Origin of the sequence: Companilactobacillus bobalius (assembly GCF_002179915.1) — a bacterium.
Lineage (GTDB): Bacteria > Bacillota > Bacilli > Lactobacillales > Lactobacillaceae > Companilactobacillus > Companilactobacillus bobalius.
Genome location: NZ_MYFM01000004.1, coordinates 57,672 through 115,342, shown reverse-complemented (window position 1 = coordinate 115,342; position 57,671 = coordinate 57,672). Strand labels below are relative to the sequence as shown.

Sequence of the window (57,671 nt, the reverse complement as noted above, 5' to 3'; positions counted from 1 at the left end):
AATCGTTTTTTCTTCATTAAGACTTTTAGCCTCGGCAATGCTTTTATCCAGTGAAATCAGTGATGTAGAAACACTGTTAGCAAACAATCTTCCTTCCGAGGTAAGGGTAACACGGCGACCTTCCCGTTGAAATAAAGTTAAATCGAGTTCTTTTTCTAAGGAATGCATCGCTTTAGTTAAACTTGGTTGTGTAATATGTAACGTTTTTGCCGTCTGAGTGTAATTCTCAGTTCTAGATAAAGCTACAAAATAACGTAGATGATCTAAATTCATAACAAAATATCCCCTTAAAAAATTAGATTTGTTCACCGTTGAAACCGTTTTATATAGCCAATATAGCAGAATCAATAACTTTTGGCTATAGATGACTGCGATAAAGAGTAATTGGACGATTATTCAGAAAACGATTACATTGAACTCGTAAACAAATATGTGAATTAAAGAACATGCATGCTAAATCCACAAACTTTTGGAGGAGTTAATTATGACAAAGACACATCCCATTACAGTTAGTTCTTGGACGTTAGGTGATAAATGCAGTTTTGAAGATCGTTGTAAAGCCGCTAGTGAAGCAGGTTACGATGGAATTGGACTACGTGCCGAAACTTATGTTGATGCCTTAAATGAAGGTTTAACAGATAAAGATATTCTCGATATTCTTGCTAAATACAATATTAGATGTACTGAAGTTGAATACATCGTTCAATGGTGTGAAGAGCCAAGAACTTATGAACAAAAGTATAAGGAACAAATGTGTTTCCATATGTGTGAATTATTCGGTGTAAAACATATTAATACCGGATTGATGGAAGACTATCCAATTGATTACACAGCTAAGAAACTTCAAGAATTAGCAGCTAGAGCGGGCAAGTGGATCATTGCACTAGAACCAATGCCATACAGTGGTTTGCCAAACTTGGATAAAACGTGGAAAATCATGCAAAAAGCTAATTGCGACAATGTTTATATGCTTTTGGATATGTGGCACTGGGTTAGAGCTGATCAACCATATAACATGTTGACAAAGGAGCAAGCTAAACGTGTTATTTCTATTCAATTGATGACGCTTATACAAGACCATACGCTAAATCAATTTTGCGTGATGAATCAATGCATGACCGTCTAGCTCCCGGTACTGGAGATTTGGATACAGCAGGATTCGTTAAGATGATCAAAGATGCTGGAGTTGATCCAAAGGTTATCGGTGTAGAAGTGATTTCTGATGCATACATGGCTAAAGGAATTGATTACGTAGCTGATTACACATATAAAAACACCATTAAGGTTATGGAAGAAGCATGGCCTGAAATTTTGAAAGAAACAGTTACAGCATAATTAGCAATTGGGGGGTACAAAAATATGAGTGATACATGGTTAGGATTAGAAGGAAAAGTCGTTGTTATTACTGGAGCCGTTGGTGGAATGGGAACCAAGTTTTCCAATGATTTTGCCCAACAAGGTGCCAACATTGTTTTGGTCGACTTATTAAAAGGTAAAACAGAAGCTTTAGCTAAAGAAATTTCTGACAAATATGATGTTAAAACTTTAGCAATTCAATGTAATACCACTGATGAAACGGAAGTTGATGCAGCTGTCAAAGAAGTTGTTGATAAATTTGGAAAAGTTGATGTCTTGGTTAATACTGCTGCTATTTTGAGATTCTCACCATTAGAAGATCTACGTTTAGACGAGTGGCAACAAGCTTTGAACGTTAACATTACAGGTTACTTTTTAATGTCGCAAAGATTTGGAAAAGTTATGATCAAGCAAGGACACGGTACTTTAGTTCACATCTCAACCGCTGCTTCACTATCACCAGAAACATATAGTGGTGCCTATAGTACAACCAAAGCTGCTGTTAATATGATGTCCAAACAAATGGCTGCTGAATGGGGACAATTTGGATTACGCAGTAATTGCGTTCTCCCATGTTTAGTTAAGACACCATTATCAGAAAACTTTTACAGTGATCCTAAAGTTGAAGATGGTAGAAAACGTTTAGTTGCCAGCAAACGAATCGGTAACTTGACCGATATTTCTAATACTGTTCTATTCATGGCCAGTGATCGCTCGGATTATACAAATGGTAGTGAAGTTATGGTCGATGGTGGAATTCATATGATGATCTCAGATATGATTCCAAAACCAGGTGGCCGTCGTCAATATGCTATTGATCATCACCAACCAGCTAAAAAATAAATTTAATTAAGAGACTGAGACGAAAGTCTCAGTTCTTTTTATAAGGAGTGCTTATCATGGAAAAACGTATTTCGGGAACAACAGGTTTATTTACATTATTAGGTTCACCTGTAGGACATTCGGGATCGCCAGCAATGTATAATTTCAGTTTTCAGAAACAAGGGCTGGATTATGCTTACTTAGCTTTTGATGTTAAAAAGGAACAAATGCCTCAAGCAATCGATGCACTCAGGCTATTTAAGGTTCGTGGTAGTAACGTTACGATGCCATGCAAGAGTATTGCTGCAACTTTAGTTGATGATCTTTCTCCAGCAGCTAAAATTATTGGAGCTATCAATGTAATCGTGAATGATAATGGCAAATTAACAGGTCACATTACTGATGGAATTGGGTTTGTCCGTAATCTGAAGGAAACTGGAGTTGATATTAAAGGTAAGAAACTAGTTGTATTAGGTGCTGGTGGTGCCGCAACTGCTTTGCAAGTTCAATGTGCTTTAGATGGCGCTAAGGAAATTTCTATTTTCAATCAAGATGATGAATTTTATCAAAATGCTGAAAAGACTAAAGAAAAGATTGGACAAGCTAAACCAGAAGTAAAGGTTAATGTTTATCCACTTGCTGACCAGGCTAAATTGAAAGCAGAAATTGCTCAAGCCGATATTTTAGTTAACGCAACTATCGTAGGAATGAAGCCATTGGATGGGCAATCATTAGTTGATAAAAGTTATTTACGCTCTGATTTAGTCGTTGCCGATACGGTTTACAACCCTCTTAAGACAAAGTTAATTGAGGACGCTGAAACTTTGGGATGTACAATTGCTCCTGGTAAAGGAATGCTGTTATGGCAAGGTGCTGCAGCTTACAGCTTGTTTACGGGTAAGGAAATGCCAACTGCAGAATATCAAGCTTACGAGCAACAACAAGCTAAAGAAACAGTCAAAGAAGGCTAAATTATGGAAGCAAGAATTGATGGTCATACGACAATGTTAGCTTTATTCGGTTCACCAGTAGGACATTCAGGCTCACCAGCGATGTACAATTATAGCTTTGAACAAGTCGGAATCAATTATGCCTACTTAGCTTTTGATATTAAAGAGAATGAAATGGCTTCAGCTTTGCAAAAAATGCGTATTTTTAATATGCGTGGTGCCAATGTTACGATGCCTTGTAAAAAGATTGCCAGTGAATTAGTCGATAAACTATCGCCAGCTGCTCAATTAATTGGAGCTGTTAATACGATTGTAAATGATGATGGTATTTTGACAGGTCATAATACTGATGGGGCTGGATATGTGGCAAACCTTCGCCAGCACAACGTTGAACCGGAAGGAAAGATTTTGACTCTATTGGGCGCTGGTGGTGCTAGTACCGCAATAGCTGTTCAAATGGCATTGGATGGTGTTAAAGAAATTCATATCTTCAATCCAAAGGATACCTTCTATCATAATGCTGAAGTCATTGCCGAAAAAATTATGAAAAAAGTACCTGATTGCAAAGTTACGGTCGACGATATTAATGATCAGATAGCTTTGAATTCAGCAATTGAAAATAGCGATATTTTGGCAAATGCTACTAAAGCAGGTATGGCACCAAATGTTGAACAGACTAATATCAAAGATACTTCTGTTTTCCGTCCAGGATTAGTTGTCACCGATACAGTCTATAGTCCCGCTGTAACTAAAATGTTGCAGGATGCTAAAGACCATGGCAGCCAAATTATTGGTGGAAAAGGTATGTTAGTTCAACAAGGTGCTGCTGCTTTCAAACTTTACACTGGTGAAGATATGCCGGTAGATGATGTTAAGAAATTGTTCTTCTAAATCAATGGAGGATAGTAAAATGGTGAATAGTCAGAAAAAGTACTACCCAACTGCTTTTGCTCTATATTTTGCTTATTTTATTTTAGGAATTGCATTATCGATCATGGGACAATACAAAGCTGAATTTGCGAAGGCTTGGGGAGCTTCAACACTCTCTAATGGAGCAATAGATGTTTCGATGGTTGTCTCAGTAATTGCCGCATATGGTTTAGGTAGATTGTTAGCTTATCCATTTGCCGGTCCCATTTCAGATAAAGTGGGACGCAGAGTTAGTGGCTTAATTGGTATTTTCTTATATGTAGTGTTTTTCTTTGGTGTGATTTCAGTACATCAGTTATGGATTGCCTATGCTATGGGAATCATTAATGGCGCCGCTAATTCCTTCTTGGATACGTGTATTTCTCCAAGTGTCATGGAAATTTTTCCTAAGTCAGCTTCAATCGCTAATCTTTTTACAAAATTCTCAATTACAGTAGCTCAATTCCTCTTACCTTTCGTAATTGGATTAGTAGCCAGTGCCCATTTATCTTATAAAATTATTTTCATTGGTTGTGGTATTTTGATGTTAGCAGATGCTTTCTTAGTAATGTTTTTACCATTTCCACAGCAAGAAAAAGTTACTACAGGTAAAAATAAAATTACGGTAAAACATCATTTTTCAGCTGCTGCGATTGCTTCTATTTTAATTGGCTTTACAAGTTCAACAACTTTTATGATTTGGTTAAATTGTAACCAAGAATTAGGTGCAAGTTATGGCGTTAAGAATCCAAGTCTTCTACAATCTTTCTACGCTGTAGGTGCTACAGTAGCAGTTTTACTGACAGCTCGCTTAATCCATTTGGGATTGAAAGAAACAACTGTATTAGTTATTTATCCAAGCATTTCCGTTATTATGTTATTGCTTTGTTACTTCATTACTAGTCCTGTTATTCTTTATATAGGAAGTTTCGTAATCGGTTATGCTGCTGCCGGAGGTGTTTTGCAATTGGCAACTTCAACAACCATCAGTTTCTTCCCCGAAAGCAAAGGATTAGCTACGTCATTGGTTATGATAGCTTCCAGCACTGCCAATTATGCCGTTTTATCAATTGCTGCTTATTTGACAAAGATGACCGGTGCCGATGCTCCAAGAATGATAATTCTTTTAAATGTGGTTATCACGATTATTGGGATTGGTCTGGCTTTGATTGTTAAACGCCATGAACGAGTGAAAACTGATGCACCAGCAGTTAACTTGGAAAATTAAATGTGAAAAATAAAAAATGTCCATATCGACCAATATATCTGGTTGATATGAACATTTTTTGATTTAAGCGAATTACTTACGATTTTTAAAAATAAAAAATTTGGAAAGAATGTAGTTACCGACGATAGCCAATATTTGACCAACTACTTTAGTACCGGCACCATTGGCACTCATCAATGAAATACCAACCCAAAGAGTGGCACTTTCAATTAAGAAAGTTAAAATACGTGTACCATAGAAAGCCAACATTTCCTTGAAGGCGGTGCTTGATTTGTGACGGAAAACAATAACTCGATCAACCCAGAAACCAACCTGAACACCCAAGAACCAGGCAACAATGTTAGCAACTTGATAATTAGCTTTGAGCACTCGATAAAGGATAAAGAAAGTACCAAAGTTAACTACAACAGAAAGTAGTCCCCAAAGTAGGTAACGAACTGCTTGTTTACCATTGCTTTCAGATTCGGCATAATCCTCAGTTGAAAATACAGGACCAGCATCATTAATACCCTCAGAAACATCGTCGACAATTTTCGTTAGTGAATTTTCTTCTTCTAAATCAGTTTTTTTGTTCATATGTGTATCAACTTCCCCTAGAAATTGTGAATATAGTTCTATCTTAAACCTTTTTTAGTGTAGAGAAACAAATATTAAAAGTTTTAAAAAATTAAATATAATTTAAATTATTTTATCAAAAGATTGCAATAGTAGGATTAAATATCATGGTGTTTTAAGATTAAAACAAGGAGGATTTTCAAACACAAGATATAGTATTTGATGAGTGACCAAACACCATATGTTCCATGTGAAACATTTTAATTCACTTTAAGGTTATTTGATAGAAACGGCCAATCTTAGAAATGGAAATGCTTACACGACATTAGATAATTTACATGCCACATCGCAGTCACAGCCAGGCGGAGGTCTATTTGGTATTAATGAAGATATGGTCGGCATTAAGAAGTTGTTAAATAAATAAATCCCGTCTCTTAATTGAGATGGGATTTATTTGAGTGATGGCCAGCTGTGACCGCCAGTTTATCATAATTTTTTTGAAGATAATTATAGATCTGGGTACGATCCGTTAAGTTCATTTCGGCAATTTTGAAAGGGTCCTCTAAAGGAAAATCATGATCCTTTAATAACTTGACGTAATCAAAATAATGCTGCAATGAGTTATCAACCATACCTAATTTAATAGACTCTTTTGTTTCTATATAAATTAAGAGGTAGTACATATTAGTTGGAACGGAACTGACAGAACCTAAAAGACGGAGAATGCCAAACTGGATAAATTTAATTTCATTAAAGGGAATATCCAGAACGGTTTTTTCTACATCGCAGATGTGAATGTCATTATCAATGTGAACATTCAATTTGTAGGTCATGCCAACAATCTCATTGGAGTACTTATAGATGGTATCACGTAAGGGTTGGCTGTTGTTGAGTCTAACTTTGAATATTTTATTTTTGACGTTAAGGTCATCTTTGTAAAAATTATCAGAAGCTAAAATTTTTGAATCGACTGTATGCATGAATAACACCTCTTTAGATTCAAATTTGTGAACGCTTTCGTTATACTACTAATAATTATAAACGTATCATTTTGTAAATTGGTAAATAAACGATATAGTAATAAATCGATAGAGATTGCGTCTAAAGGCTATTCTGAATAGGGATGTGCTATATTTAATTTGATTAATTGGAAACATTAAGGGGAAGATTTTATGAGTTTAATGGTTTCGACATTTATTTTGATATTGGCATCGGTTGTTAGTATCTTTTTGGCTCAAGTTTTTTCGAAAATATCAGTCAATTATATCAGTATGATCATTGGTGCCCTGATTTTCTTTATTCCTATCATGGGTAAGAACGTGATGACCTTTAATTCCGATATTTTTATTGGCTTGATTGTTGCACCATTGCTATTCTTTGAGGGTCAGGCAACACGATTGAATGCAGTTGGGAAAGAATTGAAACACATTATTCAGACGACTGTCTTTTTAGTTGTTATTTGTATGATATTAGCCGGTTTCGGTGTTTGGGAAATTGCCGGAATCAGTTTGCCACTAGCTTTCATTTTGGCAGCTATTAGTACACCGACTGATGCTACGGCAATGGAGTCGGTCACTAATGGATTGAAGATGCCTAAAAATGAAGGTACTTTTTTAAAAATGGAATCGTTATTCAATGATGCTTCCGGAATTATCCTACTTAATATGGCAATTCTTTGGTACATCAACGGATACATTAATTACGGAGAAACCTTGGGTGACTTTTTCATTTCAGCTGGAGGTGGTGTTCTGTTTGGCTTTGCGGCAGCTTGGGTCATGGTTCTGTTCCGACAGATACTTTTGAGAAGCTCGTATAATTCCCTAAATGCGCAGAGTTTAATTTACATTCTGACACCATTTGTTTTGTATTATGCAGCTGAAGAAATTCACGTTTCTGGAATCATTGCCGTAGTTTGTGCCGGCTTAGTCCATAACGCCGAAGCACAGCGTAGCCGTTTGATTAACGCACCCCAAGTTCATTTAGGATTTGATTTAGTTTCAATGATTACTGAAATTTTTAATAGTACAGTTTTCGTAATTTTAGGATATATGTTTACGAAGATTATTTCCGATGAAAAATTTACAGATGCCTCGTTGACCTGGATCATGATTGGTATAACGCTTTATTTGGTCAATGTTTTGGCGAGATATCTCTATGGTCGTTTACGATTAGATTTTAACAATAAGTCGTCTTGGATCTTTGCCTTAGGTGGTGTTCACGGGGCTGTTACACTAGCTTTGGCCTACACATTAGCTGAATATCACGTAACCAATGCTGATTTCAATTTAGTTTTAATGTCGGAAAGCGTTCTTATCATCTTGAGTTTGATAGTACCAACGATTGCCTTTCGCTTCCTATTGAAGAAAGACGTAACAGATGATGATGCAGAAAAAGAAATCGACAAAGTTAGAGTAGAGATGGTTCACCGGGCAATTGATTCGGTTAATAAAATGTATCTACCCGATAATGTTAAAAAATCGGTTATCTTTGACTTGATGGCACAAAAACAGCGTACGAGAACCAGAGACTTTATCAAAGCCTGGGTTGAGGTCGTACGCCATCCAGAGTTTACAGGGGCAGAAAAAGAGTTGGAAATGCGTGCCTTTATGAATGCCTTTGTTCAAGAACGAGAGTATTTAGATATGATTTCACAAAGTGAAGTAAAGTACCAGAACTATGTTTTTGAACTTTACAATGAGATTCTTTTAGCAGAAACTTTGGTAATCGGGCCCACTGTTTCGGAAGATGAAGAAGAAACAGATTAAGTTGGTTCCTTTTCGTTAACGATAAATGTAAACTTATAAAGCAAGAATTTAAGACCGGGAGGGATTTATCATAGATAAAAAAACCTTGAGACAACAACAAATTCAAAAATTGAAAACCAATCAGGCTAAGACTAAAGTTGAAGCTGCCAAGTTATTGCAGAAATTGATGGCAACAACTGAATGGCAAAATGCTAAAAGTATTGCGACAACTGTCAGCAGTCCAATTGAAGTACCAACACCAATTATTGTGGAAGCAGCCCGTAAAGAAGGTAAAAAAGTTTATTTACCTAAGACAATGCCACATCGCCAAATGGTCTTTTTACCATTTAACAGTCGTGAAGATTTGATTACTAGTAAGTTTGGAATTCCTGAACCGGCATATGATGAAACGTTGGTTAATCAGGAACCAGATTTAGTGATTGTTCCCGGATTAGCTTTTGCAGAAGATTCAAATTATCGAGTAGGTTTCGGTGGCGGTTATTATGACCGTTTCTTGGCTCAATATTCTGGTTCTACAGTAGCCTTAGTACCTTCAGCAATGCGTTTTGCTACAGCTGATTGGGAAATTGAAGACTATGATGTTAAGATTCAAAAATTAATTTTGGTAGATTAAATTTTAAAAGAGTTCACTATGTATGATTCTATAGTGAACTCTTTTTTAGGAGAATTTTGGATTGAATTTTTGAAAGAGATTCTCCTTTTTAGTTAAGGCGAGAAGAACTCTTTGTTGATCATATACGTCGACACCTTGATAAGTGAATACTCTAATCAAAGTTAGAAGATTTTTTTCGAGAGATACATTGAGATTTATGGATAATTCTTGATTATTTTTCAGGGTACAAATTAATTGAAGAATATCTGGATTGATGTCGAATGGACCAGTACGGGGTCTTGTACGATAAATAACGTTAATATGATCGATATCTTGATATGAAATTGTTCGTTGAGTGAGGGGAATTATGTGGAGCAGTTGAGTAAGTTTAGTAGTGCTGGAAGAACTGAATGCATTTATTTTGAGACCATCCCTATTAATTAACCAATAATCGTTAAAACAACTAGGCAATGTTACGAATAGGCCGATTAATAGTACTAATAAAAATACCCAGAAAGGTTGATAGCCAAAGCCCGTGAATAGAAGACTAACAAAAATAATGAAGATAATAGAAAATATTACTCGTCTTAATTTGATTGGTTGACCGAATTGAAAATCGTCGGCTACTACTGGTGGGGTCAAATTGACCTTTTGTTTAGAAAATTGGATAATTTTTTGAGCCAAGGATTCATTAGGGTAAAATTGCTTGTTCTCAATTAATTCAACTTTAGCGATAGAAATACCTAGTCGATTGGATAATTCTTGATTGGAAAAACCAGATGTCTTTAAAATTTCACTGTAATCTATTAACATAATGAATCCCTCCAGACTAATCGAAATGTTTATATCTGTAAGCATAAATTAGAACAATAGAAAAAATAATTAACCAGACTATCAAAACACCAACGTCAAATAAATTCCAAGTGAATCTATGCTTGAGTAAACTCTGATTAATAAATTTGGCGATTACTCCTGAGTATAGAAAATCGGATATAGTGGAGATAGTCTTGTTAAAACCTTTAAACATAGGAATAAAAGTGAAAATAACGGTTGGTAATAAACTTAAAACACCAGCACTGGTTTGATTGTGAGAAAAAATTCCAACTGTGAAACCTACTAAGATACTGATGATAGTACAGATAATAGTGATAACTAAATAATTAATGATAGATACTTGTTGCCAAGAAGTACCGCTTAAAGGCACGAGAATAATACTTACTAAGGTAAGAATTAAAAGTGAAGGCAGCAAACTACCAATGAAATATTCAGTAGCATTGACCGATGAAGTCATCAAGACCCTTAGAGTGTGATGTTCTTTTTCTTCAGCAATTGGATAAGAACCAAACATGATTCCACCCATTGTTATGTTTAGGATGATCCCCATATTTAAAGTTAGAGCTCTGAGGGAGGGTAAATTAGATGGAAAAAAATTTTTAAAAGCGATAACGTATCCGATTGCCATCAGTGGCGCCATGAGTAATGAGAGGTTCTTTAAAATTAGGTGTAATCTCAAGATAAAAATTGCGCTTATTTTTCGCATTGATATATTCATTTTAGTTTTCTCCCCGTCACTTCTAAAAAGACATCTTCTAAAGTTGGTTCACAGGAATGAATAGTTTGTAGTTCACTATTTTCCATCCACCAATTGATTTTTTGTCGTGTCTCTTCAGAATCGGTTAATTTCAGTGCAGTATTATCTTTTAAAAGAATTTTGTATTGGATTTTCTTGTTGTACTTCAAACTTAAAGCTTGTGGAGAACCTATTTCAGCAATTTTTCCATTGTTTAGAAGTGCCACCCGATCACAAAGTTTAGCGGCCTCATTCATATTGTGCGTAGTTAGAAAAACGGTAGTACCAAAATTTTTTAATTCTAAAATTAATTGATGAATTTTTTGAGTTGTGCCAGGGTCAATACCATTAGTCGGTTCGTCGAGAAAAAGTATTTGAGGGCGATTGAGGATGGCTCGTGCCAAAATTAATCTTTGTTTCATACCTTGTGAGAATTTTTTGACTAATTTTTTTCTATCATTATAGAGATTGACTCGTCTTAATAAAGAATCAATACTCGTTTTATCAACGTTAAAGATACGAGCAAGGGTCCTTAGATTCTCGTAAGCAGAGAGACTTTCATATAAACCACTATCATGCGTTACGACACCGATATGCTCATAAATGTCTTCTTTGAAGTAGTGGCTGTTGTTTCCTAAAACGGTAGCGGTGCCGGAGTTTGCGATGAGCTGTCCCGTGAGTATTTTGATAGTTGTTGTTTTACCAGCTCCAGAGGGACCTAAGAAACCAAAGATCTCACCGGAACGAATTGAAAAATCAAGATTCTTTAGAGCCGTTTGGTTGTCGAAGTTTTTATAAAGATGTTTAACTTCTATTATTGGTGCGATTGCCATGTTGTTTCCTCCCTTGTTTTTACAAACATAGAATACAAGGAAAGAACAAATAAGTTTTCAAAAATTAGCGAGTTGTGGAAGAGATAGGTTGAAATGTACCCACATTATTGAAGTAGATCCTTGAGTTGATCCAATTTGGCTCGAGATAAAGGAAGAGTTTCTTTACTATTTTTTAAAATTAAAGTGTAGCTATTTTTGGAATAACTGATCAATTCTGAAATGCGTTGTAAATTAACGAGATAGGAGCGGTGACATCTGAAAAAGCCGAAGTGAACAAGCTTCTTTTCGAGTTCTTCCATTGTTAAAGAGGAAGGAAAATACTCAGAATTGACGGAAAAATTGCTAACACCATTGATACTTTCGATGAAGTCGATTTCGTTAGGACTGAAGAAAATTGTTTTATCATCAAGATGGCTGGAGAGACGGAAGATGTTTTGTGGTTTAGTGGAATCTTTATCTAGTTCTAAATCGATTTTTTCTAATTGATGGTCGACACATTGATATATGGTAGAACTGAGTTGCAAGAGTTCTTCCATATATGATGAAATAACGACAACAGTTGATTTCTGGCGAACGACTTTTAAGGCCTTGAGATAAGATTTGATTCCTTCGTTTGATAAGTCTCTTAAGGGACTTTCAATAAAAACTAAATCTGGTTGTGAAAGAGCAATTCGAAAAAGGTGTAGTCTTTCAATCTGATCAGTAGTAAGAGTGTTGGTTTTCATTGCCAAATTGTCTCCTAGAGAGAACTGGGGTGCTAGCTTCCTTATGTCGACGTGTTGAGCAGCTATCTGATTAAAGAATTGGAGATAACTTTTAACAGTTATTTTTTGGTAAATACCATCGTTATGACGCTTGATTGAGGTGCTTTGAGCGTGATTGGTGATTGAACCACTGTTAGGCAGGGTATTTTGTTCTAATAAATCAAAAAAAGTGTTTATTTCAGTGTGTGACATCTTTAAACCAATGTTTTCTTGTGAATTGATTTTTAAAGAAAGATTGTTAAAGATACTTTGATTTTTGTTCTGTTTGGCAACATCTTTGAATTCAATTAAATTCATTTTCCACTCCACAATTGAGACTTTAATAGTAATTCAATTTTAGCAAAGACCATCTCTTTAGAATGCCATTTCAACTAAAAAGTCCCACAATTTCAAGATTAGTTGAAATAGTGGGATTAGTTTTAACTTTTTTATTGGAATTATTAAATTATATTTTGAAATTCAATTTCTTGTATTCAAAACATAGTGTATATATGATTTTTATTTATAGAATATTATGTCATTAAGACGTGTGGATAATTTAATTGTTTAAATAAATACAGGGGTGATGATAATTATTAATTGGCAAAATAAGTGGGCATATAATAAATATTGGGTAATGTCGAAATCTCAAAAAAAGTATGATGAAATTCGTTTGATGGCTAAAAATAATGAGTGGTCCAAAACTAAGGACATAGAATTTGAAAGAGTTATAAAGTCTTTAGAGAATGTTGAGCCTACAAAGAAAACATTAACCAATGTTTATCAACATATTTGGGGTTACTTTAAGAGAATATGTACTGATTCTGAAAAAGAAGAGTATGTTAAATTAATTGCGTCTTTAGAGCCTGAAAATGACCAAGTAGGGCTCTTCTTAAGAGACTTGACCTATAAGTATCAAATAAAGTATCTTATGCAATCAAGAATAGTAAAGGAATTGGGAAAAAATTAATATGAGATTATGGCATGAAGATTTAATTTCCAAATTACCTAGACAACAATTACTAGGTCAACATAGAGAAATTGCGGCTCTTAGAGGTAACGGCTGGGGTAAAAAGCACTCTACTGTGAACTATGTTTTTAAGCATTCTCCTTATAAGCTGTATCAATTTCACCTGTTAGTCATGAATGAGATGGTCAGTCGAGGATATAAGCCTAACGATAATTGGTTTGATCCAAAGTATAGAGGGATACATTGTGAACCATATAATGAATTAGAAAAAACGCCTAATACACGTCCGATATATCCTGAGCATAATGATGCATATTTAAGAGAGTGTATTGATAATTTGAAGGCAAAAGGAATTTTTATTCAGTAGCATTATCTTAAGATACTATAGGTATTTGTGCAGTTAATCTTAATGAAAAATGTTATTTTGGCACATCATAGAAGAAAGTGTTAGTATGAGTAACTGCTAGTTTTATTACTAACATTTTTTGTTTGAAAAAATTAAAAAAAGACACTAAAAAACCGATCATGATTTTCATCATAATCGGTTAAGCGATAATTGCTATGGGTGGTTGGGGGATCGAACCCCAGACCCACGGATTAAGAGTCCGTTGCTCTGCCAGCTGAGCTAACCACCCATGAATTTCAATTGATTGATAAGTTGTTTCCCTCTCAACCAACGAGATATATCTTACCATAAGCTCCAAATTTATAGCAAGTACTTTTTTAAAAAAAGTTCAAAAAATTTAAGGTAGCTTTATGGGTATTTTGTTTTAATGGTTAATAACTAGTATAATAATTGTGTCAAGGAGATATAAAATGGCTAAAAAAATTCTAGTAGTAGATGATGAAAAACCAATTTCCGATATTGTTAAATATAACTTGGAAAATGAAGGCTACGAAGTCATAACTGCTTTTGATGGACAAGAAGCCTTGGATAAAGTAGATGAGGATAATCCAGATTTGATTTTACTAGATCTAATGCTTCCAGTTATTGATGGTCTTGAAGTAGCTAGAACTATCAGAAAAACTAAAGATACTCCAATCATTATGTTAACAGCTAAGGATACTGAGATTGATAAAGTCATTGGCCTAGAACTTGGGGCTGATGATTATGTTACAAAACCATTCTCAAATAGAGAATTAGTTGCGCGTGTCAAAGCACGTCTTAGATCACAAAGTCATATGCAGAGTGATGATAAAAAGACAAGTGAAATTAAAATCGGTGATCTAACCATCCTTCCTGATGCATATACAGTAACTAAAAATGGAAAAGAAATTGAATTAACACACCGTGAGTTTGAATTACTACATTATTTAGCTCAACATATAGGACAAGTTATGAAGCGTGAACACTTACTTCAAACTGTTTGGGGATATGATTATTTCGGTGACGTTAGAACAGTTGATGTTACTGTAAGACGTTTACGTGAAAAAATTGAAAATAATCCTAGCCAACCAGAATGGTTAATGACCAGACGTGGAGTTGGATATTATTTGAGAGATCCTGATGGAGAATAGAGAGGGCGGAGCAAAGGCGGTCAGCCTCCGAGGATTTGCCTAAGTAGTGGAATCGCACGTGTACTTTACGTGCAATTCCACTACTGTAGCAAACCGGAAGAGGTTGCCTTTGCGGAGCCCGTTTGCAGCAACATAAGCAAATAAACCATCGCAGCTGCAAACAAACTAAACCAACCATCAAAAGAGACTGAAGAATTTCATCATTGAAAATAAAAATAAAATTAAAAAGCTGATTGGCATATAAAATGTCAGTCAGTTTTTTTGTCATCTGGATAGCTGTATAATGTAATTAAGTCTGTATTGTTTAGGTGGAAATATTGTGAAAAATAGATTTGCTTTTTTACATTCAATTAATTTTAAAATCGGATTATCTTTTATCTTGATTCTTATAGTCACAATTGAAATCATTGGGGCTTATTTTGTACGTCAATTGGAAGATCAGAATGTTGCAAACTTTGAAACTTCTGTTTCAATTCCAGCGTATACGTTGAATCAAATTTCAGAGAATTTGACTGATAATGATGATCATACTCGTGACAATATCAGTAACGCGATTCAAGATTATTCGCGAATCAGTACTGATATTACCGATGTACAAGTCATTGATCGAAGTGGAATCATTGTTGGGGCCAAGGATTCCGAAAGTAATAGTATTATTGGAACGCAAACTTTGAAAGATAATATCAAACAGAGTATTCGAACTGATAAACGAATTACCCAAATTTACTATGAAAGAGATAACGGTAGTTCTTACGAATCGATCGTGCCAGTGACATCTCCAGATAATAGTACAGTTGTGGGAGCAATTTATGTTCGTGCCAGTATGGAATCAGTTTATACCGGTATTAATAACATTATTTTGATTTTCCTAACAGCTTCATTAGTAGCTGGACTTTTAGGTGCTGTGATTGCCATTTTCATTTCTCGAGCAATTACCAGACCGATTGATGAAATGAAGCAACAGGCCGTTCGTATGGCTGAAGGAGACTATTCTGGTCAGGTTCGTGTTTATTCACCTGATGAGTTAGGACAATTGGCTATGGCTGTTAATGATCTGTCGGTTAAAGTTGAAGAAGCGACCGAGAATTCGGAATCCGAACGACGAAGGTTGGATAGCGTTTTGACGCAAATGTCCGATGGTGTTATTGCGACAAACCGTCTCGGTAACATAACGGTTATTAATGAAATGGCACAAGAATTTTTGGATAAAGATGAAGATGAGGCTATCGGCCAACCATTAGTTGATATTTTGGGGATTAAAGATCGGACGAGTTTTGACGATTTGTTGGAGAATCCTGATCCAATGGTAATTGAAACCAATGATTCGAACGAAGATTATGATGATGCCAGTGGCGATAATTCATTGATTCTGAACGCTGATTTTTCATTGATCCAAAGAAACAGTGGCTTTATTAGTGGTATGGTTTGTGTCCTACATGATGTTACTGAACAACAAAAGATCGATAGTGAGCGTCGTCAATTCGTTTCCAACGTTTCTCATGAATTGAGAACCCCACTAACAAGTATCAGTAGTTACATTGATGCTTTGAATAATGGTGCTTGGAAAGATCAAAAATTGGCACCACAGTTCTTAGGCGTTACTGCTGAAGAAACTGATCGTATGATTCGAATGATCAAAGATCTACTAAGTTTGTCAAGAATGGACCAAGGTCGTTCGAAATTGGATAAGGAACTAGTTAACTTTAACGAGTTCTTCTCATATATTTTGGATCGATTCGATATGATGCTGAAAAAAGAGAAGGCTGATGCTAAAGAAAATGGTTCTAAGATTGCCAAAAATTATCGAATTAAACGTATTTTTACTAGCAAAGATTTGTGGGTAGAAATTGATACTGATAAGATGACACAAGTAATTGATAATATTATGAATAATGCTATCAAGTATTCACCAGATGGTGGTGTTATTACATGTCGTTTATTGGAAACTAATAAACATATAATTATTAGCATTTCCGATGAAGGATTAGGTATTCCTAGAAAGGATATCAAGAAGGTCTTTGAACGTTTCTATCGTGTTGATAAGGCACGTTCTAGAAAACAAGGTGGTACTGGACTTGGACTTTCTATCTCCAAAGAGATCGTCGAACAACACAAAGGTAGAATTTGGGTAAATAGTGCCGAAGGTAAGGGATCAACATTCTACATTTCCTTACCATTTGACCCTAACGAGACAGGAGGAGAATGGGATGAAGTTTAGTCGCTTGATCATTCAGATCTTATTAGTTATCGCCGTTATAACGAGTATCGTACTCTCATTCTTTATATGGACGAATACAGCTCGTTATCAACGAGGACGCAATATCGACGTTACATCGACACAATCGAATAAAAATGAAGTACCAATCAATCAGGTTATCAGTGCCACATCAGTAATTTGGCATGATAATGATGATCAAAAATTGATTTATAACAGCAATGATAATATTGCTTTGAGTATTCAAAAAATTATGCAAGATTGGAAAATTGATAGTCCCAAATTAGTTTCTAAAAAGGATGGGGCTTATTATCAAAAGATTATCCAGTCAAAAGATGTTATTCAATTAGTCTATCCAACTTCAATTTCAACAAGTATTTTGGGTTATTTGCTCAATAACAACAGTTTACGCAATGATAAGTCATATTCGTTCAATCGAATTTTGATTAATTTGAAAGATAAAAAGGATAGTAATATCTACTTGGCCAATGACAGTAATTACGCTGTTTATAAGGCACCTGTTAGAAATGCAACATCGGCACCAATTTCTAAATTAGTTAAAAAGGCTAATATTAATTTGAAAATTCGTTTGAACATTATGAAGCATGGTGTTTTCACTTTCTATACTGAACCTATTAAATTGAAATCTTACTCATATGTAATTAGTAGTAAGGATGATGGCGAGTATACAACGGCGTTATTCGATTCAAATACTAATGGATTGGTCACTTCTGAAGATAATGGCGTTTATACCTATAATTATGGTGAGTCAAAACGTCTAGTTTCGGATCATAATTCTGGTGAATTGAGTTTTGAGGATTATACGGATACCTCAGTTCCTAAGACTCAGTTAGCCTTCTTGCAACGTGGTTATCAAAAGGTGGTTAATCTTCAAAATTCCATCTCTAACTTACGTTTGTACAGTGCTAATTGGAAGGATAAGAATCTTGTCTTCAGAGAATATGTTGAAGGTTTCCCAATTTTCAAGAAGAGTGAATTCGGTTCGATTCGAATCAAATTCAGTCGCAAAGGAAGTACAGAACATTTCCTAAATAAAGTACTAGAAGTCCCAGTTCCTTCGGATCAGGCCTCAACTAAATTGAAATCGACAAGTGATATTTTTAAAGGACTAGAAAGATCAGGCTATTCACCTAATGATGTCCAGGATATTGAGGTTGGTTATCAATGGGAAAGTGAAGCTGATAATGAAAAAGTTGTCGATTTGAAACCAACTTATTACATTAAAATCGAAAATCACTGGAAACCATATAGTGACTGGGCAAATGATACTGCGGAGGATAAATAGATGGATTTTAGAAGAATTGAAGTAATTTTCTTAATCGTTTTTTTCTCATTAGATATCTTTTTATTCTTGTCATTTCGAAATAGTCAGCAATTGGTCAGCAGTTCTAGTACCAATACTTCAACTGTTACGGAAATGAGAAAGCGTAATATCAGTTTTGGAACTTTGGATACCAAAAATGGTAGTGCTTATTATTTAGGCTCACAACCAGATAATTCTTTAGCTCAAAATGTTAATAAATTACGTAATCAAGAAGTTCAATATGATGAAAATACTCGCAAACTTACAAGTAATTTAAACAGTACTATTGCGGTCACAACAGAGGATAGACAAAAATTAATGAATAAATTCATTAAGAAGGAATCAAATGTACTATTTGGCGAAGATTATAAGTATGCACCACAATTGTCAACGACTTCGCAAATGGTTTATGTAGGAACAGGTAAACTAGGTGAGATTTATGATAAGACTTGCCAACTGACCTTTACAATTGAAAGTGGTCGAGTTGTTAGTTATACTCAGACCCATATTAATACGATGATCATTTTACATGAAAGTCAGACAATCAAGAGTGAAAAAGAAGTTATCACTAACTTGTATGCCAACTCTGAAATACCAAACAACTCCAAGATTTCTTACGCCAACTTAGCATATACGAAATTATTGGTAGCCAAGAATAGTACGATTTATATTCCAGTTTGGTTTGTAACGATTAGAAATAAAGATAGTAAAGTTAGTTCTATTAAGAAGGTTAATGCCTTTACGGGCAATATTATAAAGAATTCAGCAAATGGAGATAATAGTTACAATGCCCAATGATGATAGTTTAAAAATTAGTGTGCTTGCTAGCAGCAGCTCAGGTAACGCTACATATATTGAGACCCCGAAACATCACGTTTTAGTTGATGCAGGTCTTTCAGGTAAAAAGATTAAAGAGGCGATGGAAAGTATCGGTAAAGATATTAATACCGTTGATTCCTTGTTTGTGACCCACGAACATACGGATCATATTAAAGGTGTTGGTGTTTTAGCTAGAAGATATAATCTGAATGTTTATGCCAATCAAAAAACGTGGCAAGCAATGTTGCCCAAAATCGGTAAAGTACCTGAAGATGAGATCAATGTCTTTGAACATAATAAGATTATGTCTTTAGATGATCTGGATATTGAAAGTTTCGCAGTTTCACATGACGCAGCTGATCCACAATTTTATAAGTTTTATCATAATGGTAAAGAATTCGTTATTTTAACGGATACGGGTTATGTATCTGAACGTGTTCAAAAGACAATTGAGAATGCGGACGGCTATTTGTTGGAATGTAACCATGATGTTGAAATGTTACGTGAGGGCTTTTATCCTTGGCCATTGAAGCAAAGAATCCTTAGTGAAAAAGGTCATCTTTCAAATGAAGATGGTGCTCACACGTTGATGGATGTTATCGGTAATAACACTAAACAGATATATTTAGGTCACTTGAGTCATGAAAACAACACTAAACAAGTTGCACGGACAGAAGTTACACAGGTTTTGGAAGATCATGATTTTGCAGTTGGACACGACTTTAAAATCAACGATACCGATCCTGCTATAGCTGATCCGTTGATTGCGTTGTAGGTATTTATAAATAAATCATATGTAGTTCATAATTTTTTCATAATTGGAAGTTATATTATAGTTAAAAAATATGGGGAGTGAATAATTACATGAATAACGATGAAAAAAACGACAAATCTGAATCAAGAGTAGAAGAAAAGAAGCGTAGTTCTAATGGCAAGGAATCTAGCAGCAATTCTTTACTTAAGACAGGAATTGTAGCTTTTATTTCTGCCGCTTTAGGTGTTGTTATTGCCTTCGCAGGGTTCACTTACTTCGGTGGTAGTAATAACTCCTCAAACTCCGCCGCAGTTGGAAATACTGCCGGTACGACTCAAGTAAGCAATACTAAAGTAAACACTTCTAGTTCAATGTCAGGTGCTTATAAGAAAGTCAATGGAGCGGTTGTTTCCGTAATTAATCTTCAAAAACAAAAAGAACAATCCAGCAATGGTGATATTTCATCCATCTTTGGTGATTTGTTTGGTGATAGTGGAAGCAGTGACAGTAACTCTTCTGACGATTCACAATCAAATGACAGTAATTCTTCAGATTCCAATTCATCTGATTCTAGTTCAAGTTCTTCTAATAGTAGTAAATTACAAGAATACAGTGAAGGATCAGGTGTGATCTATGCTAAACAAAATGGTAAAGGTTATATTGTAACTAATAACCACGTTGTTTCCGGATCAGACTCTTTGGAAATCATTCTGGAAGATGGTACAAAGGTTGCCGCTAAATTAGTCGGTACTGATTCTACAACTGACTTAGCTGTATTAGAGATACCTGGTAGTAAAGTGCCTGCTACAGCTTCATTTGGTAACTCAGACAATGTAACACCTGGGGACCCAGTAATTGCTATTGGTTCACCATTAGGTAGTGAATACGCTACAACAGTTACCCAAGGTATCATTTCAGCAACAAATAGAACTGTAACAACTCAAGATCAAAATACCGGACAAGCTACCGGTGAAGCAACTGTTCTTCAAACCGATGCTGCGATTAACCCCGGTAATTCAGGTGGCCCATTAGTTAATGCCGCAGGACAGATTGTTGGTATCAACTCAATGAAATTAGCCTCAAGTACTGATGGTTCATCAGTTGAAGGTATGGGCTTTGCTATTCCAAGTAATGAAGTAGTTAAGATCATTAATCAATTGGTTGAAAATGGTAAAGTTGAAAGACCTTCATTAGGTATCAAAGTACTTGACCTAGATCAAATTACTGATGATTCACAATCAAGCTTGAAGTTACCAAGCAGTGTAACTAAAGGTGTGGTTGTCTACAGTACAACAAGTGGTTCTGTAGCTAAGGCCGCTGGTATGAAGAAGTACGATGTGATCGTTAAGTTAGGCGATAAGGACGTCAAGTCTGTTGCAGACTTACACACAGCCTTGTACTCACATTCAATTGGCGATACTGTAAACATTCAATATTACCGTAATGGCAAGCTGAATACAGCTAAAGTACACTTAACAAAGAAAACATCAGATTAATGAAAAAAGACGTGGAAACGGACAAATGCCAGTTTCACGTCTTTTTTTGAACATTTTTTTGAATATATTAAATTTTCTTCGGTAATAGAAAAGACTAATCAACAGAAGTTATCCACAAGTGTGAATAACATGTGTAAAAGTCGACAAAATTTTGATATAACGTTGTAGAAAAGTTATCCACAGTTTTACCCACGGCTGTTAATAACTTTTAACTATACAAAATATCTATTGACTAAAAAAGCTTTATATCAACCAGGAACGTTGTTACACAAGCTTAGACAAACTTTTATTCTTCGGTGCAAAAATAAATTGTCATGATAATTCGGATTTTAAAAATCATTTGGCAATTAACTGATAGTTTCGTATGATATTTAACTGAGGAGATTTGTTAATTATGAATATAAAAATGGTTACCGTTGGTAAGTTAAAAGAAAAGTATTTTAAAGCGGGGATTGCTGAATACGCTAAGCGTTTGGGGGCTTTTTGTAAGTTCCAAATAGTAGAATGTCCTGACGAAAAGGCACCAGAAAATCTTAGTGAGGCTCAGGATGAAAAGGTTAAGCAAATAGAGGGTGAACGAATATTAAGCAAAATTAAGGATAAGGAATATGTGATCCTACTTGATTTGCGTGGTAAAGAATTAACTTCAGAAGAAATGGCCAAAAAAATCGATGACTTATCCACATATGGGACAAGTGATATTACTTTTGTCATCGGTGGTTCACTTGGAGTTAGTCCTGAAGTTACAAAGCGTGCTGATTACAGTGTTTGTTTTGGTAAATTCACTTTGCCTCATCAGTTGATGCGTTTAGTTTTGACTGAACAAATTTATCGTTCATTTATGATTATCAACCATCGTACATACCACAAATAAAATTACGTAAGGGTAGCTCAGAAATGAGCTGCTTTTTTATTAAGAATTTATTTTGTTTTTGGGTAATATATTGTTAATAAAAAATTTCCTCCTAGAATTAGAGTTGAATAAATAAGTACTTAGATAATTTCCTTTGGGGATGTAGATAATGAAAAATAGTAAAAAGATTTTAGCAGCTTCTGCTGTAGCAATTATGTTGGCACCAGCCGCAATTTCCGCTCTTCCACAACAAACTGCCCAAGCTAGTGGTTTGGTTGGATTAGTAGGAACAATTAGACGTGATGGCGGACAAATCGTTGACGATAACGGTAATATCACTAAATCAACTTTGCCTAACTTCAGTTCATGGAAATTAGGTCAAACTAAACAATTACGTGGTAAAACTTATTATCAAGTTGGCAATAATGAATGGGTTGCTTTTGATTCAATGGACATCGCTGAAAATGGCGTTAAGTTAAATGAATATGCATCTAACTATAATGCTGATGTTCGTAACGTTGCCACTGTTGGTGCTAATACAACTATTGTTAATAGTAATGGTCAAAATACTGGTCGTACTTTACCAAAGGGTAGTCAATGGCAATTAGGTGCTATCTCTACTATCAATGGTGCTGTTTACTATGAAGTAGCTACTAACGAATGGATTGCTGCTAGTTCTATTACCAATATGACTTCTAGCGATACAAGTAATCAAGCAGCTGGTAAGCAAACTCAAACAACCACAAACACTACAACGACCACATCAACTACAAATACAGCAGCCAAAAAGGTTGGAACTTTGAGTTCTACAGCTTCAATTTATGGTCCTGATGGAAAACCTATGGGCATGACTTTGCCACAAGGTAGTCAATGGCAATTAGGTAATTTGATAACAGTCGGTAGTAAGAAAATGTATCAAGTTGCAACGAATGAATATATCGATGCTACTTTGGTAAATGTTAATGGACAAACTTCAACAACACCAACCACTGCTACTGGTTCTAATGATTCAGTTGGAAAAATTGGAACAACCATTGCTAGAACTGGAATTGTTACCGCAGATGGAATGGAAACCAATATGACTCTTGCTCAAGGTACACAATGGAAGCTTGGTAAGACTATTAAAATCAACGGTACTTCTTTCTATGAAGTTGGAACAAACGAGTATGTTGTTGCCAATAACTTAACTATTAACGGTAGCAATATGACAACTTCAACTAATACAACACCTACAACATCAACATCTACTAATAGTGAAGTTAAAATAACTGCTAATCCTGATTCTGGTGAAATTGGTACAGCAACCGCTGAATTAGCTATTGTTAATGATTCTGGAAAGAGTACCGGATCATCCCTTCCAAATGGCAGTCAGTGGAAATTAGGACGTATCATGAACGCTAACGGTATGATCTACTACGAAGTTGGTAATAATGAATGGATTCCAGCTAGTGATTTAACAATTACTAGATCAAATGGTTCAACTACTTCAACAACAAACAACACAACTACTAATACTGGTATTCCAACACCAGGTAATGGTTTAATCGGTACAACAACGGTTGCTCAAAAGACATATGATCCATCAACTAATACTTACGGACAAACCTTGCCAGTTAACACATCATGGAAGATTTCTAAGCTAGTTGTAAATAAATACGGTTCATACTGGGGCCAAATCTCATCAAACGAATGGGTTTGGATCAGTACAGTTAGATTGAACAGTGGTCTTAACTTGAAGACATACGCTGTCAGTGAACCTGAATTTGCTGTTAGAATTAATAAGTAATTATTGAAAGTAAGTTATCTATTATTGATAGCTTATTTTTTTGTCTAATTTTGTGTCGCTTTTAAATGTGTAAAAAGTTCGTGAAAAAAGGAAAAAAATGTCAACAAGGCGATGGAATGTCATAGTGTGACATTCCATTTTTGTACAATTATTAAGTAAATTAATAAAAGATTAGGGAGGCAGATTTATGACAAAAAATTATGAGGTATATGACAGACTTACAAAGGTAAACGGAGAGAAGTATGATACTGGACTAAAATTGGATAAGGATTCAAAAAGTATCAGTATTGATAACTATGGTACTTTCTTAAATGATGTGGCAGATTTACCTTCAAACGAAGAGTTAGATCAAGAGTTTTCTGATTCCCTTAAAAAGGATGTTTCAAATGAGGATAGTCGTTTTAAAAGAGAATATATTGATAAGTTTCATCATATTGATTTCAGGTATAAAGATATTTTTGATAAGGAATCAAAAGACTATGATCCTGATGGAGAGTTCAATAACAACTATATGTTCTTAGCTATGAATTGTGCAGCCCGTCCAAATCTTGAAAGATCTGAGTGGAAAATGTTCCATGATGTTGATGATAAACATGATTCACATATGCTTAACCTAAGATTAATGATTAACAACATTGATGCAAAAGGATGTTACGTTACTGACGCTATCAAACAATGTATTAGCAGTGACTCCAGTTATATTTTGAAAGAATTTTTCGTAAAAAAGCCTGGTTTATCTTTTAATAATTCAGATGTATCGGATGAGGAACGTGCTGAACAACTTTTGAAATGGGATAAGGAAAAACATATTGATATGGAACATGCCTTAACTGATGTTAAGGAAAAGAGAGATATTTACGATAAATCTATAGACGTATTAATTCATGAATTGAATTCAATAAAACCTAAACAAGTTGTTATATTTGGAACTACACAAAGTAATCCTGATACCGATAGCAATACAGGTTTAGTTAAAATGATATCTGAGTCAAAAAAATTTGACGAATATGAAAATGGAGCTGAACTTCGAAAATTACTTCAGGACGCTATTTCGGTGACCCACTACGGAAATCGACATTATCCAAGCACTAGAGATTTTTATATGAAATTTAAAGATGCAATCAAAAATAAATTAGATTAAATTCAAGTCGAATAGGTAATTAAAATTTTATAAAAATAGTCTGGTAAAAAAGAGTTCAAAACTATTAGATTTTTATCTAACAGTCATGAACTCTTTTTTTTATGAAAATTTATTTTTCATAACTTTGAATTGAATCAAACAGGAACTTAACAAAAGCTTCACGGTCAACATCTTCGAGAACTTTGATACTGTTCTTTTGTGGAGCATCGGTTCTACGATCGGGATATGTCATCCCTCGATATTGGTCGTTACTCAAGGAAACATCCATTGAGTAGTTAGTGCTCTTAGTAAATAACTCAGGAGCAATTAAACTGATAACGGCACAGGCATCATGAATTGGGATTTTGGTCATACCTTTTTCTAACTCGGCTTTAGTATAGAAATTTAGGATTGAACTGGCCATGACGCCGACACGGCCCAAATCTTTAATTTTACTAATTTCGTCCATTGTTAAAAAGGCTTTATTTTCAGTCAGATTGAGTCCAGAAAGGGTGATTGGTAGTCCAGAGTTAAAGACGATATCCATTGCTTCAGGGTCAACGTAAGCATTGAATTCGGCTGCTAAGGTAATGTTACCTTGAAGAGTTGAGCCACCCATAATATAGATGTGTTCGATATTTTCTTTAACTTCGGGGAAGGTCTTCAATAGTAAGGCGACATTAGTTAGTGGTGCTGTGGCAACTATATTAACTTTCTCGTCACTTTTAGAAATACGATCGTACATGTATGTAACGGCGTTATGACTAACTAACGGGTAATTTTGGCTGTTGTCAGGGAAATCATAGCCGTCCATTCCAGTTTTACCGTGGATTTCACCAGCAGTCTCCACTTGCTTAACTAAAGGAGTTGCTTGTCCAGAAGCCAATTCGGCATTTGAACCTAAAAAAGTTAATAGTTTTTTAGCATTTTTAGTTACGTAATCTAGTTTTACATTGCCACCGACAGTAGTTACGCCAATTAAATCAGCCTTTTCGGGATGCGCCAATAGTACAGTTAGTGCAATAGCGTCATCAATTCCGGGATCGCAGTCCATAATTACTTTTGTCATTCAATTAGACCTCACTTTTTAATTTTTGAGGAATCTTTTTTAGCGCATGGATGAAGCTATGGCGTTCCAAGGTTCCAAGAGTAGATAGAATTTTTTGATTATTATCTTCGATAAATTTATCGATGGTAGGTAATAACGTTTTAGACTTGTCAGAAAGGATAATTGTTTTCAAACGTGAATCATTTTTGACGGGAACACGTGAGAGTAAATCATCTTTTTCCATCGTTTTAAGGATGTTAGTAGCTGTAGGTCGACGAATATTGAAATTTTCTTCAATATCTTTTTGATAAGTGTCATCTTTACAATGAGCTACGAAATGAATAATTTGCACTTGCGTACCGGTCAAATCATACTTATGAGCAAAAGTATTGATATCACGAGAGATCTCATTGGATGCAACTTTGATTAAATGAGCAACATCACTCGCCATAAAGAAATCCTCCTTTGAGATTTAGAATACGAAGCAATTATAACATTTCGGAGTCAGTGGAATCTTTAGAGAAAAGCTATTTGTTATTGATATTATTCCAATAATATTTCAACTTTTTGAAATTTATAATAATTATTATTCAGCGAGAAATATTTTTTGTAATAAAATAAAAAGAACTCTATATTGGACTATGGAAACTAAAAACAGGGGGAAAAATAAATGGCTAAAGTTTTAATTTTAGGTGCTAACGGTAAAATTGCTCGCTTAGCAGAACATATTTTTGTTGATACAACGGATACAAGTTTGAAATTATATCTTAGAGATGCAGAACGTCTTGATGATTTCGTTGACTCACATGACAAGTTGACTGAAGCAATCGAAGGGGATTCAACTGATGTTCAAAATTTGGTTGAGTCAATGAAAGATGTTGATCTTGTTTACGCTAACTTAGCAGGTAATAACATTACTGCTCAAGCTAGGGCTGTTGTTGAAGCAATGCACGCTGCTAATAAGACACGTTTGGTTTGGATTTCAACATTAGGTATTTATGATGAAGTACCTGGCAAATTTGGTGAATGGAATAAGAAGATTTTAGGTGACTACATTACAAATTATGCAGCCGCTGCTAAAGTAATTGAAGATTCTGATTTGGATTACACAATTATTCGTCCAGCTTGGTTAACTGATAAACCAGAAGTTGATTATGAAGTTACTCAAAAGGGTGAAGATTTCAAAGGTACAGAAGTTTCGAGAAGATCAATTGCGCAAATTGTTGTAGATATTTCTCAAGATCCTGACAAATTCAAGCGTGAATCAATTGGTGTTAATAAACCAAATACTGACGGTGACAAGCCTGCTTGGTATTAATTAAATAAAAGATGTCGAAATCAAGCTGTGATTTTGACATCTTTTTTTGTGTTGTCACAAATAAAAAAACAAATTCCTACCGTTATGCAAAATTGTATTCACACAACTAGTTAACCATTGGAGAAGACCAACAAATGGCGTTATAAAGACTCGTCTTTTTTATAATAAAAATTGTTGTGTCAATATCAATATTTTTAAATAATGTAGAATATATTTTTTCGAAAAAAACAAATCGCTATTGATTGGACTATACCATCATGATAAGGTTCTTTATGCAACCGGTTGCAATAAATCTTGAGGGAGCAAATTATTATGGCTAACAGTAAACAAGGCGGGGGCTTCATGGCCTTTGTTGAGAAACATCTAATGCCAATCGCTGTTAAATTAGGGCAAATGAAACCTTTGATTGCAATTCGTGATGGTATTGCAATATCAATGCCACTTATTATCATTGGTTCTTTATTCATGGTTATCAATAACTTTCCGATACCTGTATGGACAGCATGGTTAGCTAAGACAACCATTAAAGGGGTAACTGTCGCAGCAATCTTTGCCAAGATAGTTAATGGATCATTTGGTTTAATTGGACTAATTAGTGCTTTCGGTATCGCTGCAAGTTATGCAGAGCAATATAAAACTGATGGGAAATCAGCTGGGGTTATTGCTTTGGCAGCATATTTTGTTGTAACACCAAGTATTATGAGTGGTGATAAAGTTCCTGTTGAAGGAATGCCTTATAACTTCTTAGGAAGTCAAGGTTTGTTCGTTGCCATTCTATTAGGTTTATTAGCTGGATGGATTTTCCAGTGGTTTATTAATAACGATATTCAAATTAAATTACCAGATACAGTTCCACCTGCAGTTGCAAAAAGTTTCAGTGCTTTAATTCCTGGAGCTGTAGTTATTACTATTTTTGGTGCTCTTTACGCAATCTTTACATGGACAGGATTAGGCAATGTTCACTTGCTATTATTCCATATTCTATCCAAGCCACTAGGTCTTTTGGGAGATACTCTTGGAGGAACTATTGTAGCAATTATGCTTAACAGTTTATTCTGGTTTATTGGTATTCATGGTGGAAATATTATTAATCCAATTATTTCACCTATTTGGTTAATGAATACTGATGCTAACCGTGTTCTATTCCAAGCTGGACATCTTGATCTAGCTCATCATGCTCATATCATTACTCAACCATTTATGGATAACTTCGTATACATGGGTGGTGGTGGTGCCACTATTGGACTTGTTATGGGTATTGGTATTTTGATCTTTATGAAGAGATCAAGTAAACAATTAGATGTTATGGGACCTTTGACTATTACACCAGGTATCTTTAACATCAATGAACCAACAATGTTTGGTCTACCAGTTGTTTTGAATACAACTTTAATTATTCCATTTATCGTGGCACCTTGTGTAAATGCTATTACAACTTATTTTGCAATGGCAACAGGATTGGTTCCATTATGTAATGGTACAATGGCTTCATGGACAATGCCTCCAATTATTTCTGGATTCTTAGTAACGAATAGTTGGACTGGATCAGCCCTACAAGCCGTAAATATTGTGCTTGATATTCTAATGTACTTCCCATTCTTAATTGCTATGAATAAGCAACAAAAGCTTGAAGAAGCTGGTAAAGAAGTAGTTGCTTAAAAGAAAATAAAGGAGAAATTTTCAATATGGTGAAACGATTAATCAGTGCAGATACTAGCGATATGTTAGCAATGGACGGAGCCGAATTGAAGCAAAGTATCAAAGCTAGTGAAGGCCGAGTTGTTTTAAGCGAAAACGTTGTTGGTCATGAACCAATGGACGGTATCACAACTTCAGAAATCGCCGCTGCCTTTGGAGCCGATTTGATTTTACTCAACGGATTGGATGTATTGAATCCAATTATCTTGGGACTTTATCCCGGTGAAGAAACTTTGGCTACTGCTAAAGCTCATCATGATGGTGAAAGTATTCATCGTCTTCAAAAGTTAGTTGGACGTCCAATTGGTGTTAACTTGGAACCAGTTGATCCTAACGCTAAAATGGCCGAAGATCGCTTAATTATTCCTGAAGGCCGTATGGCAAGCGAAAAAACTTTACAAGAAGTAGAGAAGTTAGGTTTCAACTTTGTTGTCTTGACAGGTAATCCGGGTACAGGTGTTACTAATGCTCAAATTGCTGCCAACATTAAAGTTGCTAAAAAGAACTTCCATGGCTTAGTTATTGCTGGAAAGATGCACGGAGCTGGAGTTGATGAACCAGTTGTCAGTGAAGAATCCGTAAACGCCTTTCTTGAAGCTGGAGCTGATGTGATTTTGGTTCCTGCAGTCGGAACAGTACCTGGTTTTGATGATGCTGAACTTAAAGAAGTCGTTAAGTTGGCTCATGATAAAGGCGCACTAGTTATGAGTACAATTGGAACTAGTCAAGAAGGATCAGGTAGTAGCTATATCGAAAATGTGGCTATCAGAAATAAGATCGATGGTGTAGATATTCAACACGTCGGTGATGCTGCCTGGGGAATTCAATCACCATTTGAAAATATCTTTGCAATGAGTAAAGCTATTCGTGGTGAACGCCATGCAATCGTTCGTATGGCTCGTTCTATCAATCGTTAAAAATTAATTCAAATAGGGATGTTATTAGGTTTTGATACCTAGTAACATCCTTATTTTTTTGTTGTTTTTATCTATTTTTCCAATATAAAAAATGATTTCCAACTTTGTTGGAAATTGGTTATAGTTACAAAAAAATAAATCCTACTAGAATAATAAATGTAAGGGGTTACAAGAAAGAATGAAAGGAGGAAAACTAATGGAAATACCAGCAAGAAATATTTTATTAGATATAAATGTATCAGATCGTGATGATTTATTGCATTTTATTTCAGATCAATGTAAGTCATTCGGATACACAGACTCAGCCAAGGGTTTGTATGAGTCCTTTATTCAAAGGGAAGCAGAGTATTCAACTGGTTTACAAGAAGGTTTTGCAATTCCACATGCTAAGACAGATTTTGTGAAATCAGCACAAATCGTTTATGTACGACTTAATCATCCGATTGAATGGAAGACATATGATGATAAACCGGTTACAGATATTTTTGCACTTATGGTTCCTGAAAGTGGGGTTGGCACAGTTCATTTAAAGATGTTATCAAATTTGGCTACAGCACTTTTGGAAGATGATTTTAAAAAGAAAATTCGTGAATTAAACGATTCAGAGAAAATTTCAGAATATATAACTAATGAGATTGGGGTAAATGTATGATGACAAATATTGTAGGAATTTCAGCATGTCCAGCAGGTTTAGCACACACACCAATGGCTGCTAAGGCTTTGGAAAAGGCAGGAAAAGAATTAGGATACAATGTCAAAATGGAGCAACAGGGTTCTATGGGACCAGTTAATGCCATTACCCAAGATGAGGCAGATGCAGCAGACTTTGTATTGATCGCATCTGATCAAAAGATTACAGGTATGGAACGTTTTAAAGATAAGAAGGTTTTACGTGTTGATATCAACGTATGTATCAAAGCACCAAAGGCAGTACTTAAAAAATGTGTTTCTACTGTAGAGGGGGCATAAGCTCATGAAAAAGCTGCTATCTGATTGGAAAGGATATTTGATGAGTGGTATTTCCTACATGATTCCTACCGTAATTGGTGGTGCGATGATTGTTGGTATTCCACAGTTAATTGGAATGATATTTGGGGTTAATGACCTCACAAAGTATAAGAGTGCTCAAGGTTTCTTCCATATTCTTTATCAAATTAATCAAGTAGGTTGGATTGGAATTGGCTTAGTAAACTTGGTTATTGCTGGTTATGTTGCATATGCCATTGGTGATAAGCCAGCTTTAGGTGCTGGATTCATTGGTGGACAATTGGCAAGTACTATCAATGCCGGATTTTTAGGAGCATTAGTAGCTGGATTTGTTGCTGGTTATGTTGCTCGTTATTGTAGAAAAATTAAAGTTGGCGAAGCTTGGAAGTCAGCTGTTCCTCTATTAATTGTGCCATTATTGACAACCGGTGCTGTTGCATTAGTTGTAGGTGTTATTTTATCTGGACCATTGTCATGGTTGAATACTACCTTGGTAGCTTGGGTTAAAGCTATGATTAACAATCATACCAATGGTGCAATTGTTGCTCTTGTATTAGGAGCCATGATTGGTACCGATCTAGGTGGTCCTATTAATAAGGCCGCTTGGATGGTAGGTAATATCCTCTTTATTGAAGGTATTTACGGACCAGCATTAATGACAAACATTGCTATTTGCTGTATTCCATTAGGTTATGCTTTAGCAACATTCATTTATCCACGCAAGCGTTTCTCTGACGAAATGTTTATGGCAGGACGTAACAATTTGATTATGGGTTCATTTGGTATTACAGAAGGTGCTATTCCATTCTTCCTAACAAGTCCATTGAAACTATTACCAGTCAATATGATTGGTGGAGCCTTAGGTGCTGTAACTGGTGAATTATTAGGTATGCAATCACATATTCCTCCATTAGGTGGTTTACCAGGGATTATTACTGCCGATAATAAACTTGCTTATATTGCAGGTATAGCGGCAGGAGCATTATTTATAGGATTAGTAGCACCATTAGTTGCTAACTTCAACGTTTCATCTGACGAAGAGGAAAGCGATATTAGTGAAGACGATATTAAGATCGATATTGAATAATTAAAAATGAAAGAGGTTGAATTTTTAAAATGGTCAAGACAGTTCATGTTTTTCCACATACTCATTGGGATCGAGAATGGTATTTCACTACATCACGTTCAAAGGTTTATTTATTAAAGGATTTGATGCATGTTATTGATAATCTACAACACAATACTGGTTATGATCGTTTTATTTTGGATGGTCAAGCTTCATTGGTTGAAGATTACTTGAAATGGCGTCCTCAAGATAAGAATGTTATAAAACAATTAGTGGCAGATAAAAAATTAATAATTGGGCCTTGGTATACACAAACGGATCAATTCGTTATTTCTGGTGAAAGTATTGTTAGAAATCTTCAATACGGAATGGATGTTTGCAATAAATTAGGTACATATATGAATGTTGGCTATGTTCCTGATTCATTTGGTCAAGAATCAAGTATGCCTCAGATTTATAAAGGTTTTGGAATTCCTGATACTATGTTTTGGCGTGGAGTTTCTGAAGAGAATGTTAACCACACCGAATTTGTTTGGAAAGGCGAAGATGGTTCCAAGGTAAACGTTTATCAGATACCATCTGGTTACTATATTGGTGGAGTTGTAGATGAAACACAGTTAGATAAGATTATGCATCAAGAGCCATTTGCGTCAATCGTTAAAAGATCAACTACGAGTCATATCGCTTTTCCTAATGGTTTTGATCAAGCTCCAGCAAGAAAAGACTTGCCAGAACTAATTAAGAAACTTAATGATGCTAATAAAGATTTTCATTTTGAAGTTAGCTCAATTCAAGAATATATTGATGCTGTTAAGAGTGAAAAGCCAGAATTAGAAGAAGTTAGCGGTGAATTCACTAACGGTAAAAATATGAGAATTCATAAGTCAATTTATTCATCACGTTCTGATCTAAAGAAGTTAAATACCAAAATTCAATATTACATAGTCAATGTTCTTGAACCAGTTTTGACGATGGGTGAACATTATGGTGTAGATTATCCTCGTGAGGCAGTTAATGATATTTGGAAATTAATGTTTGAGAATGCTGCACATGATTCCATTGGTTCTTGTGTTTCCGATACTACTAATGAAGATGTTTATATGCGTTATAAGCAAGTTCGTGACATCAGTACAAACTTAGTTGAAGTTACGCTCAGGGAAATAGCTACACAAATTAAAAAGAATAAGAAATATGAAATTAGTTTGTCGGTATTTAATACATTGCCAGTTGATAGAACGGAAATTACAAAAGTTTCATTCTATGCACCATCTCAAGATTTTGAAATTGTAGATGAAAATGATCAATCTGTTGATTTTTCAATTGAGTCTTGTGAAGACCAAACTGAGTATATAGCCGGTCAAACAATCCAATTGAATCCTGGGGAGAAAATTTATAAACCTGAAAAGATTTATAAGGTAGTTGCTTCTATTTTTGCAAAAGATGTACCGGCAATGGGATACAAGCAATTGTATATTAATGAAAATGCAAAGAAAAATGAAGTAATTAAGGCAGTTGATGACAGAATTTTGGAAAATGATAATTTCAAGATTGTCATTCAAGATAATGGTTCATTGACAATTACTGATAAAGCTTCTGGAAAAGTTTATGAAAACCAAGCAATTCTAGAGGAAAATGGTGATGATGGAGATTCCTTCAATTATTCACCTGCCAAAAAGGATTTAATCGTTTATTCAACAGATCAAGCAAATACTATTTCAGTAACTAAATCTGATTTAGTCTCTTTAGCAAAAATCGACTATGACTTTTCAGTACCAGAAAATCTAGATGATAGAGCCAAGAAAATTTGTAATGTTAAGATGCCAGTGTCAGTTGAAATTAGATTGGAAAAGGATTCTTCAGTAATTAAATTCAATGTAAAGATAGATAACCGTGGACCACTAGACCATAGATTATGTATTGATTTTGCTACAGGTATTAGTTCTAAGGTTTCATATGCTGATCAACAATTTGGAACGATAAAGAGACCCGTTTATCGTGAAAAAGAAATGAAGTCTTGGGCAGCAAATAAGGAAAATTGGAATGAAAAACCAATTTCAATTGAAACTTGTCAATCATTTGTTGCTTTATCAAATAAAGAAAATACTGTTTCTGTATTTCCAAAAGGTGTTCGTGAATACGAAATTATTGGCAAGGATTATTCAACCATCAGATTAACCTTATTCCGGACATATGGAATGATGGGTAAAGTTGATTTACTTTATCGTCCAGGTAGAGCTTCAGGTGAAAAAGTTATTGCAACGCCAAATGCTGAATTACAGTCAGAGTTGAGTTTTGAATTAGGATTATCAATTACTAACAAGGGATTCGATGATAGTGAAGTAGCATCTAAAGCAAAGAATTATGATACACCGGAACAATATTATGAGTATGCAGATTTCTTGAATGGTCGTTTGATATTCAATATGGATTCAGTTGATCGTACTTTGGATGAAAATGGAAGTATTTTACATACAAAAGGTAATTTGATTTTAAGTACCTTGAAGAAGGCTGATCATCGTAGTGGTTATATTGCTCGTTTCTATAACGGCTATGGTGACAAAGCAACTGATGATCGAATTGTATTTAATAAGAAACCTAATAGAGTTGAATTAGTTGATTTGAAAGAAGATACTATCAAAAAACTTCCAATTGTTGATAATACTGTCAAGTTGAATGATATTACACATGCTAAAATTAAGACTATTTACTTTGAATATTAATTTCGGTATCTGAATAAAGAATAACCAATCTTCAAATTTATATTGAAGACTGGTTATTTTATTTCTACACGAATCTCCATCGGCTTGTTTGAGTTTTATACATGAAGGAGTGGTAAAAAAATGCTGAAACTATCTTACCCAAGATTAAAACAGATATTAATGATAATGATTTTGACAAAAATTGAGGTACCGGGTAGTGAATTATCAAAACGATTGAATGTTAGTACTAGGACTGTTCGTAGCGACGTTACGAAATTGAATTCGGATATTAGTGATTACAAATTAGAGATAATGAATCGTCGAGGTAAGGGATATTATTTGGAGGTTAGTGATTCACAACAATTAGATAAACTAAAACGTGATTTGAATAATCTAGAGAAAAAGACAAGTTTAGATACTTCTAGTGGTAGGATTAAATATTTGTTAAACAGATTGTTGACCAGCGAGGAACCAATCTCAATTGACGATATATTAGATAATTTGTATATCAGTATTAACACTTTGAACAATTATATTATTGAGATAAAGCAAATTATCAGTAAATATAATTTGAGAATAGTTCATAAAAATAATGGGTTGTCTTTGGTAGGGGATGAGGAAAGCAAACGCTATTGTTTTATAGATCAATTGGAAAATAAAAACTATAAGGAATACGTTTTAGGCTTCACTACTAATGAGCGTAAGTTATTTAGTAATATTGATTTAGATGACATTAGTGAAGTAGTTAATGACTTTATAGATAGGGAAATGAAAGAGATTCCTGATTATAATCGCAAAAATATCATAATTCATGTTGCTTTGTCCCTATCTAGAATTGAATCCGGACACGTTTTACAGAATTTTAATAGTGAGTTGCAAGTATCCCAAGATTTTCAAAATGAATTTGATAAGATGTTTGATAGATTAGAACAAAGTATTGGTAATAGAATATCCTTGCCTGAAAGGGAATACGTGAAATACCATGTGGGTTTAAATAATCCACAGATAGTTAATAATTCAAATGAGCCAGAAGTGGAATTAATAAAGAAAAGTGTATTGCTTTTTTTGGATAAAATACGGGATAATTACACGTTTAACCTTTTAAATGATGATCTTTTAATAAAAAATCTGACGGAGCATATTAAAGCTGTTATTAAGATAAGCGATTTAGATAGTACTAGAAAGAATCCTTTATTGGACGTTATCCTTTCAACATTTCCATTAGCATACGAGATGACCGTTACATCGATAAATATTCTAGAACATCAGTTAAAACTACATCTTTCGAAAGATGAGTTATCGTTCATAACGCTACATGTTGGTGCCTCAATGGAAAGAAATTACAGTAATAAGTGGAAAAAAAGGAATGTGGCCATTATTTGTGGATCAGGAACAGCTACGGCAAATCTATTAAAGATAAAACTAGAAAGTCGATTTAGTAATTATTTAAATATAATGGGTGTTTATTCTTATGCAGAATATTGTAGTGATTCCTATCCTAAAGAAGTCGATTTCTTGATCTCAACTGTTCCTATATTAAACAGTAAGGTTCCGGTTGTTGAAGTTGATTTGTCCAACTTTGCCAATGACAGTAAAGAACTGTATGATTTCATAACTTCAACCTCTAATGGGCAACAAGTCCTATATAGTCTATTTAAACCTGAATTAGTTTTTGTAAATAGTAATCTGCAGACGCGCAAACAAGTACTAGATTTCTTATGTGACAAATTGGAAGAACAAGCCGTTGTTAGAAGTGATTTTAGAGAGAAAATGTTTGAGCGAGAAAAAATGTATTCAACCGCTATTGGTGGAGAAATTGCAATACCACATCCTATCAAGTTTGCCGCTAATAAATCTAACGTAGCGTTTATGCAATTGAAAAAGCCAATTGTGTGGGATGATAATGACAATAAAATCCAATTAATTTTTCTTTTAGCAATAAATGAAGAAGAATATCCTAAGATTCAAACGTTATTTAGTTTTTTAGTTGATTTGCAGAGTGATACTAGATTCTATAATGCAATCAGTAAATGCAAAGATTCTAATGAAGCAATGAAGGTTATTAATTCATTTATTCAGAATAATATTAATCAAAGGGCTTAGGAATAAGTAATTATATTTTTCTGACTAAATAATCAAGATGTTTTTTAGTCTGGAGTAAAATTGGGAATGCATTCAACTATGAAATTATTGTTAACGGCTTTGCCGTTTACAATAAGGCCGGTCTTGGAGATCCATGATTTCACCCAAAGTGTGAAATCATTAGCTTCAAGCCGTGCCCATAGTGTTCCAATGTATTCCCAATTTTACGGAAGACGGGAATTTAAATATAATCCAATTTTGCTAAGAGTCTCAGTTCTTTAGAGGCTCTATTTTTTCGTGTTTTTACCTATTTTAATGAAAAACATAAATAAATTTCAGAAAACACTTACGAAAATAATTTTTTTCTGGTATATTAATCCACTGTTGCAACAATTTGGAGGAAAATTATGAGTCAATCTCAAAAAATTAATACAAGACCCGAACATCCAATCTTGTCACTATTGGGTGTCTTAATCGGTGGATTTGTAGGAATGTTTAGTGAAACTTCATTAAATATTGCCCTTCCATCAATCATGAAAGCTTTTAATATTGAAACAGGAACAGCACAGTGGCTAGTTACAGGTTATATGCTTGTAATTGCAATTGTTTTACCGCTTTCTAGTTTGTTAACAAAACACTTCTCAACTAGGGGATTAGTTAGATTTGGTTTGTTGGACTTCATTGTCGGTTCAGCAATTTCTGCATTAGCAATGAACTTCCCAATGCTTTTGGCAGGTAGAATGATTCAAGGTATCGCTACCGGACTTATTTTGCCACTTATGTTCTCAATTGCTATGAGAATCTTCCCACCTGATAAACTAGGTGCCGCTCTAGGTATGGCTGCCTTAGTTATCATGTTTGCCCCAGCTATTGGACCTACAATTTCAGGTATTATCTTGGGTGCATTGTCATGGAGATATATTTTCTGGTCATTCATCATTTTCCTATTGATCGGTTTGTTCATTATGGAAAAGAATTTGACTAACGTGTTTGAAGTAACTAAACCCAAAATTGATTGGTTGGCTATTGCTCTTTCAACTATCAGTTTTGGTTTGATCGTTTTTGGTATCAGTTTCTTGAGCAAAAATATCGCTACAGCTTTGATTGCTTTAGTCGTAGGTATCATTTTCTTAGTTGTCTATATTAGACAACAGTTGCATGCTAAGACTCCAACTTTGGATTTCTCAGTTTTGAAAACTCCAGAATTTCTAACAGGTTCAGTTCTAGTTATGTTAAACTTTGGTATTACATTGTCAGCAATGTATTTGCTACCAATGTACTTGCAAAATGGTTTAGGTGTTGCTGTAGCCTTGACTGGTGTCGTGATGTTACCAGGTGGTATTATAAACGCCGCTGTTTCATTTGGTGCAGGTCGTGCTTACGATAAAATTGGTGCCAAGATGATGTCTCGTTTAGGCTTCCTAATTTCTATCGTTGGTTCAGCAATGTTCCTATTTAGTAATTCAAATAGTTCCTTAGGTTATATCATTGTAGCTCATATTATTTTGATGATTGGTGTTCCATTGGCTATGTCACCATCACAAACATATGGACTCAACTCATTGGATGCATATCAATCCGCAGATGGTTCTGCTATCATCAATACTTTCCAACAAGTTATTGGTGCCGTAGCAACTGGTATTGCCACAATTCTATTGAGTACAGGTCAGGCAAACTACTTTGCTAATGGTGGACATTCAGCAAAACTAGCTTTCACTAACGGTGCTCATTATGGATTTATGTTTACATTGATTTTAGCTGTCTTCGGATTCATTTTGGCTTTCCGTGTTCACAATAAGAGCAAGGAAACCGTTGATGTTGAAGAAACAGAGGAAGCAACTTCTAAAGACAAAGAAGCTGTTACAGAGTAATAAAAAAATAGAAAACAATTGATACTTGTTTAATCTCGGCTGACATAATTCGTTCAGGCGGGATTTTCTATTTCAATAGAGTTATTGTGAAAAATTTCTGATGATTTTACTTGAAATTCAACGCAAAAAATGGTTGAAATATATTAATAATTCCTTTACAATAATAGGGTTAATAAGATAAGTTAAATTGTAACGGGAAGGAGGGTTTTTAGATGTCACAAAATACACATAAAGGTATGACTGGCCACCGCCGTCCTGTAAACCAAAAAAATGGTGCAGAAAAACGTGCCCGTACACAAGCTGTTCTTGACTTCCTAAGAGGTCGCGACGCAAAAGAATCTAAATAATTAAACAAAAAGAGCTAACGAATTTAATTCGTTAGCTCTTTTTTTGTCCTGTTAAATAATTGTTATTTCTTTACGACCATTGCGTTTAGAATGATATAAAGCTTTGTCGACTCGAGAGTAGAAGTCGTTAACTGAAACGTCCTTTTTGCTAATCTCAGAAACACCAACTGAAATAGTGATGTGAATCTTATTTTTATCGACATCTACTTCTGTGTGATTGACCGCTTCAAAAATTTCCTTGACGATTGCTTGAGTCTCTTTGACGTGATAATGGGGGAAAATAATATTAAATTCCTCACCACCGGTACGATATAACTTAATACTCTTGTCATTTTTTGCGAGTACAGTCTGTACAACCTCGACCACTGTCCGCAAAACCTTGTCCCCAGCTTAAATGTCCATAAGTATCGTTAATGCTCTTAAAATGGTCAATATCGAACATCATCATAGTGAATTTTCCATCCGAAATGACGTTATCTTTGAAGAGTGAACGAAAATCAATATCGAAGGCATCATAGTTATAAGCATGAGTTAACTTATCATGTGTGGCATCCCGAAACAGAGCGGCTCTCGATTCCAAATCGGTGTAAAGAATTGCAATGTAACCGAAAGTAAATAATTCAATGATGAATAGATAGATAACTTGCCGGAAGAACATTGGATTGCTGATAGAGAATTTTACTTTGACGAAGAACCAATAAGCAAATCCCGAAATCAAACTAACAATTAAATAGGATAAAAAAGGAAACTTATTTTTAGTGTGGTTTTTGATATAGTTCAGTGAGTAATAGAAGACTATTAAGACAATTGCTAAACACCATGATTCCCAACTGGTTAAAGCTGAGTTAAAGGCCATAAAGGCAACAACGATTGGTCCGAATAAATGGTATTTAAAAGGAACACTTAGTATCACAGTGTAAAAAATGATGGAAACTAGTTGAAAATTAACATAGATCCAAGATTGATTTTTGCCGCGAATCGAAAGTTGCATGATGAATAACAAAGATAAAATATAGATAATTCCGAGAATCGAACGTAGGAGATATCTGTCAGTATTTCTACGCCGAACTTTTAGAATTAATCTAACCCCCGCAAAGAGTATTTGAAAAACAATAAAGGCTCCCATGATAAAAAAGAGGCTAGCGATTAAAGGTGCGTTATCTAGAAAAATTTTAGTTAACAAAACTATGTTTCCTCCTGGAACCTTACAATTAGTATTTGTTATAAAATAATTATAATCATTTTGCTCGAATAAATTAATAGACAAATATAGTAATTTATTGGAAATTTTTACCAAAAAAGAACCAATAATTCATAATTTAACGAATTATTAGTTCTTTAATTAATCAATATCAGGTCGATGTAGTTTGTGGGTCATGATCAAAGCAACAATTAAGAATCCTAAACATGCTAGGAATCCAGCTTGAATGCCAGTGGCTTGATTAACTGTACTACCGGTCATAACTTTGTCAGCTAAGGTAATAACAGCAATGATGATGGCTGTTCCAAAGGAAGCAGCTATTTGTCTTAAAGTATTGAAAGTTGCCACGCCATCGGAAATATATTTCTTAGGTAGAGAACTTAAAGCGTGAGTTTGAATAGGTATCAAAATCAAAACTAAACCTAACTGACGAATGGTTTGTCCAACGGTTAACATCAAAACTGAAGCATTAACGTCAATAACAGCTTGCATAAAGGTACCGAAGCAGTCGATCAACACTCCTGTGACCACGATTCGTTTGATAGGATATTTATCAAAAAGTCGACCACTGACAGGGGACATGAAGCCAGTTAAAGTTGCTCCGGGTAATAGAGCTAGTCCAGAAATCAGAGGACTTTTATGAAGAATGGTCTGAATCATTAGTGGTAAAAGAATAGTGTTACCGTACATAGTTAAAACAATCAACATATTGATAACAGTTGCAAAGGTAAATTGTGAATGCTTAAAAATTTCGAAATTAATAATTGGCCTGGAAGATTTATTTTCCATAACTGAAAAGATAACGATCAGAATTAAACCAATTACGGTATAACCTAAAACGTTGAAAGTGAAGAGGTTCGATTGTCCGATATTGGAGAAACCAGTTAATAGGAAGAGAAGTCCAAAACTGATAGTAATCAAACTGACGGTATCGAATTTAGGATTCTCGGTTGTTTCGATTTGTGGCAATAGGAAGATTGATAATAAAACGACGACAATGATGAATGGTAGGATCAGGATGAAAAGATATTGCCAAGCAAAGTACTCTAAGATTACTCCTGACAAAGTTGGTCCGATAATGGGGGAGAAATTAAAGGCTAATCCAATAATCCCCATAACGGCTCCTTGCTTGCTCCTGTCGGTATATTGCATGGCGAGAACGTTGACTAAAGGCATCATCATACCAGTACCAATGGCTTGAATCATCCGACCGACGATAACAAGCATAAATGAATTGGCTATGGCACCCAGTAGAGTTCCGACTAAAAAAATGGAAGAAAAGGCAATGAATAAATGTCTAAAAGAGAATTTCTTTATAAAATAAGCACTGGTAGGGATCATGATGGCATTGACTAAAGTGTAACCATTAGTTAACCACTGAACGGTGGAAGAATTAACGTTGAAAACACGCATGAAGGTTGGTAGAGCAGTATTCATTAATGTTGAACACAAGACACCGAAGAAAGTTCCGAAGACCATGATGTACAGTGATTTTTTGATTTGTTTTGACATAAGTTTGAACCCCTAAAATCGAAAGTAGTAACCTATCCATTTTAGTTATCAAATTTGTTATGGTCAAATCGGATTCTGATCATTAACTTTTTTCTAAATTTTTGAAACAAAAATAGCAGTATCTACTTGGAATTGCCGACACATGGAGTTAAACCTCCGAATGTGATGTGTTTGTCCTAAGTAAATGCTGCTTTTATTTTTAATTTTATAGATTCAATTTAGTGTAGACATCGCTAGGCATGTCTTTCTTGAAGACTTCTTTATATGAATAGACGTAACTGCCTTTTGTATCAAGTTTTAGGTAATGGCCTTGCTTTAATTTGCCCATACCCATGAATTCGATGGGATGTTCTTTACCATCTTCATCGTAACTTTTCAATTTGTATGTGTAATTGCCGTAGCCATCTTTATCCTTAGCATCTTTATTATCAATCTTTACATATCGAGGTTCACGTTTGACCAAAATATTGTAGTTGTTAAATGCCTGTGAAACCTGACTAGTGTTGTCTTTAGTGTAGAAACAAGCACCTAAATATCCTAATCCTATAATAACAATACCTAAAAGAAAAACCCTTAGAAAACTTCTCATTTGCGTTACCTCCTGAGAAATATACTAAGGGATTTAATTATTTTTTTACATTTGATCTACTTACATTATTCTTACAGATTTGTAAGCCGGTTTACCACCAATCAAAGTGAAGTGTGTAGTCTACAATCCTGTTGAATAAGTCTGCTAAAATTTTCATCATAATCAGCGCCTCCAACATAGATAAACTTTAATTTCTACTTATATTATAGTTCTTGTTGAAAGCGCTATCAATAATTATTAACCCCAAACTTCATCTTGAATGGATTTAACTAATTTTAGTTTGGCCCATTCTTGTTGTTCGGTTAGAACATTGCCTTCTTCGGTGGAAGCAAAGCCACATTGAGTTGATAGCCAAAGACGATCTAATGGCAAATATTGACTGGCCTCTTTAATACGATTGATAACTTCTTGGCGATCTTCGAGTTCACCTGATTTGCTTGTGACTAAGCCTAAAACAACTTTTTTATCACCAGAAACTTTGGCAAGCGGTTCGAAGTTACCGGCACGTTTAGAATCATATTCTAGGAAGTAAGTGTCGACATTCTCTTTGGCAAATAATGTATCAGCAACAGGCCCATAACCACCGGAGAAAGCAAAATCAGAATGGTAGTTACCACGGCAAACATGAGTATTGATGGTTAAGTCTTCGGGAAGATTTTCAATAGCTTTGTTGTTCAACTCAAGTAGAATATCTTGAATACCTGAGTTGGCATATGCTTTACCGTCGGGGGTATTTAAAAAGCTCTCATCTAGGAATAATCCCCATGAACAGTCATCCAGTTGAATGACACGAGCACCTTTATCGTAGAAAGCCAAAATAGCGTCATGATAAGCTTTTTCGATGTCTAAATATAAATCATTGATATTTGGGTAAAATTCTTTGATTTTCTCATCATTGGTTCCACGGATGAGTTCAACATAGAGTTGTGAGGGGGCGGGGATAGTTTGTTTAGGTTCGATATCTAAATGATCAGTTAGTGACTTGAGAAATTCAAAATCCTTGATGAAAGGATGAGTTTCAGGATTGAATTTGATATGTCCAGATAGGATGGCAGTATCGTCACGAGTTTCTTCATGAGCAAAATGATAACCCTCACCATAATGAATATGGTCAATGCCTTCAAAGCCCCAGAAGAAGTCTAAATGCCAATATGAGCGACGGAATTCTCCATCAGTAGCGTAGTCTAAACTTGCAGCAACTTCTTTATTAACAAGATCTTTGATGGCTTCGTTTTCAACGGTTGTTAGTTCTTTTTGAGTAATTTGATTATCGAAGTAGTCTTGACGGGCTTGCTTAAGGACGTCTGGTCTGAGAAAACTTCCTACATGTTGGAATCCAATTTTACTTGCTGTTTTAACTGTCATATTTAAATCCTCCTGGGTCTATTTAATCTTTTGTGGTATTGGTTGAATGATGAGTAGGGAATAGGAATACGAATGTTCTGCAAACATTCCCATAACTCTCTCTAAGATGACAAAATCGTTAAGAGATAAAGGAAATACGAATGTTCTTTGAACATTCCCATAACTCTCTCTAAAACGACAAAGTCGTTAAGAGAGAGTAAAAAAATAATCGTCCCTACAATACAGAATTTATCTGCACTGTAGGGACGATTACTCGTGGTACCACCCTAATTTATATTTTGTTTGCACAAAATACCTCAACGACACTGTCATGTCCGGGATGATATCGCATCCTTGCGTATTCCCAGCTTGCACTAGGATAAGACTCCAAGCTCATCTTCAATTAATTGTTCGTTCCGTCTTTTCACTGGCTGACGGTCACTGGAAAACTACTAAATTAATTTACTCTTCTCTTCAACGTCTAATTTGATTAAATAGATTTTAATTATTTGATTGGTGAATAAGTTACACCTCGAATTATATTTTGTCAAACGTCTTTTTTAAATACTGTTGGTTACATGCCAAGTAACGAGTCCACTGTATTTACCTGATTCGCTAACGCCGGTCTGTTTCAGTAAGGGGCCAGTATCATCGGTCCAATCTTTTGAGATTACTGTTGTTACCAGTTGATCACTAACAACATCATTTTCGGCAATGGGAACTTCGTCTGAAGTTAAATCATAAGTGGTGCCATCTTTCTTTTTATAAACTAATATACCGTTAAAATTGATGTCGCCTTTCTTTATCGCTGAAGTTGAAACGGATAATTTCCATGGATTACGTAAGCTTGTGACACTAACCGAATAACCACTTTTCCGTTTTAAATATTTATTAGTTGATAAATAATTGATGTCTTGGAAATCTAGATCCTTAGATGCATTCACATCTAAAAATTTATCTTGTAAAACGTTCACGGTGTATGTAACGGTATTCGATTTAATATCATCTTTATCCGTAGCCATAACGGTGATTTTTTGAGTCGTTTTTTCTTTAAAAATATTCCAAAAATCATTGCCGATAATACTTCTCAAAGGAATGGTACCGGTGGCTGATGTATCGGTTGAGTTGGCTTGAGAGCTGCCAGTATACGTTTTACCCGCAACACTAATATCGTAACGGATGGGGTCATCTTTTTTGAAGTGATGATTTTTGTCATAACTAAGTTGTGTTGGTAAATTTAATTTTTCATCAGCATCGTTGTAGACGATATCTATTGGATCGGGATTCTTAAAGTTTAATAGCCAGTTCTTTTGGTATGTGACTGTGAATTCCGGTGTACTGGTTGTTGAAATCTGATTTTCACCTGAGAATTTAGCTGGTTTTTCTGGTACATCGATATCGTGGTCAGTAGTGTTATCAGCAATACCATTGATAACAATATCGGCATTTGTATAAGCCGTATTGCTAACTTTTCCCAAGTTTTCAGCTAATTTAAATTTCAAAGCTTGATCAGTAAGGTTAGTACCGCTGATGTATTCAGTTTTAGTATTTCCGTTTAAACTATTTGTATAGTTTATCGTGGCAATATTGCCATTATTGTCAGGTGTGTAATTAATATTGGTTGGTAAATCAATATCAGCGGAAATCTTGTTCCAATCGGCACGGCTATTTTCAGTATCGTAATTAACGTTATAGTCAATAGTCAGCTTATCGCCATGGGCAACGGACTGATCAGTTGAATCATCTGTAATTACTTTTTCTAAAGTATGGTCAGTGATGGATGTTTTTGCTTCGGCATGGACCAAGGCAGGAATTGATTCGAAGACAACTAGTTTACTATAAACCCCTGTAGAACGCCCATTGGCGCCGGTAAATCCCCAATATAATTTATTGTCTTTAATGTTACCGAAAATACTAGGGTCAACTTTGACGGTTTGATCAACTCGAGGATATCCTCCAAGAGTAGTGGTGTCATTGTTGATAGTTCCGTCTAAATATTTGTCATTGAAAGCATATTTTATTTGTGCCGATTCACCATTTTCGGCATGCTTCCAAGTGAAAGTAACGTGATGCCAATAAATTGGATTCTCATCAGTACCTGCATCAACCAATTGTGCTGCCTTGGTTCCGGAGTGAATAACAGAGGCTGCGGTTGTAAAACCCTTCCAAGCTGAATTAACCTGATTTTGAGCTCCTGTAGCTAGTAGAGCATAGCTGCTTGCCAAACCAGGGTATGTGACGGCGATATGACCATAACCACCACCAGCTCCGAATTGAGAATTTTCCGGATAGTTGGATGGAATAGGATTCTTGTTAGCAGTGTCCCTAGTGTCATAACCGCTTAATGTGTAATAGTAAGTACCTGGACGAAGCCCTCCAGGAACAAAGTTAACTTGAGTTGGACTTTCATCGTGTTGTGAAATTGCGTCATTTTTTTGACTATCAAATTCTAAGGCCATACTGTTTTTGACGGCAGTACTGGCAATATAATCAGGATTAGCAACGGTTGGTTTACTTTCTGTAAGGTAATAATACGAAGTTGTTCCTTTGTCATAGCCATAAACTCCAAGTCCTTGGTAACCAGCACCCATGGCATTGTAACCACGAGGGTCATTTTGTAAAACTAACGCCATACCTTGTCCATTCAAGAGTTCGTTATCTACTGCTGCTCCAAAATATAACCAAGCAGAAACGGTTTGATCTTTTCGAATATCGAGATAGTTTCCTGCCGAGGTGTCTGACCAAGCTGCTCCGTATTTACCTGAACCATCCGCTAAATCAAGTACTTTTCCATCTTTAGCGGTTCGAGCGTAGTTGTATAAAAAAGGATTATCAGTAACAGTGTTTAAAGGCGGAGAAATATTAAAGAACTTTTGAATATCAAGTCCAGCGGGAGCACCGTCGATTGCTTGTTGAGTTTCATCGGCTGAAGTAAGGGTTGTTGTGGTTAAAGAAAAAATAATTACGCTAAATAAAATTGCAATGAAAATAGACATGGGCAAATATACCGAATTTTTAAATACATTCATACAAACGACTCCTCCCTAAAATAATTAAAAATGTAAAGGTTAACAGCCTTATTATAGCAACGATGCGTACGATTAATAGGCTCCTAAAAGTGTGTCACCGTTATATGAATGCTAAAAATGTAACAAGCTCAATCGATTGAAGAGATACGAAAGAATATAAATTTATTTAATTTTATCGAACGAAAATATTATCTATAATTATTGTTAAATCAAGTTATATGGAAGATATTTATTTAATTATCGTTCAAAGAAATAAGAAATTTTGCTTTATGCGTTATAGTATTTGTAACGTCACGTAAGAACCGAATGGATTAAAATTATCGTTACAAAAAGGGTACTATCCTGAATAGGATAGTACCCTTTGAATTTGAACTCTATTTAGTTGTATCAACAATATTATTTGGTTTAAGTCCTTCAATTAAGGCCTTGTTTGAATCGAATGAAGTAGTGATCATATTGTGAATAGCTGTTTCTGTATAAAAAGCACTATGCGGAGTAATGATAACATTAGTTCTCTTAGCTAAATTCTTAATCTTTTCGTTTGGAATGTTATCAACGCTACTCCAAACTTTACCAAAGACAGAGTTTTCATTGTCAAGAACGTCAAGTCCAGCTCCAGCAACTTTACCACTATCTAAGCCTTTAATTAGGGCATCAGTATCGATTAATTCACCACGGGCACAATTAATGATGTAAACACCATCTTTCATTTGTGAAATGGCTTTGTCATTGATCATGTATTTATTAGAATCGAATAATGGAACATGCAAAGTAATGATATCAGATTGTTTGTATAATTCTTCCAAACTATCTACGTATAAACCTTGTTTTTCAATATCATCATTGTGGTAAACATCATAAGCCACAACTTTGGCACCGAAGCCTTGTAAAATCTTGATAACTACACGACCGATATGTCCAGTACCGATAACACCAACTGTTTGTTCACGGTATTCTTTACCAATAGTAGGAGCCCAAGTGAAGTCACCGTTATCGAATTTTTCGTCGAATTCAGGCACACGACGCAATAAGCGACCCATCAAAAGAACAGTATGTTCAGCGATGGCATTTGGAGAATAAACAGGTACATTTGTTAAAGTAAATCCAAGATCATTTAGATCTTTGAAGTTGAAGTTATCGAAACCGACATTACGGATTGAAATATACTTAATACCTAGTTTATTAAGTACTTCCAAAGCTTCTCTAGTGTAAGGTGAAGTCTGTAGTGTTACGACACCATCAGATCCTTCGGCTAATCTAGCTGAGTCAGCTGTCAAAGTGTATTTAGTAAAGCCCACTTCAATATTAGGGTTAGCTTCTTCCCATTTCTTTAAAGATGGTTCTTCGTCTTCACGAATTCCATATGCAAATATTTTCATAAATGGATCCTCCTTCTAACGCACACCTTTATTAAAACAAAATTGTGAAAAAAAAAGAAGCCGAATCCATTATTCGACTTCAGAAATCCAATTATTCAGTATCATAACGATTCAATACATAAATAGCTATAATAACGATCACAGCACCGATTACTTCGGCAAGATTAACTGCGTAATGAAGGAAAATCACACTTAAAATCAATGTAGTGAATGGTTGCACAGCATCAGTGATACTAACGATAGCGGCTGTTGTATATTTAGTACTAATAACCATCAATAGGAAGGCTAGAACGGTACCAAGCAGAATAACTGTACCAACACCTAGGACACTTCCAGCAGTCATCTTAGGGGCATTGACCCAGAAAGGATTGAATACGTTAGAAATCAATCCGGCAATTAACATTCCCCAACCAGTGATTAAAATTCCGTGATATTTGGCAATCAATTTTTGTGGAATCGTAATATAAAGTGCAGCAGTGATACCACTACCGATACCCCAAAGAACGGAAATAAATGGGATAGAGAGATGTCCTAAGTCACCACGAGTAATCATAAGAACAACACCAATTAAGGCAATGACAAAGGAAATTACGTCCACACGTGAAGTTTTCTTTTTAGTAAAGATTATGGCACCAATCATGATAAATAAAGGTGAGAGGTACTGTAGAATTGTTGCTGTTGATGAGTTACCAGTTTTAACAGCGTGAAAAAAGGTAAACATATTAGCTAATAAACCAAAAACGGAAAAACTAAGTAGTGTTAGAAAATCTTTTTTATTTTTAAAGACAGCAAAGAATTCCTTTTTAGGTAAAACGACTAAGCCAACTGCTAACAATAAGATACCAGCTATAAGTGTTCTGGTACCAATAAACCACATTGTGGGAATATTCAAGTTCTTAGCAACGAACTGTAAAACGGTACCTGAAACTCCCCAAAGAGCAGAAGCACAAAATGCTAGCCAGAAACCACGATCAAGGGTTTTCTTGGCTAACTTTTTACTTTCATCCATTAAAAAACATCCTCCTAAAAAATCAATACTTTATTATACCTGTGGTTATCGAGTTTTGACTATTCTTTTTTTTATATCATGGTGTTTACCAAGAATAGGTATGTAACGGAGGTAGCTTTAAACGGGCATTCTTTTGAATTGGTACGTACCATATTTAAATAATTATGAAATCAATTTAACTTAATTTCGATGATTTTAACTTGATAAGAACTATCCGGTGCGCTTACCGTTACGATATCATTGACCTTATGATTTTCCAGAGCACTACCGATTGGTGAAGCAAAGGAAATCTTATTTTCAGTCAAATTGGCCTCTTGTTTGCCGACCAATTGATAGGTAACTTGATCGTGATCATCTAAGAATTCAACGGTTACGAATTTACCAATATCCAGTTTGTCATTATCAGCAGGGACAACGACATCAGCGTACTGAAGCTGTTTATATAGAAAACGTAAACGACCTTCCAAGTGACCAAGATCCCTTTTGGCAGTTGAATATTCAGTGTTTTCAGAACGATCACCCAAAGCAGCAGCGGCGGCCAATATTTTAATCTTTCCGGGACGAATTTCTTTTAAATGTTTAATCTCTTGCTCAATAGCTTTATATCCAGCAGGAGTCATCTTATTAAATGTTGGTTCCATTTTGAAAAACCTCGATATATTAATATTTCTAAGTAGAAAGATAGTTCAAATCCGGTTTGAACGCAAGAGTAGAGTAAGGGATAAAGTCATAACAAAAAATCTCTCCAACTCATCAAGAGTCAGAGAGATTATTATTTGGTTTTATAGGTTAGCATCCATGTTGAATGTGAGTTTTGAAAGATTAATACCCTTTGTATAAAGTTCACCAAAGAAGTCATGTGTCTTGTCTCTCATTTCCTTAACAACCTTTTGGTTTCTATCAGTTAAGAATTCAACTAATTCGTCACCTGAGTAGTTAGCTGCAAGCTTATCAGTTTCAGCAACTGAGGCACGTAATTGTTGACGAATATCTGTTAAGTAGTCGATGTCGTCTTGGATGAATTCACTGTAGTTTGATTCAACAAGAACAGATAGAGCGTTATACATCCAGTATGCATCCTTGAAGTTAAACTTGAGTGAAGCGTCGTTATATGAATCGTCTGTTTCATTCATGTTTGTGTAGAATGGAATGTATGGTGTGAATGTTGGGAATCCGATACATAACCACATGATAGCAGCGAATTCTTCAGGAACGTCATTTCTGATTTGAAGAACGTGTGAGTTTTGTGTTCTGTTCAAACCGATTGGACGGTAACGATGTTTGTCATCTTCTGAAGCATATGGGCTATATGGATCATATGGTGTTTCGTTGTAGTGTGAACCAAGAACATATTCAATATCATCAACAGTGATCTTGTGATCTGTCTTCATGATGAATGGTAATTCACCATCTTCTGGATCTTGTTGGATCTCAGGATTGAAGTATTTTTGACCGAACCATACACGTGGTGTGTTGTAGTGACGATCTTTAAGATTATCTGTACCAAAGATATGTCTGAAGTTAAAACCAGTCTTGTCTGTGTTCAAATGATTCTTTTCAACAAATTCTTGGATTCCTTCTGACCACATGAATTCATCAGAGTTATCGAAATCAACTTGTTGGATAGAAACACGGTTAGCACAAACAGCATAACTGTCATCAGGGATTCTTTGAGCTACCCAGTGATGACCTGTAACGATTTCCATGTACCAAACATCGTCTTTATCACTGAATAGAAGTGAGTTACCAGCTGGTGAACCAAATTTCTTGATAAGATCACCAGTGCGTTGAACGGCACCTTTAGCTGAATCAACATAAGGAAGAACCATACGAACAATAACGTCTTCGTCCATACCATCTTTAACTAATGGGTCAAAAGCTAAAGCACGTTCGTTACCGTAAGTACTTTCAGTAGCTGACATAGCAACGTTCTTACCATTGATACCACTTTCGTCATAGTAACCGAATTTCTTGTAGTCAACGTTAGGAACTGCAGGCCATTTGTAACCATTTTCGGGAACTTCAGACTCGAAGCCATTTAACCATGATTTAACTTTGCGACCTTTTTCACCTTTAACAGCAGGGTTTAATACGAAACTGTGTGGGGCAACGGCAAAAAATGTATCGTCATTTCTGGCGATCATTGTTGAACCGTCGATACTGGTGTTTTTACCAACTAAGATAGTTGTACAAGCGTCATCTAAATGATTTTTATTCATCTCTTAGAATTCCTCCTATTTTATACTGCTTTCATTCTATCATAGATAATGTTCAATTAATCCAAACTTCGCCTTTAATAACTTTCAGAAAAGATGTTATAATTTTCTAAATATAGGAGGGGCAATAATGGATCTTAATATGAATGATAAGAGCGATTCTTTTTTTAAGAATCTGCTATTAGGATTTCAACATTTACTAGCCATGTACTCAGGAGATATCTTGATACCGATCTTGATCGGTGCATCTTTGGGCTTCAGCGCTAAGGAAATGACATACTTAATCTCAGTAGATATTTTTATGTGTGGGGTAGCCACACTGTTACAAATTAAACGAACACCTTTGACTGGGATTGGATTACCGGTTGTTTTAGGATCGGCGGTCGAATATGTAACACCGTTACAAAATATAGGACATCACTTTGGAATAGCCTATATGTATGGCGCTATTATCGTGGCTGGTATTTTTATCATGTTAATTTCGAAAGTATTTGCCAAATTAAAGAGATTCTTTCCACCAGTTGTTACTGGTTCTCTAATAACTTTGATTGGGTTTACTTTGATACCAGTAGCTTTCCAAAATATTGGTGGTGGCGACGCTACTGCTAAGGGTTTCGGTAACTCAACTAACTTGATTCTAGGATTTTCAACAGCATTGATTATCGTTGTCGTAAGTATTTGGGGTCGTGGTTTTATTCAACAAATTGCGGTTTTAATCGGTATTGTGGCTGGATACTTAATGGGAATTGGTATGGGTCAGATAGGTTTTGCAAGTGTTGGCTCAGCACACTGGTTCCAAATCCCACGTCCATTTTACTTTGCAACACCTAAGTTTGAATGGTCATCAATTCTTGTTATGCTCTTGGCAGCTTTAACATGTATGATCGAATCAACTGGTGTTTACTACGCCTTGGCTGAATTGACAAAACGTGATTTGGATGAGAATGATTTGCAACGTGGATACGCATCTGAAGGGTTAGCAGCTATTCTTGGTGGTATTTTTAATACCTTCCCATACTCGACTTTCTCACAAAATGTTGCGGTTGTTCAATTATCAGGAATCAAGAAAAATAAACCAGTTTACTTCTCAGCTTTTCTATTGATCATCTTAGGCTTGATCCCTAAGGTTGGGGCGGTAGCTGAGTTGATTCCCAATGCTGTTTTAGGTGGCGCAATGTTGATTATGTTCGGTACCGTTGGTATTGAGGGTATCAAGATGTTATCTAAAGTTGAAATGAATAATAATAATATTATGATTATGGCTGTTTCAATCAGTTTGGGACTTGGAGTAACGGTTCAACCAACCTTACTTCATTTCTTACCATCAACACTACAAACTATTTTAAATAATGGTTTAGTTGTCGGAAGTTTTTCAGCAATTATTTTGAATTTACTTTTGAATTCTAATAAAAAAGAAGCTTAAAATTTTTCACAAACTTTGGTCATATTTTCATCACATTTAGTACGTATACTTATCGATAAATTAGATGAGCATACGTATTTTTTTACGCAAAGGAGTGATAAATATGACTGAATATAAATACATAAGTACCGTTTTAAATAAATTTGATATGCCGTTGGAAATTAAGCTGGCAGTACCGAAAGAAGAAACTTTTGACCAAGATATTTTGGATCAAATTGTTAAACAAGTGGACACTCAGGTTAAAAAGTATGATGAACTGTTTTCGGTAGAGAATAAGAATTCCTTTTTAAGCAGATTTCAAGATGGCGATGAAGCAGCACTGATGATTTCGGAAACCTTTAGAGAAGTCTATGAACAGACGATTACAGCCGAGCAGATGACACAACATTACTTTAGCTCCTACTATAATGGTAAATATGATCCGGTAGGCTTGTTAAATGGTTGGATCATTGATCAATTGTTCAACCAATATTTGATTAAGTTACTTGGCGTGGACAATATTGATGGAGTGTCATTGAGATGTGGTGAAGACGTTCGTTTGGCTAGTCGACCTGATATTGATTTCAACTGGCGCATTGCTATCAAAGATCCCAATAACCTGGATATCTTGTTGGCAACTTACTTTTTGCAAAATGGAGCAGTTTCAACTTCAAATGAAGTTCATAGTTTAAGAAAAGAAACTAGCAATGTTGAACAAGTAACGATTGTAACTAATAATGCATTAGATGCTAAGATCTGGTCATCAGCTGGAATCTCAGCAGGTACTAATAAATTTCCTGAATTCATCGAAAGATACCATTTAACTGGGATGATTGTTGACAAAAATCTTGGTATGGAAAACTTTCGCGATGGGTTTACTGACAAAGTAGCTTTGAGGTGAGATGTGTAACGACGTTATACATCTTATTTTTTTGCCATTTTATTCTAATTTTGGTCATAAATAATTCAAATTCGACCGATATACTTTAAGGTGTATTAAGAATTAGAAACCGAGGTACACCAAATGAAAAATGAAAAGTATTATTTAAACACTAAAACAATCAATCAAATGAATATGAATTTTTTAATTAAATTAGCAACACTAACAACGAATGCTACCGTTATGGAACTTTTAAAAGTGACGACTGAAAGAATCGATGAACGTCTTCAAGAAATTGACCGTCAATTTTCTGCCTTTAGATATGACTCTTTAGTATCCAAATTTCAACGTGGAGATCAGAAACCTTTAACGTCTTCCAACGACTTTAAACAAATTTATAACACCGCTATATTGTCCGAACAAATGACTAACGGAATCTATAAACCGTATTTTGCTGGAAAATTTGATCCTTCAGTAATAGTTAAGAACTGGGCAATTGAGCAAGTCTTCGATGAAGTACTTAAACCACTTTTGAAAAATCCTGAAGTAGTAGGAGTTTACTTGAGTGGTGATCGAAATATTAAATTTGCTACCAAACAGAATTCTGATTTTCGCTGGGAGATTAATATTCCCAACGCTGAAAAAGATTTGACGACTTATTATTTGAAGAATGGTGCTATTTCAACTTTCGAAAATGATGAATTTTTGGGTAACACTTATAAAATGAATCAAGCTGATAATCATCAGACAACTGTTATCAGAAGTAGCTTGATTGAGGCTAGTATTTGGGCTTTAGTTGGTTCTTCATCTAAGAAGGAAGAGTTCATGTCCTTCATTAAACATTACAATTTGACGGGAATTACTGTTGATAAACAGGACAATGTTTTGAACTTCAATTTAGGCTCGATTATTGATAATAAAGAAATAGTATTAAATAAGTAAATCTAAAAAAGGGCTTCAATAATCTGAATGTGAAAACTCAGATTATTGAGGCCTTTTTTTTGTACTGAAAAACTTACTGGTATGGCATTTGTTTTGAAATTATGAATTTTCACTATTTAAGGTAAGTTCAATTTTGCATACTCATTTAGAAAATGTAAGACAAAAGTCGAAATGAAAGCGCATTCCAATTTGCTATTTTCTGGGCTAATCTATAGACGTGGAGCGGAGGTGAAATATTGGATGACAGGGAAACAGTTGTATTAAAGCAAATAATTCATTTTCAGGTTAGTAAAAGTTTTGAACTGGAACGTAAATTAAATTTAACACCGAGACAACTTTCATATTCATTGAAAAAAATAAATATTGAATTGAAAAGAAATAATTTATCCTCGATTACTAGATCTAATTCAGGACAATTCTTTATTCCCAATGAATCAAAAAACTTTTTAGAAAAACAGATACAGAATATTCCCGATACAAATAGATACTTTAACGAAGACCAAAGAATGTACCTAATTATCTTGTACCTTCTTACTAGCGGAGAAATAGTTTCATTAGTTCATATATATGAGTTTTTAAATGTAAGTAAGACAACGGCCACGTCAGATTTAAAAAATGCTAAAAGATACCTTAAAAAGTACAACTTGGAATTAATATATTCGCGAAAAGATGGTTATAGAATAAATGGTTCAGAATTGAAAATTAAACAAATCATAAATGAGCTGGTTGCAATAATTCTACGTTTCGAAGATGGTATGGAATTGATTGTGGAAATATCCGATATTTCAGTAGGCTCCATAATTCATTACACGCATAAGATTGAACAGCATTTGAATATTACGTACTCAGATCAATCGTTTAATCAATTAGTTTATTCTCTAATGATATTGATAGCCAGAAATCGTTCATGTCAGGTTTCAAAGGAATCGTATTTTAAGACAGATATTCGTGATACTAGCGAATATGATTTCATATCTAATGTTATTCCTGAAAAATGGATAGCAAATAAAGACGATTATAAATGGATTTTATTGTTATTCATTTCAGCAAATACTGTAGAAGGACAGATTCAATACCAAAATTCTGATTTATTAAAAATGGTTCATGATATGGTGCAACAGTTTGAATCTTTAACCTATGTAGAAATAAAGAATAAATCGGATTTTGAAAAGAGGTTGGTTGCACATATTCAACCGATGATTTTAAGAATTAGATACGGATTACATTTGAAAGATTCAGGAATTAAGTCAGCTGTAAAAAATGTTAAGAATCATCAGATGTTTGTTGATACGGTACGTCAAATTGTAAAACCTTTGGAAAAAAAATTAAACTCGGCTTTGCCAAAAGATGAAATTGAATTATTATCCTTTTACTTTGGATCTGAACTTGAGAATTGGAAACCAGAAGAGAAAAAAAGGGCTGCAGTTGTTTGTAGTAATGGAGTAATTGTTTCCAGATTGATGTTTAAAAAATTGAGAGAAATGTTTCCTGAAATAAGTTTTGTTTCAGCATCTTCTGTTAGAGAATTTCAAAAGTTTAAAAATGATTTTGATGTAGTGTTTACAACCGTGCATTTAAAGACGGATGCAAGACAATATATTATTCATCCGATTATGACAACCGATGAATCCTTGAATTTACGATATCGAGTGCTTAGAGATATTAGTTTTGGTAATTCAGAAGAAATGTTAGATGGATTAATGAATATTATTAGTCGACATGGACAAATAGATGATGAAGTTCGATTGAGAAAAGAAATTCAACTATTTCTATTAAGAGGACAAGACGATGAAGTAAAGGAAACAGAATATTTACCAGACCTATTAGCATATGTAAAACCAGAGTTTATTAATTTTACCGATCAGAAACTTTTGTGGACTGAAGCATTGGAATTAGCAACGAGACCACTTATGAAAAAAGGAATTGTAACAGATAAATTCCTCAAACAAATTATTAAAGAGAGTTCGTCAATGAGTAATTATAGTTATTTTGGTAAGAACATGGCTATTCCTCACACGACTCCGGATATGGGTGTTAATGGAAATGCATTTGGTTTTTTGATTAGTAAAGAGCCAATAAAGTTTCCAAATAACGCGGACGTTCATATTATTGTTCCATTGGCTGTTGGAGATACAACAAGTCATTTTAAAGCAGTAGAACAATTGGCAAATATAGCTGCTAATGCTAAAGCAATGAAAACATTAATTAACGCTGATTCTAGAAATAAAGTAATCAATGAAATAAAAAGAAGAATTAAGGAGTGAGTTACTTATGGATCTAAGAAATTATCCAAAATTTACAATTATCATGCGCGGGTATACTCAAGAACAAGCCATGACAATTATGGAAGCGATGGATGGGTTCGAAAATGACTTTGGTATAGAAGTTACGATGAATACTGAACATTGTCTTGATATTATCAGAGATGGCTATCTTAAATTTGGTGAAAAATATCAAATCGGTGCTGGTACAGTTATGGACTTAGAAGATACTAAGAATGCCATTGAAGCAGGTGCAAAGTTTCTTCTAGGACCTCAGTCATTTACTAAAGAAATGATTGATTATGCGCATGATCATGGAGTAGTGACTGTTCCCGCTGCAATGACTCCTACAGAAGTAACTGGGTTGTTCGAAAAAGGAGCAGATATTGTAAAAATTTTTCCAGCTTCAACGGTAAGACCTGATTACTTTAAGGCAATTCAAGCTCCTTTAGGTAAGCTACCCTTGATGGCCGTCGGAGGAGTTTCTTTGGAAAATGCCGGTGAATTCTTGGACAATGGCTGTGATTATTTAGGAATGGGATCAAAGCTATTTAATAAGGAAGATATTAGAAATGAAAACGTTGAAGGGTTGGCCAATTCTTTAGCAACATTTGTAAAAGATTTTAAGAAAAGAGGAGCACTCGTTTGAAGGTAGATATTGATTTAGATAAAGCATTATTTCTTCCACATATGACC

At 34.9% G+C, this 57,671-nt stretch carries 53 protein-coding genes, 1 tRNA gene and 1 pseudogene (2 of these 55 cut by a window edge); 35 read left to right on the top strand and 20 right to left on the bottom strand.

The annotated features are described in order from the left end of the window. Nucleotides 1-273: the beginning of a LysR family transcriptional regulator gene (locus LKACC16343_RS07205; protein WP_056954874.1), read on the bottom strand. 633 nt of this gene lie to the left of the window's left edge; the window shows 273 of its 906 coding nt (coding positions 1-273); the start codon lies at nt 271-273; the stop codon falls past the left edge of the window. A gap of 211 nt (nt 274-484) precedes the next feature. Here LKACC16343_RS07205 and LKACC16343_RS07200 point away from each other — a divergent pair. The 5 genes and pseudogenes from LKACC16343_RS07200 (at nt 485) to LKACC16343_RS07180 (ending at nt 5,265) form a co-directional block, all read left to right on the top strand. Further along, nucleotides 485-1,335, top strand: a pseudogene (locus LKACC16343_RS07200) (sugar phosphate isomerase/epimerase family protein). Nucleotides 1,336-1,359: 24 nt separating this feature from the next. After that, complete coding sequence (locus LKACC16343_RS07195) at nt 1,360-2,199, top strand: SDR family NAD(P)-dependent oxidoreductase (protein ID WP_056954872.1); 840 nt, start codon at nt 1,360-1,362, stop codon at nt 2,197-2,199. 56 nt (nt 2,200-2,255) lie between these two features. Next, nucleotides 2,256-3,149, top strand: coding sequence for a shikimate dehydrogenase (locus LKACC16343_RS07190; RefSeq protein ID WP_056954871.1), 894 nt, complete (start codon nt 2,256-2,258; stop codon nt 3,147-3,149). Nucleotides 3,150-3,152: 3 nt separating this feature from the next. Then, nucleotides 3,153-4,019, top strand: a complete 867-nt coding sequence (gene aroE, locus LKACC16343_RS07185) for a shikimate dehydrogenase (RefSeq protein WP_056954869.1) — start codon at nt 3,153-3,155, stop codon at nt 4,017-4,019. A gap of 19 nt (nt 4,020-4,038) precedes the next feature. Next, nucleotides 4,039-5,265 carry an MFS transporter gene (locus LKACC16343_RS07180; protein WP_056954867.1) on the top strand — a complete coding sequence of 409 codons (1,227 nt, stop codon included), beginning with the start codon at nt 4,039-4,041 and terminating at the stop codon, nt 5,263-5,265. 72 nt (nt 5,266-5,337) lie between these two features. On the opposite strand, the gene LKACC16343_RS07175 is transcribed toward LKACC16343_RS07180, so the two are convergent. Beyond that, the gene (locus tag LKACC16343_RS07175) at nt 5,338-5,841 is read right to left on the bottom strand and encodes a GtrA family protein (RefSeq protein ID WP_056954865.1); all 504 of its coding nucleotides are present in this window, start codon (nt 5,839-5,841) and stop codon (nt 5,338-5,340) included. A 259-nt stretch (nt 5,842-6,100) separates the two neighbouring features. Between LKACC16343_RS07175 and LKACC16343_RS14315 the strand changes: the two genes are divergently transcribed. Further along, nucleotides 6,101-6,244, top strand: a complete 144-nt coding sequence (locus LKACC16343_RS14315) for a hypothetical protein (protein ID WP_156638772.1) — start codon at nt 6,101-6,103, stop codon at nt 6,242-6,244. Between the two features lie 10 nt (nt 6,245-6,254). Here LKACC16343_RS14315 and LKACC16343_RS07170 read toward each other — a convergent pair whose 3' ends face one another. After that, the gene (locus LKACC16343_RS07170) at nt 6,255-6,800 is read right to left on the bottom strand and encodes a hypothetical protein (protein ID WP_056954863.1); all 546 of its coding nucleotides are present in this window, start codon (nt 6,798-6,800) and stop codon (nt 6,255-6,257) included. Between the two features lie 192 nt (nt 6,801-6,992). On the opposite strand from LKACC16343_RS07170, the gene LKACC16343_RS07165 reads away from it, so the two are divergent. Next, nucleotides 6,993-8,585: a cation:proton antiporter gene (locus tag LKACC16343_RS07165; protein WP_056954861.1), complete on the top strand. Its 1,593-nt coding sequence runs from the start codon at nt 6,993-6,995 to the stop codon at nt 8,583-8,585. Between the two features lie 67 nt (nt 8,586-8,652). Then, nucleotides 8,653-9,198, top strand: coding sequence for a 5-formyltetrahydrofolate cyclo-ligase (locus LKACC16343_RS07160; RefSeq protein WP_056954859.1), 546 nt, complete (start codon nt 8,653-8,655; stop codon nt 9,196-9,198). 45 nt (nt 9,199-9,243) lie between these two features. Here LKACC16343_RS07160 and LKACC16343_RS07155 read toward each other — a convergent pair whose 3' ends face one another. From LKACC16343_RS07155 to LKACC16343_RS07140, 4 genes are all read right to left on the bottom strand, one after another. Then, entirely contained in the window at nt 9,244-9,990 is a 747-nt protein-coding gene (locus tag LKACC16343_RS07155) for a helix-turn-helix domain-containing protein (protein ID WP_056954857.1), read from the bottom strand. A 16-nt stretch (nt 9,991-10,006) separates the two neighbouring features. Next, a complete protein-coding gene (locus tag LKACC16343_RS07150) occupies nt 10,007-10,525 on the bottom strand; it encodes an ABC transporter permease (RefSeq protein ID WP_220096145.1) in 519 nt (172 codons plus the stop codon). Nucleotides 10,526-10,725: 200 nt separating this feature from the next. After that, nucleotides 10,726-11,580, bottom strand: coding sequence for an ABC transporter ATP-binding protein (locus tag LKACC16343_RS07145; protein WP_056954853.1), 855 nt, complete (start codon nt 11,578-11,580; stop codon nt 10,726-10,728). A 104-nt stretch (nt 11,581-11,684) separates the two neighbouring features. Continuing rightward, entirely contained in the window at nt 11,685-12,641 is a 957-nt protein-coding gene (locus tag LKACC16343_RS07140) for a LytTR family transcriptional regulator DNA-binding domain-containing protein (protein ID WP_056954850.1), read from the bottom strand. Between the two features lie 268 nt (nt 12,642-12,909). Here LKACC16343_RS07140 and LKACC16343_RS07135 point away from each other — a divergent pair, with 268 nt between their 5' ends. Next, nucleotides 12,910-13,293 (top strand): YbgA family protein, encoded by a 384-nt coding sequence (locus tag LKACC16343_RS07135; RefSeq protein ID WP_234032529.1) that lies wholly within the window; start codon nt 12,910-12,912, stop codon nt 13,291-13,293. A 1-nt stretch (nt 13,294) separates the two neighbouring features. Beyond that, nucleotides 13,295-13,660, top strand: a complete 366-nt coding sequence (locus LKACC16343_RS07130) for a TIGR02328 family protein (protein WP_056954848.1) — start codon at nt 13,295-13,297, stop codon at nt 13,658-13,660. Between the two features lie 195 nt (nt 13,661-13,855). On the opposite strand, the gene LKACC16343_RS07125 is transcribed toward LKACC16343_RS07130, so the two are convergent. Then, nucleotides 13,856-13,928 (bottom strand) — tRNA-Lys (locus LKACC16343_RS07125). Nucleotides 13,929-14,109: 181 nt separating this feature from the next. Between LKACC16343_RS07125 and yycF the strand changes: the two genes are divergently transcribed. The 9 genes from yycF (at nt 14,110) to LKACC16343_RS07080 (ending at nt 25,199) form a co-directional block, all read left to right on the top strand. Then, entirely contained in the window at nt 14,110-14,811 is a 702-nt protein-coding gene (gene yycF / locus LKACC16343_RS07120) for a response regulator YycF (RefSeq protein WP_054642603.1), read from the top strand. A gap of 319 nt (nt 14,812-15,130) precedes the next feature. Further along, the gene (gene walK, locus LKACC16343_RS07115) at nt 15,131-17,029 is read left to right on the top strand and encodes a cell wall metabolism sensor histidine kinase WalK (protein ID WP_056954846.1); all 1,899 of its coding nucleotides are present in this window, start codon (nt 15,131-15,133) and stop codon (nt 17,027-17,029) included. Further along, complete coding sequence (locus tag LKACC16343_RS07110) at nt 17,019-18,332, top strand: YycH family regulatory protein (RefSeq protein WP_056954844.1); 1,314 nt, start codon at nt 17,019-17,021, stop codon at nt 18,330-18,332. The genes walK and LKACC16343_RS07110 overlap by 11 nt, the downstream gene beginning before the upstream one ends. Continuing rightward, nucleotides 18,333-19,148 carry a two-component system regulatory protein YycI gene (locus tag LKACC16343_RS07105; RefSeq protein ID WP_056954842.1) on the top strand — a complete coding sequence of 272 codons (816 nt, stop codon included), beginning with the start codon at nt 18,333-18,335 and terminating at the stop codon, nt 19,146-19,148. Continuing rightward, a complete protein-coding gene (locus LKACC16343_RS07100; protein WP_056954840.1) occupies nt 19,138-19,944 on the top strand; it encodes an MBL fold metallo-hydrolase in 807 nt (268 codons plus the stop codon). Before LKACC16343_RS07105 ends, LKACC16343_RS07100 begins: the two co-directional genes overlap by 11 nt. 89 nt (nt 19,945-20,033) lie before the next feature. Then, nucleotides 20,034-21,419, top strand: a complete 1,386-nt coding sequence (locus tag LKACC16343_RS07095; RefSeq protein WP_056954838.1) for a S1C family serine protease — start codon at nt 20,034-20,036, stop codon at nt 21,417-21,419. A gap of 394 nt (nt 21,420-21,813) precedes the next feature. After that, on the top strand, nt 21,814-22,293 hold the full coding sequence (rlmH, locus tag LKACC16343_RS07090; RefSeq protein ID WP_025085807.1) for a 23S rRNA (pseudouridine(1915)-N(3))-methyltransferase RlmH: 480 nt from the start codon (nt 21,814-21,816) through the stop codon (nt 22,291-22,293). A 148-nt stretch (nt 22,294-22,441) separates the two neighbouring features. After that, nucleotides 22,442-24,058 (top strand): SLAP domain-containing protein, encoded by a 1,617-nt coding sequence (locus tag LKACC16343_RS07085; RefSeq protein ID WP_056954836.1) that lies wholly within the window; start codon nt 22,442-22,444, stop codon nt 24,056-24,058. A gap of 187 nt (nt 24,059-24,245) precedes the next feature. Then, complete coding sequence (locus LKACC16343_RS07080; RefSeq protein ID WP_056954834.1) at nt 24,246-25,199, top strand: hypothetical protein; 954 nt, start codon at nt 24,246-24,248, stop codon at nt 25,197-25,199. Between the two features lie 109 nt (nt 25,200-25,308). On the opposite strand, the gene LKACC16343_RS07075 is transcribed toward LKACC16343_RS07080, so the two are convergent. Both LKACC16343_RS07075 and LKACC16343_RS07070 read right to left on the bottom strand, forming a co-directional pair. Further along, complete coding sequence (locus LKACC16343_RS07075) at nt 25,309-26,247, bottom strand: nucleoside hydrolase (RefSeq protein ID WP_056954832.1); 939 nt, start codon at nt 26,245-26,247, stop codon at nt 25,309-25,311. 4 nt (nt 26,248-26,251) lie between these two features. Next, nucleotides 26,252-26,677, bottom strand: coding sequence for a MarR family winged helix-turn-helix transcriptional regulator (locus LKACC16343_RS07070; protein WP_056954830.1), 426 nt, complete (start codon nt 26,675-26,677; stop codon nt 26,252-26,254). A gap of 219 nt (nt 26,678-26,896) precedes the next feature. Between LKACC16343_RS07070 and LKACC16343_RS07065 the strand changes: the two genes are divergently transcribed. From LKACC16343_RS07065 to LKACC16343_RS14550, 10 genes are all read left to right on the top strand, one after another. Beyond that, on the top strand, nt 26,897-27,544 hold the full coding sequence (locus LKACC16343_RS07065; protein WP_056954828.1) for an NAD(P)H-binding protein: 648 nt from the start codon (nt 26,897-26,899) through the stop codon (nt 27,542-27,544). A 312-nt stretch (nt 27,545-27,856) separates the two neighbouring features. Next, nucleotides 27,857-29,203 (top strand): PTS sugar transporter subunit IIC, encoded by a 1,347-nt coding sequence (locus LKACC16343_RS07060; protein WP_054642593.1) that lies wholly within the window; start codon nt 27,857-27,859, stop codon nt 29,201-29,203. A gap of 26 nt (nt 29,204-29,229) precedes the next feature. Beyond that, nucleotides 29,230-30,159: a DUF7916 family protein gene (locus LKACC16343_RS07055; RefSeq protein ID WP_056954826.1), complete on the top strand. Its 930-nt coding sequence runs from the start codon at nt 29,230-29,232 to the stop codon at nt 30,157-30,159. 196 nt (nt 30,160-30,355) lie between these two features. Then, nucleotides 30,356-30,811 (top strand): PTS sugar transporter subunit IIA, encoded by a 456-nt coding sequence (locus LKACC16343_RS07050; RefSeq protein WP_056954824.1) that lies wholly within the window; start codon nt 30,356-30,358, stop codon nt 30,809-30,811. Continuing rightward, nucleotides 30,808-31,128, top strand: coding sequence for a PTS fructose transporter subunit IIB (locus LKACC16343_RS07045; RefSeq protein WP_234032528.1), 321 nt, complete (start codon nt 30,808-30,810; stop codon nt 31,126-31,128). The genes LKACC16343_RS07050 and LKACC16343_RS07045 overlap by 4 nt, the downstream gene beginning before the upstream one ends. 4 nt (nt 31,129-31,132) lie before the next feature. Then, the gene (locus LKACC16343_RS07040; protein ID WP_056954822.1) at nt 31,133-32,233 is read left to right on the top strand and encodes a PTS fructose transporter subunit IIC; all 1,101 of its coding nucleotides are present in this window, start codon (nt 31,133-31,135) and stop codon (nt 32,231-32,233) included. Nucleotides 32,234-32,262: 29 nt separating this feature from the next. Next, complete coding sequence (locus tag LKACC16343_RS07035; protein ID WP_056954820.1) at nt 32,263-34,932, top strand: glycoside hydrolase family 38 N-terminal domain-containing protein; 2,670 nt, start codon at nt 32,263-32,265, stop codon at nt 34,930-34,932. 120 nt (nt 34,933-35,052) lie between these two features. Continuing rightward, nucleotides 35,053-37,014, top strand: a complete 1,962-nt coding sequence (locus LKACC16343_RS07030) for a BglG family transcription antiterminator (RefSeq protein ID WP_056954818.1) — start codon at nt 35,053-35,055, stop codon at nt 37,012-37,014. Between the two features lie 386 nt (nt 37,015-37,400). Continuing rightward, nucleotides 37,401-38,864 (top strand): MFS transporter, encoded by a 1,464-nt coding sequence (locus LKACC16343_RS07025; RefSeq protein WP_056954816.1) that lies wholly within the window; start codon nt 37,401-37,403, stop codon nt 38,862-38,864. A 212-nt stretch (nt 38,865-39,076) separates the two neighbouring features. Next, nucleotides 39,077-39,211, top strand: coding sequence for a hypothetical protein (locus LKACC16343_RS14550; protein ID WP_256970469.1), 135 nt, complete (start codon nt 39,077-39,079; stop codon nt 39,209-39,211). 51 nt (nt 39,212-39,262) lie between these two features. Here LKACC16343_RS14550 and LKACC16343_RS07020 read toward each other — a convergent pair whose 3' ends face one another. From LKACC16343_RS07020 to LKACC16343_RS06975, 10 genes are all read right to left on the bottom strand, one after another. Further along, the gene (locus tag LKACC16343_RS07020; RefSeq protein ID WP_056954814.1) at nt 39,263-39,577 is read right to left on the bottom strand and encodes a GGDEF domain-containing protein; all 315 of its coding nucleotides are present in this window, start codon (nt 39,575-39,577) and stop codon (nt 39,263-39,265) included. Further along, nucleotides 39,540-40,394 (bottom strand): GGDEF domain-containing protein, encoded by an 855-nt coding sequence (locus LKACC16343_RS07015; protein WP_056954812.1) that lies wholly within the window; start codon nt 40,392-40,394, stop codon nt 39,540-39,542. Before LKACC16343_RS07015 ends, LKACC16343_RS07020 begins: the two co-directional genes overlap by 38 nt. Before the next feature lie 159 nt (nt 40,395-40,553). Continuing rightward, nucleotides 40,554-41,924, bottom strand: a complete 1,371-nt coding sequence (locus LKACC16343_RS07010; protein WP_056954810.1) for a DHA2 family efflux MFS transporter permease subunit — start codon at nt 41,922-41,924, stop codon at nt 40,554-40,556. Between the two features lie 205 nt (nt 41,925-42,129). Further along, complete coding sequence (locus LKACC16343_RS07005; RefSeq protein ID WP_056954807.1) at nt 42,130-42,513, bottom strand: YxeA family protein; 384 nt, start codon at nt 42,511-42,513, stop codon at nt 42,130-42,132. A 237-nt stretch (nt 42,514-42,750) separates the two neighbouring features. Then, nucleotides 42,751-43,878, bottom strand: coding sequence for a 5-methyltetrahydropteroyltriglutamate--homocysteine S-methyltransferase (locus LKACC16343_RS07000; RefSeq protein ID WP_056954805.1), 1,128 nt, complete (start codon nt 43,876-43,878; stop codon nt 42,751-42,753). 539 nt (nt 43,879-44,417) lie between these two features. Beyond that, a complete protein-coding gene (locus LKACC16343_RS06995) occupies nt 44,418-46,886 on the bottom strand; it encodes a hypothetical protein (protein WP_056954803.1) in 2,469 nt (822 codons plus the stop codon). A gap of 374 nt (nt 46,887-47,260) precedes the next feature. Then, complete coding sequence (locus LKACC16343_RS06990) at nt 47,261-48,265, bottom strand: D-2-hydroxyacid dehydrogenase (RefSeq protein WP_056954801.1); 1,005 nt, start codon at nt 48,263-48,265, stop codon at nt 47,261-47,263. A gap of 91 nt (nt 48,266-48,356) precedes the next feature. Further along, the gene (locus LKACC16343_RS06985; protein WP_056954799.1) at nt 48,357-49,274 is read right to left on the bottom strand and encodes a DMT family transporter; all 918 of its coding nucleotides are present in this window, start codon (nt 49,272-49,274) and stop codon (nt 48,357-48,359) included. A gap of 170 nt (nt 49,275-49,444) precedes the next feature. After that, nucleotides 49,445-49,915 (bottom strand): transcription elongation factor GreA, encoded by a 471-nt coding sequence (gene greA / locus LKACC16343_RS06980; RefSeq protein WP_056954797.1) that lies wholly within the window; start codon nt 49,913-49,915, stop codon nt 49,445-49,447. Nucleotides 49,916-50,056: 141 nt separating this feature from the next. Then, on the bottom strand, nt 50,057-51,493 hold the full coding sequence (locus tag LKACC16343_RS06975) for a C69 family dipeptidase (protein WP_056954795.1): 1,437 nt from the start codon (nt 51,491-51,493) through the stop codon (nt 50,057-50,059). A gap of 127 nt (nt 51,494-51,620) precedes the next feature. On the opposite strand from LKACC16343_RS06975, the gene LKACC16343_RS06970 reads away from it, so the two are divergent. The 6 genes from LKACC16343_RS06970 to LKACC16343_RS06945 all read left to right on the top strand — a co-directional run. Beyond that, complete coding sequence (locus LKACC16343_RS06970; protein WP_056954793.1) at nt 51,621-52,913, top strand: nucleobase:cation symporter-2 family protein; 1,293 nt, start codon at nt 51,621-51,623, stop codon at nt 52,911-52,913. A gap of 103 nt (nt 52,914-53,016) precedes the next feature. Further along, nucleotides 53,017-53,793: an FAD:protein FMN transferase gene (locus LKACC16343_RS06965; protein ID WP_056954791.1), complete on the top strand. Its 777-nt coding sequence runs from the start codon at nt 53,017-53,019 to the stop codon at nt 53,791-53,793. Nucleotides 53,794-53,916: 123 nt separating this feature from the next. After that, a complete protein-coding gene (locus LKACC16343_RS06960; RefSeq protein ID WP_056954789.1) occupies nt 53,917-54,714 on the top strand; it encodes an FAD:protein FMN transferase in 798 nt (265 codons plus the stop codon). Between the two features lie 236 nt (nt 54,715-54,950). After that, nucleotides 54,951-56,978, top strand: coding sequence for a BglG family transcription antiterminator (locus LKACC16343_RS06955; RefSeq protein WP_056954787.1), 2,028 nt, complete (start codon nt 54,951-54,953; stop codon nt 56,976-56,978). A gap of 7 nt (nt 56,979-56,985) precedes the next feature. Next, a complete protein-coding gene (locus LKACC16343_RS06950; protein ID WP_056954785.1) occupies nt 56,986-57,624 on the top strand; it encodes a bifunctional 4-hydroxy-2-oxoglutarate aldolase/2-dehydro-3-deoxy-phosphogluconate aldolase in 639 nt (212 codons plus the stop codon). Beyond that, nucleotides 57,621-57,671, top strand: the 5' portion of a protein-coding gene (locus LKACC16343_RS06945) for a PTS sugar transporter subunit IIA (RefSeq protein WP_234032527.1). It continues 426 nt past the right edge of the window; only the first 51 of its 477 coding nucleotides appear in the window; the start codon lies at nt 57,621-57,623; its stop codon lies beyond the right edge, outside the window. The genes LKACC16343_RS06950 and LKACC16343_RS06945 overlap by 4 nt, the downstream gene beginning before the upstream one ends.

Bases quoted from the DNA above. Each gene is read 5' to 3' on its own strand.
- LKACC16343_RS07095 (WP_056954838.1), top strand. From the start codon at position 20,034: ATGAATAACGATGAAAAAAACGACAAATCTGAATCAAGAGTAGAAGAA.
- LKACC16343_RS07150 (WP_220096145.1), bottom strand. From the start codon at position 10,525: ATGTTTGGTTCTTATCCAATTGCTGAAGAAAAAGAACATCACACTCTA.
- LKACC16343_RS07005 (WP_056954807.1), bottom strand. From the start codon at position 42,513: ATGAGAAGTTTTCTAAGGGTTTTTCTTTTAGGTATTGTTATTATAGGA.
- LKACC16343_RS07140 (WP_056954850.1), bottom strand. From the start codon at position 12,641: ATGAATTTAATTGAATTCAAAGATGTTGCCAAACAGAACAAAAATCAA.
- greA (WP_056954797.1), bottom strand. From the start codon at position 49,915: ATGGAACCAACATTTAATAAGATGACTCCTGCTGGATATAAAGCTATT.
- LKACC16343_RS07165 (WP_056954861.1), top strand. From the start codon at position 6,993: ATGAGTTTAATGGTTTCGACATTTATTTTGATATTGGCATCGGTTGTT.
- LKACC16343_RS07070 (WP_056954830.1), bottom strand. From the start codon at position 26,677: ATGGCGAGTGATGTTGCTCATTTAATCAAAGTTGCATCCAATGAGATC.
- LKACC16343_RS07155 (WP_056954857.1), bottom strand. From the start codon at position 9,990: ATGTTAATAGATTACAGTGAAATTTTAAAGACATCTGGTTTTTCCAAT.
- LKACC16343_RS07030 (WP_056954818.1), top strand. From the start codon at position 35,053: ATGCTGAAACTATCTTACCCAAGATTAAAACAGATATTAATGATAATG.
- LKACC16343_RS06985 (WP_056954799.1), bottom strand. From the start codon at position 49,274: ATGGATGAAAGTAAAAAGTTAGCCAAGAAAACCCTTGATCGTGGTTTC.
- LKACC16343_RS07180 (WP_056954867.1), top strand. From the start codon at position 4,039: ATGGTGAATAGTCAGAAAAAGTACTACCCAACTGCTTTTGCTCTATAT.
- LKACC16343_RS07195 (WP_056954872.1), top strand. From the start codon at position 1,360: ATGAGTGATACATGGTTAGGATTAGAAGGAAAAGTCGTTGTTATTACT.
- LKACC16343_RS06995 (WP_056954803.1), bottom strand. From the start codon at position 46,886: ATGAATGTATTTAAAAATTCGGTATATTTGCCCATGTCTATTTTCATT.
- LKACC16343_RS06950 (WP_056954785.1), top strand. From the start codon at position 56,986: ATGGATCTAAGAAATTATCCAAAATTTACAATTATCATGCGCGGGTAT.
- LKACC16343_RS06965 (WP_056954791.1), top strand. From the start codon at position 53,017: ATGACTGAATATAAATACATAAGTACCGTTTTAAATAAATTTGATATG.
- LKACC16343_RS07050 (WP_056954824.1), top strand. From the start codon at position 30,356: ATGGAAATACCAGCAAGAAATATTTTATTAGATATAAATGTATCAGAT.
- LKACC16343_RS07085 (WP_056954836.1), top strand. From the start codon at position 22,442: ATGAAAAATAGTAAAAAGATTTTAGCAGCTTCTGCTGTAGCAATTATG.
- LKACC16343_RS07075 (WP_056954832.1), bottom strand. From the start codon at position 26,247: ATGACAAAAGTAATTATGGACTGCGATCCCGGAATTGATGACGCTATT.
- LKACC16343_RS07175 (WP_056954865.1), bottom strand. From the start codon at position 5,841: ATGAACAAAAAAACTGATTTAGAAGAAGAAAATTCACTAACGAAAATT.
- LKACC16343_RS07000 (WP_056954805.1), bottom strand. From the start codon at position 43,878: ATGACAGTTAAAACAGCAAGTAAAATTGGATTCCAACATGTAGGAAGT.
- LKACC16343_RS07010 (WP_056954810.1), bottom strand. From the start codon at position 41,924: ATGTCAAAACAAATCAAAAAATCACTGTACATCATGGTCTTCGGAACT.
- LKACC16343_RS07190 (WP_056954871.1), top strand. From the start codon at position 2,256: ATGGAAAAACGTATTTCGGGAACAACAGGTTTATTTACATTATTAGGT.
- LKACC16343_RS07170 (WP_056954863.1), bottom strand. From the start codon at position 6,800: ATGCATACAGTCGATTCAAAAATTTTAGCTTCTGATAATTTTTACAAA.
- LKACC16343_RS07130 (WP_056954848.1), top strand. From the start codon at position 13,295: ATGAGATTATGGCATGAAGATTTAATTTCCAAATTACCTAGACAACAA.
- LKACC16343_RS07080 (WP_056954834.1), top strand. From the start codon at position 24,246: ATGACAAAAAATTATGAGGTATATGACAGACTTACAAAGGTAAACGGA.
- LKACC16343_RS07045 (WP_234032528.1), top strand. From the start codon at position 30,808: ATGATGACAAATATTGTAGGAATTTCAGCATGTCCAGCAGGTTTAGCA.
- rlmH (WP_025085807.1), top strand. From the start codon at position 21,814: ATGAATATAAAAATGGTTACCGTTGGTAAGTTAAAAGAAAAGTATTTT.
- LKACC16343_RS06970 (WP_056954793.1), top strand. From the start codon at position 51,621: ATGGATCTTAATATGAATGATAAGAGCGATTCTTTTTTTAAGAATCTG.
- LKACC16343_RS07105 (WP_056954842.1), top strand. From the start codon at position 18,333: ATGGATTTTAGAAGAATTGAAGTAATTTTCTTAATCGTTTTTTTCTCA.
- LKACC16343_RS07145 (WP_056954853.1), bottom strand. From the start codon at position 11,580: ATGGCAATCGCACCAATAATAGAAGTTAAACATCTTTATAAAAACTTC.
- LKACC16343_RS07040 (WP_056954822.1), top strand. From the start codon at position 31,133: ATGAAAAAGCTGCTATCTGATTGGAAAGGATATTTGATGAGTGGTATT.
- LKACC16343_RS06960 (WP_056954789.1), top strand. From the start codon at position 53,917: ATGAAAAATGAAAAGTATTATTTAAACACTAAAACAATCAATCAAATG.
- LKACC16343_RS07025 (WP_056954816.1), top strand. From the start codon at position 37,401: ATGAGTCAATCTCAAAAAATTAATACAAGACCCGAACATCCAATCTTG.
- yycF (WP_054642603.1), top strand. From the start codon at position 14,110: ATGGCTAAAAAAATTCTAGTAGTAGATGATGAAAAACCAATTTCCGAT.
- LKACC16343_RS07135 (WP_234032529.1), top strand. From the start codon at position 12,910: ATGATAATTATTAATTGGCAAAATAAGTGGGCATATAATAAATATTGG.
- LKACC16343_RS07065 (WP_056954828.1), top strand. From the start codon at position 26,897: ATGGCTAAAGTTTTAATTTTAGGTGCTAACGGTAAAATTGCTCGCTTA.
- LKACC16343_RS06975 (WP_056954795.1), bottom strand. From the start codon at position 51,493: ATGAATAAAAATCATTTAGATGACGCTTGTACAACTATCTTAGTTGGT.
- LKACC16343_RS07100 (WP_056954840.1), top strand. From the start codon at position 19,138: ATGCCCAATGATGATAGTTTAAAAATTAGTGTGCTTGCTAGCAGCAGC.
- LKACC16343_RS07055 (WP_056954826.1), top strand. From the start codon at position 29,230: ATGGTGAAACGATTAATCAGTGCAGATACTAGCGATATGTTAGCAATG.
- LKACC16343_RS07110 (WP_056954844.1), top strand. From the start codon at position 17,019: ATGAAGTTTAGTCGCTTGATCATTCAGATCTTATTAGTTATCGCCGTT.
- LKACC16343_RS07035 (WP_056954820.1), top strand. From the start codon at position 32,263: ATGGTCAAGACAGTTCATGTTTTTCCACATACTCATTGGGATCGAGAA.
- LKACC16343_RS07060 (WP_054642593.1), top strand. From the start codon at position 27,857: ATGGCTAACAGTAAACAAGGCGGGGGCTTCATGGCCTTTGTTGAGAAA.
- LKACC16343_RS06990 (WP_056954801.1), bottom strand. From the start codon at position 48,265: ATGAAAATATTTGCATATGGAATTCGTGAAGACGAAGAACCATCTTTA.
- aroE (WP_056954869.1), top strand. From the start codon at position 3,153: ATGGAAGCAAGAATTGATGGTCATACGACAATGTTAGCTTTATTCGGT.
- LKACC16343_RS14550 (WP_256970469.1), top strand. From the start codon at position 39,077: ATGTCACAAAATACACATAAAGGTATGACTGGCCACCGCCGTCCTGTA.